This window comes from Herbaspirillum sp. C7C8, assembly GCF_022627875.1.
Lineage (GTDB): Bacteria > Pseudomonadota > Gammaproteobacteria > Burkholderiales > Burkholderiaceae_D > Herbaspirillum.
Genome location: NZ_JABXGG010000020.1, coordinates 1 through 57,671 on the forward strand (window position 1 = coordinate 1; position 57,671 = coordinate 57,671).

48 protein-coding genes are annotated in these 57,671 nt (G+C 63.7%); 17 read left to right on the forward strand and 31 right to left on the reverse strand.

Features of this window, described 5'->3' with window-relative positions; all coding sequences use genetic code 11:
* The first annotated feature begins 290 nt into the window (after positions 1-290).
* Positions 291-1,613 (forward strand): hemolysin family protein, encoded by a 1,323-nt coding sequence (locus HWE01_RS19520; protein ID WP_241822621.1) that lies wholly within the window; start codon positions 291-293, stop codon positions 1,611-1,613.
* A 37-nt stretch (positions 1,614-1,650) separates the two neighbouring features.
* Here the strand turns inward: HWE01_RS19520 and HWE01_RS19525 are convergent, their stop codons facing one another.
* The 7 genes from HWE01_RS19525 to gntR all read right to left on the reverse strand — a co-directional run bounded on the left by HWE01_RS19525 (position 1,651) and on the right by gntR (position 10,305).
* On the reverse strand, positions 1,651-2,352 hold the full coding sequence (locus HWE01_RS19525; protein ID WP_241822622.1) for a UPF0149 family protein: 702 nt from the start codon (positions 2,350-2,352) through the stop codon (positions 1,651-1,653).
* 48 nt (positions 2,353-2,400) lie between these two features.
* Entirely contained in the window at positions 2,401-2,880 is a 480-nt protein-coding gene (locus HWE01_RS19530; protein WP_241822623.1) for a helix-turn-helix domain-containing protein, read from the reverse strand.
* Positions 2,855-3,160, reverse strand: a complete 306-nt coding sequence (locus HWE01_RS19535; protein WP_241822624.1) for a hypothetical protein — start codon at positions 3,158-3,160, stop codon at positions 2,855-2,857. The genes HWE01_RS19530 and HWE01_RS19535 overlap by 26 nt, the downstream gene beginning before the upstream one ends.
* 98 nt (positions 3,161-3,258) lie before the next feature.
* Entirely contained in the window at positions 3,259-3,819 is a 561-nt protein-coding gene (locus tag HWE01_RS19540; RefSeq protein WP_241822625.1) for a M10 family metallopeptidase C-terminal domain-containing protein, read from the reverse strand.
* Positions 3,786-6,581, reverse strand: a complete 2,796-nt coding sequence (locus HWE01_RS19545; protein ID WP_241822626.1) for a hypothetical protein — start codon at positions 6,579-6,581, stop codon at positions 3,786-3,788. Before HWE01_RS19545 ends, HWE01_RS19540 begins: the two co-directional genes overlap by 34 nt.
* Before the next feature lie 635 nt (positions 6,582-7,216).
* Positions 7,217-8,977, reverse strand: coding sequence for a gamma-glutamyltransferase (gene ggt, locus HWE01_RS19550; RefSeq protein WP_241822627.1), 1,761 nt, complete (start codon positions 8,975-8,977; stop codon positions 7,217-7,219).
* Between the two features lie 269 nt (positions 8,978-9,246).
* Positions 9,247-10,305, reverse strand: a complete 1,059-nt coding sequence (gene gntR, locus HWE01_RS19555; RefSeq protein WP_008326199.1) for an HTH-type transcriptional regulator GntR — start codon at positions 10,303-10,305, stop codon at positions 9,247-9,249.
* Between the two features lie 445 nt (positions 10,306-10,750).
* Here gntR and HWE01_RS19560 point away from each other — a divergent pair, with 445 nt between their 5' ends.
* From HWE01_RS19560 to HWE01_RS19580, 5 genes are all read left to right on the forward strand, one after another.
* On the forward strand, positions 10,751-12,103 hold the full coding sequence (locus HWE01_RS19560; protein ID WP_008326201.1) for a GntP family permease: 1,353 nt from the start codon (positions 10,751-10,753) through the stop codon (positions 12,101-12,103).
* 60 nt (positions 12,104-12,163) lie between these two features.
* Positions 12,164-13,717, forward strand: a complete 1,554-nt coding sequence (gntK, locus tag HWE01_RS19565) for a gluconokinase (protein ID WP_241822628.1) — start codon at positions 12,164-12,166, stop codon at positions 13,715-13,717.
* Between the two features lie 71 nt (positions 13,718-13,788).
* The gene (locus tag HWE01_RS19570) at positions 13,789-14,583 is read left to right on the forward strand and encodes an SDR family NAD(P)-dependent oxidoreductase (protein ID WP_241822629.1); all 795 of its coding nucleotides are present in this window, start codon (positions 13,789-13,791) and stop codon (positions 14,581-14,583) included.
* Between the two features lie 27 nt (positions 14,584-14,610).
* Positions 14,611-15,648 (forward strand): L-idonate 5-dehydrogenase, encoded by a 1,038-nt coding sequence (locus HWE01_RS19575; protein ID WP_008326207.1) that lies wholly within the window; start codon positions 14,611-14,613, stop codon positions 15,646-15,648.
* 228 nt (positions 15,649-15,876) lie between these two features.
* On the forward strand, positions 15,877-17,451 hold the full coding sequence (locus HWE01_RS19580) for a methyl-accepting chemotaxis protein (RefSeq protein ID WP_241822630.1): 1,575 nt from the start codon (positions 15,877-15,879) through the stop codon (positions 17,449-17,451).
* Between the two features lie 62 nt (positions 17,452-17,513).
* Here HWE01_RS19580 and tal read toward each other — a convergent pair whose 3' ends face one another.
* The 4 genes from tal to pgi all read right to left on the reverse strand — a co-directional run bounded on the left by tal (position 17,514) and on the right by pgi (position 22,644).
* Positions 17,514-18,449, reverse strand: a complete 936-nt coding sequence (gene tal / locus HWE01_RS19585; RefSeq protein WP_008326209.1) for a transaldolase — start codon at positions 18,447-18,449, stop codon at positions 17,514-17,516.
* A 104-nt stretch (positions 18,450-18,553) separates the two neighbouring features.
* Positions 18,554-19,408, reverse strand: a complete 855-nt coding sequence (locus HWE01_RS19590) for an SIS domain-containing protein (protein WP_034310514.1) — start codon at positions 19,406-19,408, stop codon at positions 18,554-18,556.
* Positions 19,409-19,446: 38 nt separating this feature from the next.
* Positions 19,447-20,913 (reverse strand): glucose-6-phosphate dehydrogenase, encoded by a 1,467-nt coding sequence (zwf, locus tag HWE01_RS19595; RefSeq protein WP_008326210.1) that lies wholly within the window; start codon positions 20,911-20,913, stop codon positions 19,447-19,449.
* Between the two features lie 51 nt (positions 20,914-20,964).
* The gene (gene pgi, locus HWE01_RS19600) at positions 20,965-22,644 is read right to left on the reverse strand and encodes a glucose-6-phosphate isomerase (RefSeq protein ID WP_241822631.1); all 1,680 of its coding nucleotides are present in this window, start codon (positions 22,642-22,644) and stop codon (positions 20,965-20,967) included.
* 321 nt (positions 22,645-22,965) lie between these two features.
* Here pgi and edd point away from each other — a divergent pair, with 321 nt between their 5' ends.
* Both edd and HWE01_RS19610 read left to right on the forward strand, forming a co-directional pair.
* On the forward strand, positions 22,966-24,837 hold the full coding sequence (gene edd, locus HWE01_RS19605) for a phosphogluconate dehydratase (RefSeq protein ID WP_008326212.1): 1,872 nt from the start codon (positions 22,966-22,968) through the stop codon (positions 24,835-24,837).
* Positions 24,834-25,463, forward strand: coding sequence for a bifunctional 4-hydroxy-2-oxoglutarate aldolase/2-dehydro-3-deoxy-phosphogluconate aldolase (locus HWE01_RS19610; protein ID WP_034336019.1), 630 nt, complete (start codon positions 24,834-24,836; stop codon positions 25,461-25,463). The genes edd and HWE01_RS19610 overlap by 4 nt, the downstream gene beginning before the upstream one ends.
* Before the next feature lie 270 nt (positions 25,464-25,733).
* On the opposite strand, the gene lgt is transcribed toward HWE01_RS19610, so the two are convergent.
* A complete protein-coding gene (gene lgt, locus HWE01_RS19615) occupies positions 25,734-26,570 on the reverse strand; it encodes a prolipoprotein diacylglyceryl transferase (protein WP_008326215.1) in 837 nt (278 codons plus the stop codon).
* 88 nt (positions 26,571-26,658) lie between these two features.
* Entirely contained in the window at positions 26,659-27,561 is a 903-nt protein-coding gene (locus tag HWE01_RS19620) for a LysR family transcriptional regulator (RefSeq protein ID WP_008326216.1), read from the reverse strand.
* Between the two features lie 231 nt (positions 27,562-27,792).
* On the opposite strand from HWE01_RS19620, the gene HWE01_RS19625 reads away from it, so the two are divergent.
* Entirely contained in the window at positions 27,793-28,107 is a 315-nt protein-coding gene (locus HWE01_RS19625) for a c-type cytochrome (protein ID WP_241822632.1), read from the forward strand.
* Between the two features lie 96 nt (positions 28,108-28,203).
* Positions 28,204-28,392, forward strand: a complete 189-nt coding sequence (locus HWE01_RS19630) for a helix-turn-helix domain-containing protein (RefSeq protein WP_241822633.1) — start codon at positions 28,204-28,206, stop codon at positions 28,390-28,392.
* Between the two features lie 33 nt (positions 28,393-28,425).
* Here HWE01_RS19630 and HWE01_RS19635 read toward each other — a convergent pair whose 3' ends face one another.
* The 5 genes from HWE01_RS19635 to HWE01_RS19655 all read right to left on the reverse strand — a co-directional run bounded on the left by HWE01_RS19635 (position 28,426) and on the right by HWE01_RS19655 (position 34,030).
* Positions 28,426-29,430 carry a transketolase family protein gene (locus HWE01_RS19635; protein ID WP_241822634.1) on the reverse strand — a complete coding sequence of 335 codons (1,005 nt, stop codon included), beginning with the start codon at positions 29,428-29,430 and terminating at the stop codon, positions 28,426-28,428.
* Positions 29,427-30,272 (reverse strand): transketolase, encoded by an 846-nt coding sequence (locus tag HWE01_RS19640; RefSeq protein ID WP_241822635.1) that lies wholly within the window; start codon positions 30,270-30,272, stop codon positions 29,427-29,429. Before HWE01_RS19640 ends, HWE01_RS19635 begins: the two co-directional genes overlap by 4 nt.
* A 35-nt stretch (positions 30,273-30,307) precedes the next feature.
* Positions 30,308-32,164 (reverse strand): TRAP transporter large permease, encoded by a 1,857-nt coding sequence (locus tag HWE01_RS19645; RefSeq protein WP_008326232.1) that lies wholly within the window; start codon positions 32,162-32,164, stop codon positions 30,308-30,310.
* Entirely contained in the window at positions 32,161-33,207 is a 1,047-nt protein-coding gene (locus HWE01_RS19650; RefSeq protein ID WP_008326233.1) for a TRAP transporter substrate-binding protein, read from the reverse strand. The genes HWE01_RS19645 and HWE01_RS19650 overlap by 4 nt, the downstream gene beginning before the upstream one ends.
* A gap of 73 nt (positions 33,208-33,280) precedes the next feature.
* The gene (locus HWE01_RS19655; protein WP_034349846.1) at positions 33,281-34,030 is read right to left on the reverse strand and encodes an SDR family NAD(P)-dependent oxidoreductase; all 750 of its coding nucleotides are present in this window, start codon (positions 34,028-34,030) and stop codon (positions 33,281-33,283) included.
* Between the two features lie 222 nt (positions 34,031-34,252).
* Here HWE01_RS19655 and HWE01_RS19660 point away from each other — a divergent pair, with 222 nt between their 5' ends.
* Entirely contained in the window at positions 34,253-35,140 is an 888-nt protein-coding gene (locus HWE01_RS19660; RefSeq protein ID WP_175342816.1) for a LysR substrate-binding domain-containing protein, read from the forward strand.
* Between the two features lie 227 nt (positions 35,141-35,367).
* On the opposite strand, the gene HWE01_RS19665 is transcribed toward HWE01_RS19660, so the two are convergent.
* The 3 genes from HWE01_RS19665 to HWE01_RS19675 all read right to left on the reverse strand — a co-directional run bounded on the left by HWE01_RS19665 (position 35,368) and on the right by HWE01_RS19675 (position 40,514).
* Positions 35,368-36,318, reverse strand: coding sequence for a hypothetical protein (locus tag HWE01_RS19665; RefSeq protein WP_241822636.1), 951 nt, complete (start codon positions 36,316-36,318; stop codon positions 35,368-35,370).
* A gap of 22 nt (positions 36,319-36,340) precedes the next feature.
* Positions 36,341-37,768: a cardiolipin synthase gene (gene cls, locus HWE01_RS19670; RefSeq protein ID WP_241822637.1), complete on the reverse strand. Its 1,428-nt coding sequence runs from the start codon at positions 37,766-37,768 to the stop codon at positions 36,341-36,343.
* Between the two features lie 196 nt (positions 37,769-37,964).
* Positions 37,965-40,514 (reverse strand): sulfite reductase flavoprotein subunit alpha, encoded by a 2,550-nt coding sequence (locus tag HWE01_RS19675; protein WP_241822638.1) that lies wholly within the window; start codon positions 40,512-40,514, stop codon positions 37,965-37,967.
* Between the two features lie 310 nt (positions 40,515-40,824).
* Between HWE01_RS19675 and HWE01_RS19680 the strand changes: the two genes are divergently transcribed.
* Both HWE01_RS19680 and HWE01_RS19685 read left to right on the forward strand, forming a co-directional pair.
* Entirely contained in the window at positions 40,825-41,199 is a 375-nt protein-coding gene (locus HWE01_RS19680; RefSeq protein WP_241822639.1) for a type II toxin-antitoxin system RelE/ParE family toxin, read from the forward strand.
* Positions 41,183-41,563, forward strand: coding sequence for a helix-turn-helix domain-containing protein (locus tag HWE01_RS19685; protein ID WP_241822640.1), 381 nt, complete (start codon positions 41,183-41,185; stop codon positions 41,561-41,563). Before HWE01_RS19680 ends, HWE01_RS19685 begins: the two co-directional genes overlap by 17 nt.
* Before the next feature lie 44 nt (positions 41,564-41,607).
* Here the strand turns inward: HWE01_RS19685 and HWE01_RS19690 are convergent, their stop codons facing one another.
* Positions 41,608-42,441 carry an alpha/beta hydrolase gene (locus HWE01_RS19690; protein WP_008326249.1) on the reverse strand — a complete coding sequence of 278 codons (834 nt, stop codon included), beginning with the start codon at positions 42,439-42,441 and terminating at the stop codon, positions 41,608-41,610.
* A 59-nt stretch (positions 42,442-42,500) separates the two neighbouring features.
* A complete protein-coding gene (locus tag HWE01_RS19695) occupies positions 42,501-43,415 on the reverse strand; it encodes a LysR family transcriptional regulator (protein WP_008326250.1) in 915 nt (304 codons plus the stop codon).
* Between the two features lie 248 nt (positions 43,416-43,663).
* Between HWE01_RS19695 and HWE01_RS19700 the strand changes: the two genes are divergently transcribed.
* Genes HWE01_RS19700 through maiA form a run of 4 tightly spaced genes read left to right on the forward strand, consistent with a single transcriptional unit; the run spans position 43,664 to position 48,363 of the window.
* On the forward strand, positions 43,664-45,007 hold the full coding sequence (locus HWE01_RS19700; RefSeq protein WP_241822641.1) for an MFS transporter: 1,344 nt from the start codon (positions 43,664-43,666) through the stop codon (positions 45,005-45,007).
* Positions 45,004-46,341, forward strand: a complete 1,338-nt coding sequence (gene hmgA / locus HWE01_RS19705; RefSeq protein ID WP_241822642.1) for a homogentisate 1,2-dioxygenase — start codon at positions 45,004-45,006, stop codon at positions 46,339-46,341. Before HWE01_RS19700 ends, hmgA begins: the two co-directional genes overlap by 4 nt.
* Positions 46,338-47,684, forward strand: coding sequence for a fumarylacetoacetase (gene fahA / locus HWE01_RS19710; protein WP_008326253.1), 1,347 nt, complete (start codon positions 46,338-46,340; stop codon positions 47,682-47,684). Before hmgA ends, fahA begins: the two co-directional genes overlap by 4 nt.
* Before the next feature lie 31 nt (positions 47,685-47,715).
* Positions 47,716-48,363 (forward strand): maleylacetoacetate isomerase, encoded by a 648-nt coding sequence (gene maiA / locus HWE01_RS19715; RefSeq protein ID WP_008326254.1) that lies wholly within the window; start codon positions 47,716-47,718, stop codon positions 48,361-48,363.
* A 4-nt stretch (positions 48,364-48,367) separates the two neighbouring features.
* Here maiA and HWE01_RS19720 read toward each other — a convergent pair whose 3' ends face one another.
* From HWE01_RS19720 to HWE01_RS19755, 8 genes are all read right to left on the reverse strand, one after another.
* Positions 48,368-48,823 carry a MaoC family dehydratase gene (locus tag HWE01_RS19720; protein WP_241822643.1) on the reverse strand — a complete coding sequence of 152 codons (456 nt, stop codon included), beginning with the start codon at positions 48,821-48,823 and terminating at the stop codon, positions 48,368-48,370.
* Positions 48,824-48,906: 83 nt separating this feature from the next.
* The gene (locus HWE01_RS19725; RefSeq protein ID WP_241822644.1) at positions 48,907-49,116 is read right to left on the reverse strand and encodes an Abi family protein; all 210 of its coding nucleotides are present in this window, start codon (positions 49,114-49,116) and stop codon (positions 48,907-48,909) included.
* A gap of 212 nt (positions 49,117-49,328) precedes the next feature.
* A complete protein-coding gene (fliD, locus tag HWE01_RS19730) occupies positions 49,329-51,350 on the reverse strand; it encodes a flagellar filament capping protein FliD (protein ID WP_241822645.1) in 2,022 nt (673 codons plus the stop codon).
* 307 nt (positions 51,351-51,657) lie between these two features.
* Entirely contained in the window at positions 51,658-52,152 is a 495-nt protein-coding gene (locus HWE01_RS19735; RefSeq protein WP_081486017.1) for an Lrp/AsnC family transcriptional regulator, read from the reverse strand.
* Positions 52,153-52,295: 143 nt separating this feature from the next.
* A complete protein-coding gene (locus HWE01_RS19740) occupies positions 52,296-53,672 on the reverse strand; it encodes an aspartate aminotransferase family protein (RefSeq protein WP_241822646.1) in 1,377 nt (458 codons plus the stop codon).
* Positions 53,673-53,851: 179 nt separating this feature from the next.
* A complete protein-coding gene (locus HWE01_RS19745) occupies positions 53,852-54,754 on the reverse strand; it encodes a GNAT family N-acetyltransferase (RefSeq protein ID WP_241822647.1) in 903 nt (300 codons plus the stop codon).
* A gap of 49 nt (positions 54,755-54,803) precedes the next feature.
* Positions 54,804-56,300 (reverse strand): NAD-dependent succinate-semialdehyde dehydrogenase, encoded by a 1,497-nt coding sequence (locus tag HWE01_RS19750; protein WP_241822648.1) that lies wholly within the window; start codon positions 56,298-56,300, stop codon positions 54,804-54,806.
* Between the two features lie 65 nt (positions 56,301-56,365).
* Positions 56,366-57,658, reverse strand: coding sequence for an NAD(P)/FAD-dependent oxidoreductase (locus tag HWE01_RS19755; protein WP_241822649.1), 1,293 nt, complete (start codon positions 57,656-57,658; stop codon positions 56,366-56,368).
* Positions 57,659-57,671: the final 13 nt, after the last annotated feature.

The window sequence follows — 57,671 nt, forward strand, 5'->3', positions numbered from 1 at the left end:
CACGACGCGTCGCGCGCCTTGCCAGCGCCCTTTCTGGACAGAACGCATCTCACGCCTATTTATGAAATGGGTTCTAGAAGGAGTGGCAGCCATCCGCGCTGCCGCCTGCCCTCTCCAGGTGGAGCCGCTGCACCGGTCAGGCGTGCGCGCAGGCTCTCATCCTCATGCGGCCTGTGCATAGATGCTTTTTTGACAACGAATCAGGTTCCAAGCCACATGCGTGTTAAATTACGCAGTCCGGACCCGCTCACGGCGTCCGGGCCCGTTGACAACCCCGATAGGAACCCTCGTTGGAAAACATATTGCTGATCGTCGCAGCCTTCTTCCTGGTTGCGTTGAACGGTTTTTTCGTTGCAGCAGAATTCAGTCTGGTCAAGTTGCGTCAAACGCGCATCCGGGCCATCGCCAAGACACAAGGCATGCGCGGCCGTATCCTGGCCGTGGTCCACAACCAGCTCGATGCCTACCTCTCCGCCTGCCAGCTGGGCATCACCCTGGCCTCGCTGGGCCTGGGCTGGATCGGTGAACCGGCGTTCGCCCGCTTGCTCGAACCACTCTTCACCCTGGTCGGCGTGACCAACCAGGAGCTGATTCACGGCGTGTCCTTCGTCTTCGCCTTCTTCGTCATTTCCTTCCTGCACATCGTGGCCGGTGAGCTGGCGCCCAAGTCCATGGCCATCCGCAGCCCCGAGAAGCTGGGCCTGTGGTGTGCCGTACCGCTGTACGGCTTCTACTGGGGCATGTATCCGCTGATCTGGGTGCTCAACGCCAGTTCCAACTGGCTGCTGCGCGTGGCCGGGCTGGGGGCCGGTCATGGTCACGATGCGCATTATTCCTCGGACGAACTCAAGCTCATCCTGCGTGCCGGCAGCAAGAGCGGCAAGAGTGGCAAGTTCACCCGCGATGAATGGAACGTGCTGGCGCAGAGCCTGAACTTCGCCGAACTGGACGTGGCCGACATCATGCGTCCGGCCAGCGAGATCGTGTCCCTGGGCGATGACAAGAGCCTGGAAGAGAACCTCGACATCATCTACCGCAACCGCTATTCGCGTTACCCCTACTTCGGCGCCGAGGGCCAGCAGGTGCTGGGCCTGGTGCACCTCAAGGATGTGTTCCTGGCGCAGCAGGATGGCCGCGCCATCAGCAACCTGAAAGACTACCTGCGCCCGGTGCAGTTCATCTCCCCGGCCCTGCCGGCGCTGGACCTGCTGCGGCGCTTCCGTACCGGCATGCCGCACTTCGCCATCATCGGCAAGAAGGGCCAGCCGCCACAGGGTTTCATCACGCTGGACAACATGCTCAGTTTTCTGGTGGGCGAGATCCGTGACGAATTCCGCCACAACACCGGCGAATGGAGCCGCCAGGATGACGGCACCCTGCTGGGCAAGGGCAGCCTGCCCATCGTGACCCTGGAACACATGCTGGGCATCGACATCGAGTATGACGACAGTATCGACTCCGTCGGCGGCCTGGTGATGGAAAAACTGGGCGACCTGCCCAAGGAAGGCCAGAAGATCGAGTTCCCCGCCTTCGATGTGGTCATCAAACGCATGTCGGGGCCGAAGATCGTGCTGGTGAAGGTCTATCCCAAAACACTGGACGCGCGCGACTGAGCCGCATCGCCGAGTGCGCCTGCCGGGTGGCGTGGTCTCAATGCAGGGTGGGCGTGCGCACCGCGCAGCAGTATTTGTATTTCTGCCCGCTTCCGCAGGGACAGGCACGTTCGTCATCCAGCACAAAGCCCTTGCAGTGCATGGGCAGCCCATAGCTCTGCTGGCGCTGCGGGGCGAAGTGGCGATAGATCTGCGTCAGGTCCGTCATCATGGTGTGCAGCAGTTCCTCCCGACGGTCCGCAGCGATGGCCGGTGGACGCGTTGCCGGATCGGGGGAGTGCTCATGCAGCAGGACCATGATGGCCAACATGCACTCACTCATCTCCTCGGTCTCCATCAGCGTGTGCCACCCCGCCGGACGACACCGCACCCCGCGCATGAAGCCCCAGGCCCAATCGTTGCCGCCGACCATGCCGTGCTCATCCACCATCAACACGGGCAGGTAGATACCACCTTGCCTCATCGTCCGATGCAGGGCCGAGGAAATCGTGTTCCAGTGGCGCATGATGAGGCTCAGTACCGTGCAGGCATGGTCTTCACTGTCAAAGGCCGGTTCACCACCAAAGATGACCGGCAGATACTCGCCCGGCAGCACCACCTCCGGACTGCACACGAGCGCGGCAAAGAAGCCGTCGAGCATTTCGATGTTCATGGCCCACGGCTTCATGTTGTCGAGGAGCTCGCTGAGGGTGTCGAGTTCTTCATCGGACAGGGGCTGCTGAATCAGTTGGTTGTGCATGGGGGTTCCTTTCTCAGGGGACATTGGGTGCCTCGGCCTCATCGGGCCTCAGGAGTCAGGCGTGGGGTGCCAGGCACTCGGCGGGTCCTGGCAGGGAGCGCTGCCTGCGGCGAGCTGTGGCGCTGGCGGGATCGGGTGTGGGGTTCGTATCAATTCCTCCATCAAAAAACTGGCGGCATAGACCAGAAACGCCTTGCCATTGGAATCGGCGCGCGCATAGTTGGCCACCAGCGCGGCGACCTCGCTTCTGAAGAGACTGCTGGTCGTGTTGGCACTCTGGCCGCTGAGCAGCCAGGTGATGTCGATGCCGAACTGCTCGTGCATGTTGCGCAGCAGCTTGCCACCGGGGATGCAGCGTCCGTGCTCGATCTGGCAGATGTGGTTGGGCGCGGTCTCCAGCGCTCGGGCGAAGAGATTCTGGCTGATGCCCATCTTGAGGCGAAGGGTGCGCAGGCGTTGGCCGATGGCGAGTTTGTATGAATCCATGATGTCGGTGGCGGTGTCATAGGTCTTGCTGGTCGCGATCACGCTCTTGCCGCAACGCACTGGCGGTGGCGGAGGCGTGGTTGAACCAGTCCGGTGGCAGCAGCAGGGCGCTGTTCCAGTAAGCGGCATCGGTGAGCTGGGGCAGGGCAATGCCGGGCGCATTGCAGTCCTGCGACACCTTGGCCGCGACCGTGTCAGGATGCTCCGGGCCGCTCAGCCAGGCGCGGTCTTCCTGCTGCGCGCAGAGGCGTTCCACCAGCATGGGGAGGTCTTCGTTGCCGGGCCGCCAGAAGTCGCGGCCGTCGCCTATTGTTCGGGACATACATTGGGTCTCCTTCCTTTCTCGATTTCAGTGATGAGTCCGGCAGCGGTTCCCGGCCCTTTGGGTGGGCCGGGGTGCTGCTGACGGAGCGGTGAGGCTTACAGACCGAAGATGCTCTTGGTGTTGGTGTCGTAGTTGAAAGGCACGGTGGGCAGGTACAGGGTGTACTTATCCGTTCCTGGCCCTGCGCCATCCAGATCGATTACCAGCTTGGTGCCGCCGCCGGATGCGCTCTGCTCGGCACGCGGGGCAAACTGCTGCCAGTTGGCGTTGGTGATGTTCTGGTAGTTCATCTGATGGTCACCCTGGCGTAAAAACACCTTCACCTTGTCCACCCCCAGCTGGAAATCGCTGATGGTGGCCTCCAGGTTCGTGGCTGCCGTGCCAAACTTGCCCACGGTCACGGTGTCCCGACCGCTACCCGTCTCGATGACGGTCGCTTGCCGATCCTTGGTGGTGCCGACCAGGATTTCATCGTCACCCGGCCCGCCCTTGGCGTTTTCCAGCTTTTGCGCCACCCAGTAGTAGCCCAGCGTCAGGTTTTGCACGGTGGTGGTCTGGCCCTTGCTGTCACTGGTGCCCATCACCAACTTGTCCAGCGCGACATCCAGTGCGCCGGAGAACGCTAGTTGGATACTCTTGGTATCGTTGCTATCCACGGCAACAGGCTTGATGAAGAGGCTTGCACCTTCCTCCAGGCCACTTTTGTTGATGGGACGGGAGGAGTCACGCTGGGACCCGGCAAGTGTGGCATCCAGGTCAAGGACAGGGGGATGGACGCGCCGCTGCTGTCGTGGGTGAGTTTGTCGATGGTGCTGGCATCGATCGTGTCTCCCAGGAAGGAAATGCCGGTACTCCTGGCCGCAGTGAGCTTTTGCTCATTCAGGCCCAGGGCCACGAAGTCTTCCCGGTCGGGCTTGGGCGACGCGTCCTTGGCGATGCCGTTGGCGGCATCGATGACGTGCTGCGCGGCGCCGATGAGCTGCGTGAGCAGATCGGCCTTCAGTCCGATCAGGGTGTAATCGTTGATGGTGAGGGCGGGATCTGCGTTGCCGGGTGTGCCATCGGCGGCCTGGAAGATGTGCTCGTAAGCCGTGACGATGGACTGCACCAGGCGCGGGCTGGCGGTCTGGGCTGACTGCACCGTCGGGCTGGCCAGGGTGGAATTGATGGCCGCCAGATTGCTGCCATCGATCTTGTCCACGCCCATGGCGCGATAGTCAGTCGCATCGGGGACGGGCTTGCTGTCGTCGTCGGCGTAGGCGTTGATCTTGAGCTGCGCATCCTGGGCCTTGGTGGCGAGGTTTTGCAGCTTCACCAGACTGTCGATATCCTGGCCGCCGTCAGGACTGAGCCGGATCGCGCCGATCACGGCCTGCAGGGTGCCGCTGGGCGGCGCGCTCACCCCCAGCGTGGTCAACTGGCTCTGGAGGCGGGCCAGCGCCTCTTCAGTCAAGGGCGTGGCATCCAGGGCCTCGATCTTGCCCTTGGCCAGCGCGTGAATGGCGTTGGCGGCCTGTACCAGGATGTTGATCTTGGGGACGGTGTTGATGTCGTCGACCGTCTTGCCGTGCAGTACCGAATTGAGCAACTGCGCGGCGTTGGCGGGGAGAGTCACTTCCACGCCGATGGCGGCATAGTCGGCGGCAGTGGGATCGGGTGCGGCGTTGGTGGTATCTCCGGCCTCATTGAGGATGCGCAGATAGGCATCGACAATGGTTTGCAGATCACGCGGCCTGGCCACGGCAGCCCCATTGACCTTGGAGGTCGCCAAGGCGCTGTTGATGGCGGTGACGTGCAATGTATCGTCGATGCCGACGATGCCGAGGTTCTGATAGTCGGTCCTGGTCGGTGCCGGGTTGGTGTTGCTGTCGGCGTAGGCCCTGATTTTTGCGGAGGCGTCGAGGGCCTTCTGTTTGACCTCATTGAGGCTGTCGATGGTTCGGACCTGGCTGCCATCATCGCGCGTACCGGTGATGCCTGAGCGCACCACTTCCATCTGATCTTCGGTCAGGGTGGTCTTGAGCAGTTCATTGATGTCGCTGGCGCTCAGGGCGGTTTCCTTCTCCCTGGCCAGGCGCACGGCGCGCGCGGCGATGCCGGCCAGGCGGTCCAGCACGGTTGCCTGATCAGGGTAGGTCTTCTTGTCCAGTCGTACCAGGTTGGCAATGGCCTTGAGGGCCGCACCATAGTTCTGGGTCTCCGTACTCAGGGCACTGTTGAAGTTCGGGTTGGCGATGCCGATGGTGCGTCCGTTGGCGGCGGCTACCGTGGTGACCACCACCTCGGTGGCCAGGGCATCGACCTTGAAGAAGCCGCTCACGGCATTGTTGGCGGCAATGATGCGTTCTGCATTGACTTCGGGCTGGTCGGCCAGGCGCAGTACGCCCTGGTCCAGGCCGGCCTTGAGCAGCGCCAGTTCGGTCAGTGCCGTGACGTTGACGGTCTGGTTGCCGCCGCTGGCCACGACCGCCGCGCGCAGAGGCAGGGCGCCCAGGTCGGTTTGCAGCTGGGTGCCTTCATCGATGAAGTTGTCGGCCAGGCCCGGGGTGTTGTCGCGCACCACCAGCAGCATCGGGCCCTTGTAGAGGGCGCGGTTGAGTTTCAGGGTGTACTTGCCGTCGACCACCGCTACGGTCTCGCTCAGGGCATTGCCCAGTGCGTCATAGGCCGTAATGTTCGCATTCTGGATGGCGCCCAGCGCGACGCTGCCCCGGAGGTCGCTCGCGGACGGATCGGCCGTGCCTGCGCCGCTGCCGGCTGCAGCGCCTGCGCCAGCACCTGCACCGCCGCTGTTGCCGTTAGCAGCGCCACCACCGCCGCCACTGCTGCCACCACCACCACCACCACCGCCGCCGGCCGCCGCCAGCAATGCCAGTGCACCGGCGGCAATGGGCCATTGCACGCCCCAGTTCTTTTCATTCTGCGAGTTGATTTCGGCATCGGCGATCTGGCTCTGGTTGTCGGGGGATTTCGTGGGCGTGAAGTTGGGACGCTCGGTATTGCCGCCGCTGCCATGGGTGTCGGTAGCGACGGCCGGGTCGCGCTCTCCCGGTTCGACGACGACCGGCTTGTCGCCGTCCTCCTCCTCGTCCTTGCGGGCTTTCTTGTTTTTCGCGTTGTTCTGGTTGTAGCGGGTGATTTCCTTGGAGCTGACGGTGAGGTTGGCTTCGGGCGAGACATCGATCTTGTCGATCTGCTGGAACACGCTGGCCAGCGGCAGCTTGCCATCGGCGAACTGCAGGGAGGATTCCGGTGCGCTCATGGCACTGACGGCGCCATTGTTGATGATGATGCGGTCGCCATTCATCAGGATCAGCATCAGGTCCACGTCGAGGGCGCGCACGTCCTTGATGGTCTTGATCGAGATGTTTTTGAGATAGGCGTCGGCGTCGGACAGCTTCAGGACGGTGATGGTCATGGTGGTACTCCCTAGGAATTGACAAGTCGAAATCGGGTCACGCACGCTCTCCTCGATCAATGCAAGCCGATAGCACGACATGGACGGTGTGCCATGTCGGTGCGACATGAATGCGCAAGGGGATAAATAACGTGCTCAGTGACAAACGCCTGCCATAGTGATGGCGTGAATTTGTCCTGATAAGGGGATCAAGGGAATAAAAGGGAAAAACAAAAAATTAACGAAATGCGACTCTTAGCATTTCGATGTTTGTCTCGAAATATTTCTTATCTACTTTTGAATTTATTCAGAAACAAAGCGTAGTGAAAGATGGATGTGCTTGGAAAGCCGCCACGGAAGCGGATTTCAGGGATTGGCGTACGTTTCTTGAAATCGGATGGACTGCCGAGAGAGAAAATTCGCCAGAGTTCGAAGAAATTTATTGTGCCAGATGGACGATAAGTTTTTATTGCCGACTACCGGGTTCAGTTGAGCAACTGAAAAGATGAATTTTTATTTGAGTGCCGACACTGATGTGCAAGACGCTGGTCGGGATGGCGACAAAAAAATGGCTCCCGACCAGTCAGTCGGGAGCCATGTTCGGTGCCGGGTACAGCGCCTGATCCGGCGGCTGATTCGGTGGCCGGTTCAGTGCATCAGAAGCCCAGGGTACGGCCATCCGGATTGCGCGGATCCGAGAAGCCGTCGAAACCATCCGGCTTGATCTGGATGGTCTGGGTACGGCCCATGGAGGGTTGCACGCTGATCTTCTGGCCCTTGTCCTGGAGGATCTTGAGGGTGTCGGCCGACAGGCCCTTTTCCACGCGCAGCTGGTCCGGCACCCACTGGTGGTGGATGCGCGGGGTGATGGTGGCTTCGGCCACGTTCATGTCGTGGTCGATCACGTTGAGGATGGTCTGCAGGGTGGTGGTGATGATGCGGCTGCCGCCGGGGCTGCCGGTGACCAGGAAGGGCTTGCCGTCCTTGAGCACGAAGGTGGGCGACATCGACGACAGCGGGCGCTTGTAGGGACCGACCGCATTGGCGTCGCCGCCGATGAGGCCGAACGCATTGGGCACGCCCGGCTTGGCAGCGAAGTCATCCATCTCGTTGTTGAGCGTGATGCCAGTGCCGGCGGCGACGATGCCGCTGCCGAAGTTCAGGTTCAACGTGTAGGTCGTGGCGACCAGGTTGCCGTCCTTGTCGGCCACCGAGAAGTGGGTGGTCTGGTCGCTTTCATATGGTTGTGGCTGGCCCGGCTTGATCTCGGCCGAGGGCGTGGCGCGGTCGGGGTTGATCTTCTTGGCCAGTTCGTCGGCATAGGCGCGCGAGATCAGGCCCTTGACCGGGACCTTGGTGAAATCCGGATCGCCCAGGTATTCGGAGCGGTCGGCATAGGCCAGCTTCATGGCTTCGGCCATCAGGTGGATGGTCTGGGCGCTGTCGGCACCGTACTGCTTGAGCGGATAGCGTTCGAGGATGTTCATCATCTGGATGATGTGGACACCGCCCGAGCTCGGCGGCGGCATCGACATGACCTGGTAGCCGCGATAGTTGCCCGAGACCGGCACGCGTTCGACGACCTTGTAGTTCTTCAGGTCTTCGGCGCTGATGAGGCCGCCGTGCTTGTCCATCTCGGCCACGATCTTCCTGGCGATGGCGCCGTCATAGAAGGCCTTCGGACCTTCCTTGGCGATCAGGCGCAGCGACTTGGCCAGGTCCTTCTGGACCAGCATTTCGCCTTCCTTGAGCGGGCGGCCGTCCTTGAAGAAGATCGCCTTGGAGGAATCCCACTGGCCCAGGTGTTCGCGCTCGGCCGAGAGGATCAGTGCCAGGCTGCGGCTGACCGGATAACCCTTGTCGGCCAGTTCGATGGCTGGCTGGATGACCTGCGACAGCTTCATCGTGCCGTACTTGGAGAGCGCATGCGACAGCCCCGCCACCGTGCCCGGCACGCCCACGGCCAGGTGGGTGTAGAGCGAGCGGCCCGGGACCACGTTGCCCTTGTCGTCCAGGTACATGTTGCGGGTGGCGCGCTGCGGGGCCATCTCGCGGAAGTCCAGGGCGACGTTCTTGCCGGTCTTGGCATCGTGGATCATCATGAAACCACCGCCGCCGATGTTGCCCGCGTTGGGCAGCACCACAGCCAGCGCAAAGCCCACGGCCACACCGGCGTCAACCGCATTGCCGCCCTTTTTGAGGATATCCACGCCGACCTTGGTGGCCAGTTCCTGTTCGGTGGCCACCATGCCGTGCTGGCTGTGGACCGGGCTGATGATGTCATAGGTCAGGTCGTACTTGACCACGGGCGCCGCAGCGGGCGCCGTCTGGGCGCTGGCCGGCAGGAAGGCCAGCGCGCCGCACAGGGGCAGCAGCGCCATGGCGGCGGGTTTGCAAAGACCGGTGAATGTCTGCATGAGGGATACTCCTGGTGATCCGGATTTGAGAATCTGGATATTATTTATAAGAATGTCGCCCGCCTCTGCCTCGCTGCCTCTCTGCATTCTTGCATCACATGGAGGACATGACGCTGCACATCTGCATTGCTGCAAGGACGAACGACATTGGGAGATTGTAGAGAATGGCGGTTTTCTGTCCAGAGCCACGACACGACAATGGATGGATGATTGGCGCCGATTCGTCCACCGATGCGGGGGATGCGGCTCGGGTCGGCTACTGTCGCGCTTCAGGTACTCTCGCGCACGGCCAGCTCGAAACCCAGGTCCAGCCGGCCCTTGGGGATGTCCTCGCCCTTGAGCTGACGCACCAGCATTTCGGCGGACTTGTAGCCGATGTCGTAACGCGGCGTGACCACGGTGGTGATGGAGGGCGTGGCACAGGCCGCCCAGGAGAGGTCATTGAAGCCCGCAATGGCCATCTCGCGCGGCACGCTGATGCCCTGGCGCTGGCATTCGAAGAGGGCGCCCAGGGCCAGGTCATCATTGCAGCAGAACACCGAATCGCAGTGCGGATGCTGTTCCAGCACCCGGCGCAGCAGTTGCGCGCCCATGTCCACGGTGGTGGGCTCGGGCAGCAGGACTTCAATCTCGGGCGTGATCCCGGCTTCCAGCAAGCCTTTGCGGAAGCCTTCGCGGCGCTTCATCATGCGCGGATCCAGCTGCGCCGCCAGGAAGGCCGGACGGCGGTAGCCGCGTTCCACCAGGTGTCTGGCCACCGCATGACCGGCGCGGGTCTGGGAGAAGCCGACCGAGAAATCCTGCTGGCTGCGGCCCAGGTCGAACATGCGCACCGCAGGAATGTCGCGGCTGGCGGGACGCGCCTGGAGGATCTCATGCTGTTGGCTGCTGGAGAGCAGGAAGCCGGCCGGCGCATGCGCCAGGTAGGTGGCGATGAGCTGCTCCTCCTTGGCCCGCGCATAGCCGGTCTCGCCGATGAGGAACTGGTAACCGGCGTGGGCCAGATAATCGCGGATGCCCGAGAGGGTCTCGATGAAGACCGCATTGGTGAGCGAGGGCACCAGTACCGCGATCACCTGCGAGCGCGCCGAAGCCAGGGTGGAGGCAGCCTGGTTGGGCACGTAGCCGAGCCGGGCGATGGCCTCCAGGATGCGCTGGCGTGACTGTTCCTGCACCAGACCGGGATTTTTCAGCGCACGCGAGACCGTCATCGGACTCACCCCGGCCTCGGCCGCCACGTCGATGATGGTGACGCGCCCGGTGGCACGGCTGCCACGCACGGCGGATGGGGACTTGGGCTTGGACTTGGGTGCTGCGCGCTGGGTCATGGAGGCAGGGGAGGACGGTCGTTCAGGGTGGCGACATGATACCTGCTTGCGCTGCGCTCTTGGCGGCCTGGAAGTCCTTTCATGTATTTCCGCAAAACAATGGATATCGCCTCCTCCTCTGCTGTGCCCGCGCTTCTGCCGCACCGCAACACAACAAGTGTTTGACCGCTGCAAAATGTTAGCGTTATCATCGCGCCCCATGTTAACGCTAACATCCGAACCTCCGGGCACACGGCGGCGGCTGGCTGAGACATACCACACTCAGGAACGGAGCTCGTCGCATCCCGGCGGGTTCCGCAATAAAACACTACGCAGATAGTGCAGATGCCGTGCCTTCCATCAGGACAGGCCGCAGGAGACGTTTGCCCCATGCCGCCAGGTGGGCCGCGCCGCTGCGCCCATGTCCGGTTCGGTACGCCATCGGCTATCGGCAATCGGAGATCCCATGCTGGGCATGAGCCACGACGCCACCTTGCTGTTCAATGCAGTCATTGCGATCCTCGCGCTGATCCTGATGATCACGCGCCTGCGCATCCACCCCTTCATCGCCCTGACGATCACCTCGGGCTTCCTTGGCCTGATCTCGGGCATGCCACTGCCCAAGATCGTCAAGTCCTTCCAGGACGGCTTTGGTGGCGTGCTCGGTTTCGTGGGCATCGTGCTGGGCCTGGGGACCATGCTGGGCAAGCTGATGGCCGAATCCGGCGGGGCTGACCAGATTTCCCAGACGCTGGTGCGCGCCTTCGGCCGCGAACGGGTGCACTGGGCCATGATGATGGGCGCCTTCCTGGTCGGCATTCCGCTGTTCTTCGAGATCGGCTTCGTGCTGCTGATCCCGCTGGTGTTCATCGTGGCGCGCCGCTCGGGGGTGCCGCTGTTCAAGATCGGCATGCCCATGCTGGCCAGCCTGTCGGTCATGCACGGCCTGGTGCCGCCGCATCCGGGGCCGCTGCTGGCCATCGGCATCTTTGGTGCCGACATCGGCAAGACCATCTTCTACGGTCTGCTGGTGGGCCTGCCGACCGTCATCATCGCCGGTCCCTTGTTCGGTGCCTTCATCTCTCGCTACGTCAACATCAAGCCCTCCGAGGAACTGATGGCGCAACTGGCGCGTGAGCCGCAGACCACCAACCTGCCGGGCTTCACCACCACCCTGGTGACGGTGCTGCTGCCAGTGTTCCTGATGCTGCTCAAGACCTTCGTCGACGTCACCCTGCCTGAAGGCCACGCCGTGCGCGACCTGATGGACTTCATCGGCAACCCCATTGTGGCGCTGCTGGCCGCGCTGCTGCTGGCCATCTGGACCTTTGGCATCGCCCGTGGCTTCAGCCGCCAGCAAGTGCTCAAATTCGTCGACCAGAGCCTGGCCCCGACGGCGGCCATCGTGCTCATCATCGGCGCCGGTGGCGGCTTCAAGCAGATGCTGGTCAGTTCCGGCGTGGGCACCGCCATCGGTCAGTTGGCCGTGCATGCACAGATTTCGCCGCTGTTGCTGGCCTGGTTCGTGGCGGGCGTGATCCGCGTGGCCACCGGTTCGGCCACGGTCGCCACCATCACCGGCGCGGGCATCGTGGCCCCGCTGGTGGCGCTGATCCCCGGCACCAACAAGGAACTGCTGGTACTGGCCACCGGTGCCGGATCGCTGATCCTGTCGCACGTCAACGATGCCGGCTTCTGGCTGGTCAAGGAATACTTCAACATGAGCGTCGGTGAGACCTTCAAGACCTGGACGGTGATGGAAACCCTGATCTCGGTTGTTGCTATCATCTTCATCATGTTGCTCAACCTGGTCGTCTAAGACCACACGCAACGCCCGGCTGGTCCGGGCGTCTTGCTTTGTCCCATAAGGAAAATTCACATGTCCTCTTCCGCACCCACCATGCTCGGCGTCGATATCGGCACCACCAGCACCAAGACCGTGGTCTTCACGCTTGATGGCAAGGTGGTGGCCCAGCATGCAGAGCAATATCCGGTCCTCTGTACCGAACCGGGCATGGCGGAACAGGACCCGGACCAGATCGTGGCCGCTGCGCTGGCCTCCATCGCCGGGGCCGTCAAGGCCGCCGGGGTGGCGCCCGGAGACATCGCGCTGCTGTGCTTCAGCGCGGCCATGCACAGCGTCATTGCGCTGGATGCGGAGGATCGCCTGCTCTCCAACAGCATCACCTGGGGCGATATCCGCGCCGCGGTCTGGGCCGAACGCATCAAGCACGAGCATGACGGCAATGCCATCTATCGCCGTACCGGCACACCGATTCACCCGATGTCACCGCTGTGCAAGCTGATGTGGCTGCGCCATGAAAAGCCGGAGATTTTCCACAAGGCGGCGCGCTTCGTCGGCATCAAGGAATACCTGCTGTACCAGCTCTTCGGTGAGTGGGTGGTGGACCATTCCATCGCCTCGGCCACCGGCATGTTCAATCTGCGGGAACTGGCCTGGGACAAGGGCGCGCTGGACCTGCTGGGTGTGCGGCCCGAGCAGTTGCCCAAGCCGGTGCCGACCACGCACCGCCTGCCGGCGTTGTCGCCGGAGATGGCCCGGCGCCTGGGCCTGTCGGTCGATACGCCCTTCATCATCGGCGCCAATGACGGGGTGCTCTCCAACCTGGGCGTCAACGCCATCGAGGTCGGCCATGTGGCCGTGACCATCGGCACTTCCGGTGCCATGCGCACGGTGATCGACCAACCGCTGACCGATCCGCATGGCCGCCTGTTCTGCTATGCCCTGACTGAAAATCACTGGGTGGTCGGTGGCCCCGTCAACAATGGCGGCAACATCTTCCGCTGGGTGCGCGACGAGCTGGCCACGGCCGAAGCGGCAGCGGCGCGCGAAGAGGGCGTCGATCCCTATGAAGCCCTGACCCGCATCGCCGAGCAGGTGCGGCCCGGTGCCGAGGGCCTGCTGTTCCATCCCTTCATGGCCGGGGAGCGCGCGCCGCTGTGGAATGCCGACCTGCGCGGTTCCTTCTTCGGTCTGGCCCTGCATCATGGCAAGCACCACATGATCCGCGCGGCGCTGGAAGGGGTGATCTTCAATCTCTACAGCATCCTTCCCGCGCTGGAGGAACTGGTCGGGCCGACCAAACGCATGATGGCCACCGGCGGCTTCGCCCGGTCGGCCCTGTGGCGCCAGATGATGGCCGACATCTTCAACCGCGAAGTGGTGGTGCCGGAGAGTGTGGAATCGTCCTGTCTCGGCGCAGCCGTGCTGGGCGCCTGGGCGCTGGGCCTGGTGCCGTCGCTGTCGGTCATCTCGGGCATGGTCGGTTCGACCAATCAGCACGTCCCCGAGGCAGATGCGGTGGCGGTCTATGGCCGCCTGCAACCCATCTTTGCAGCCATTCCGGCCAAGCTGGAGGCGGAGTATCACGCCATCGCCGCCTTCCAGCGCGAGACCGGAAAGCAGCACTGAGTCCTGTTTTGCGCCATCACGGGCAGGGCAGGGTTTGACAACGAAATTTCCGACAAGAAGAAAGACACCTCATGACCATCAAGACCACCCCATTGCCCGCAGGTTTGCAGGGCTTTTCCCTGGAGGGCAAGCTGGCCCTCATCACCGGTTCCTCCGGTGGTATCGGCCTGGCGCTGGCACGCGGCATGGCTGAAGCGGGCGCGGCCATCGTGCTCAACGGACGTGATGCCGGCAAGCTGGCGACCGTCGCGGCGCAATTGCGTGCCGAGGGCCATACCATCCATGAAGCCAGTTTCGATGCGACCTCTGCCGAGGACGTGAAGGCCGCGGTGCAGAAGATCGAAAGCGAAATCGGCGCCATCGGCATCCTGGTCAACAATGCCGGCATCCAGCGCCGCAATCCGCTGGAAGAGTTCAAGGAATCGGACTGGCACGACCTCATCAACACCAATCTCAACAGCGTCTTCTATGCCGCGCAAGCCGTGGCGCGCCACATGATCCCGCGTGGCGCGGGCAAGATCATCAATATCTGCTCGGTGCAGAGCGAGCTGGGCCGTCCCGGCATCGCCCCCTACACCGCCACCAAGGGCGCGGTGAAGATGTTCACCAAGGGCATGGCCATCGACTGGGGCAAGTACGGCATCCAGGTCAATGGCCTGGGCCCCGGCTATTTCAAGACCGAGATGAACATGGCTCTGGTCAACGATGCCAAGTTCACTGACTGGCTGGTGGCGCGCACGCCCTCGCGCCGCTGGGGCGATGTGGAAGACCTGGTGGGTGCGGCCGTGTTCCTGGCCAGCGACGCCTCGCGCTTCGTCAATGGTCACATCCTGTATGTGGATGGTGGCGTGACGGCTACCTTGTAAATCATTTGGCTCATTTCGGAGAAGACCATGCAAGAAGGACTCGTCATTCACGCGCCGCACGACCTGCGCATCCAGGCCCTGGAGACCGGCACCCTGCAGCCGCAACAGCTGAAGGTCAAGGTCAAGGCCGGCGGCATCTGCGGCTCGGACCTGCACTACTATCACCACGGCGGTTTTGGCGTGGTGCGCATCAAGGAACCGATGGTACTGGGCCATGAAGTCTCGGGCCAGATCGCCGAAGTCGGTTCGGCCATCACCGACATTGCACCGGGCACCCGCATCGCCATCTCGCCCAGCCGTCCGTGTGGCGTGTGCAAGTACTGCCAGGAAGGCAAGCAGAACCACTGCCTGGACATGCGCTTCTATGGCAGCGCCATGCGCACGCCCCACGTGCAGGGTGCGTTCCGCCAGGAAATCATCATCGAACGTTCGCAGGCCCACATCGTGGCCGATCATGTCAGCGATGGCGAGGCCGCCATGGCCGAACCGCTGTCGGTGGCGCTACATGCAGTGCGCCGCGCCGGTCCGCTGGTGGGCAAGCGGGTGCTGGTGACCGGTTGCGGTCCGATCGGTGCATTGGTGGTGGTGGCAGCGCGCCGCGCCGGTGCGCTGGAAGTGGTGGTCACCGACGTGGCCAGCATGCCGCTGCAAGCGGCCCTGCAAGTGGGTGCGGACCGAGCCATCAACATGGCCGAGACGCCCGATGCCCTCAAGGGCTATGCCGCCGACAAGGGAAGCTTCGATGTGCTCTTCGAAGCCAGCGGCAATGAACGCGCGCTGGTGGGCGCGCTCGAAGCGCTGCGTCCGCAAGCCATCATCGTGCAGGTCGGCCTGGGTGGCGATATCCAGTTCCCGGCCAATCTGCTGGTGGGCAAGGAGCTGGACTGGCGCGGTGCCTTCCGCTTCCATGAAGAGTTCGCCATGGCCGTGGAACTGATGAATCGCAAGCTGGTGGACGTGAAGCCCCTGATCACGGCGACTTATCCCATCGCCCAGGCGGTGGAGGCCTTCGAGATTGCCGGGGATCGTTCGCGCATGATGAAGGTGCAGATCAGTTTTGACTGAACCTGCACGGCGGCTTGCGCGCGGGGGCGCCGTCAGATGGAGGGAGAATGCCATCGCGCAGTGTTGCGCGGTGGCATTTTTCTTTTCCGCCTCCTGCATGGTGGATACCGGCCTTGATTGACAAGCCAGGCCGTGCGCTATAAGTTCGTTGCCAAAACGGCAGGGCGCAGCTCGGAGGGAGCGCGCTCTGGCATATCGCCATCGCCACACCTCTGGGGGGAGGAAATCATGTCCAGGCCAGGATTTCGCACGCTGACCGTGGGTCAGCGCCTGTCGGTGCTGATCCTGCTGGCTTTGCTGGGGCTGGTCGCCACGGCGGCTGTCAGCTTGCGTCAGATCGAGAATGTCTACAACGCCGCCAATTATGCGCAGCTCAACACCGTGCCCAGTGTCACCACGCTTGACGATGCACAGGCTGCCTTCAATGCCATCCAGGGACGCCTCTATCAGTATCTGGTGGATCCCGAGCCGCTCGACCGCGCCCGGCTCCTCAAGGAAGTGGAGGCGCAGCACGCGCGCCTGAACCGTTATCTCAAGAACTATGCGGATGCCTATATCACCGACGAGACCGATGCGGCCATGCTGGCCGATGATCAGTCCCGCATCGTCGCCTTCGATGAGGTGGCGCGGCGCTTGCTGAAGGTGGCCGATGAAGACCGCAGCGAGAACAAGCTGCCTCAGGCCATGCTTGAATTCCGGGCCGCCATCGATGCCGTGCAGGTGACTTTCGGGCGCCACCGTTCCTACAACGTTGCGCTGGGCGAGGCCGGTGCGCTCAGTGCGCGCGCGATCATCAGCGATGCGCTGGAGACGGTCACCCTGCTGGCTGGCGGGGTGCTGCTGATACTGCTCGGTGCCGGCTGGCTGCTTGGACGGACTCTGTTGCGGCAGATGGGCGGCGAGCCGGGAGATGTGGTGACGGTGATGCAGCGGCTCGCCGATGGCGACCTGGTCCAGAAGGTCAGGGTCAAGACGCGTTACCGGGACAGCATGATGCACGCCATCCAGAAGATGATGGATCGTCTCTGCCTGGTGGTGAGCGAGGTGCGCGGCAATGCCGAAGGTCTGGTCAGTACTGCCGAGGAGGTCAGCGCTACCGCGCAATCCCTGTCGCGCGCCTCCACCGAGCAGGCTTCCGGGGTTGAGCAGACCAGCACGGCACTGGAGCTGATCCACAAATCCATCCTCAGTACCGCGCAGAATGCGCGGCTAACCGACCAGATCGCCTCTGCCGCCGCGGTCGAGGCGCGGGCCTGTGCCGATACCGTCAAGCAGATGGTGGACGCGATCCAGCAGATCGCCGGCAAGATTGCGGTCATCGACGACATCGCCTACCAGACCAACCTGCTGGCCCTGAACGCGACCATTGAAGCGGCACATGCCGGCGAGCACGGCTCCGGTTTTGCGGTGGTGGCTGCCGAAGTGCGTCGGCTGGCCGAGCGCAGCCAGTGGGCTGCGCAGGAGATCGACGAGCTCGCCCGCAGCAACGTGACGCTCGCCTGCGCCGCCGAGCGCCAGCTCAACGACATGGTGCCCACCATTGCCCGCACCTCGGCGCTGGTGCAGGACATCGTGCAATCCTCCGAGAATCAGTCGGCGGGCGTGAGCCAGATCAGCCAGGCGGCCAGCCAGCTGGCGCAAGTGATTCAGCAGAATTCGCTCAGTTCGGAAGAACTGGCGGTGACCTCGGAAGAACTGAACCGCCGCGCGGTGCAGTTGCAGACGACCGTGAGTTTCTTCCGGTGCCAGCCGGCGCGTGGCAGGCCGGCCAGCCTGACCCGGGAAGCGGCGACCATGGTTTGATCATCCGCTTGATCGGGGCCGTCGGGTCGGCCCTCCTGAGGCGACTGCCTGTATCGGCTTGCTCAACGCAATGCGTCGACGATCTGCTCCAGCTTCACTGCGTCGGCGGCGAACTGGCGGATGCCTTCGGCCAGTTTTTCGGTAGCCATCGCATCGCCGTTCAAGGCCAGGCGGAAGGCTTTTTCGTCCAGCGAGATGCGCTCGATCTGGGCGGCATCAGCCGCTTCCTGGCTCAGCTTGCGCTCGACCGGTCCATCGGTGTCGGCCAGCTTTTGCAGCAGGTCGGGGCTGATGGTGAGCAGGTCGCAACCGGCCAGTTCCACGATCTGCGAGGTGTTGCGGAAGCTCGCGCCCATCACTTCGGTGGCGTAGCCGAACTTGCGGTAGTAGTTGTAGACGGACTTGACCGACTGCACACCCGGATCATCGCTGCCGGTGTACTCCTGCCCGGTGGACTTCTTGTACCAGTCATAGATGCGGCCGACGAAGGGCGAGATCAGCTGGACACGCGCTTCGGCGCAGGCAATGGCTTGCGGCAGCGAGAACAGCAGGGTCAGGTTGCAGCGGATGCCATCCTTCTCCAGGATCTCGGCGGCACGGATGCCTTCCCAGGTGGACGCGATCTTGATCAACACGCGTTCGCGGGCGATGCCGGCCTCCTCATACAGGCGGATCAACTCGCGGCCCTTGGCCACCGTTCCCGCGGTATCGAAGGACAGGCGCGCATCGGTCTCGGTGGAGACGCGGCCCGGGATGAGCTTCAGGATTTCCAGGCCGAAGGCGATCAGCAGGCGGTCGATGATCTCATCGGTGCTCTTGCCGGCATGGGCCTTGACGACCGACTCCAGCAGCGGCTTGTACTCGGCCTTCTGCACGGCTTTGAGGATCAGCGAGGGATTGGTGGTGGCATCCTGCGGGGCGAAGGCTTTCATCGCCTGGAAGTCGCCGGTATCGGCCACGATGGTGGTGTACTGCTTCAACTGGTCAAGCTGGCTCATGGAAAGTCCTGTTGCTAAAGAGAATGAAGGGGACAAGGCATTGTACGCATTGGCGCTGCGCTGTCTGTCGGTCAATGAGTGATCCTTGATCCGTCGCAGTCCTCTCAACGGAAGAAGGAGTCGAACTGCATGTCGAATTTCTGCAGGGACTTCTGGGCGTTCTGCATCTTCTTGCGGAATTCCGGTCCGCGTCGCAGGGCCAGGCCCACGGCGAGGATGTCGATCACCACCAGGTGCGCCAGGCGCGCCGAGATGGGCGTATAGGGATCGATGTTGAAGGACAGGTCGATGGGCACCAGTACCGTGGCCAGTTCGGCCAGGGGAGTGCCGGACGGACCCAGCACGATGATGTCGGCACCGCCCTTGCGCGCCAATTGGATCGAGCGCAGCAGGGCGGCATTGCCGCCGCGCTGCGAGATCGCCACCACGCAGTCACCGGCTTTCAACAACGAGGCCGCGATGCTGTGGATGTGCGGGTCAGAGTAGGCCACCGTCGGTACACCCGAGCGGAAGAACTTGTGCTGGGCATCGTTGGCCACGATGCCGGACGTACCCTGGCCGTAGAACTCGATCTTGTTGGCGCGCGCCAGCACGTCCAGCGCCAGCTGGATGGCGTCCGGATTCAAATGGTTGCGCAGATCCAGCAGGGTATTGATGGAGCGGCTGCAGATCTTGTTGACCAGATCGGCCGCCAGGTCATCCTGGGCCAGCGTCTCATCCGCGCCCGGCAGGGCCAGCGCCAGACTCTGCGCCAGCTTGAGCTTGAAATCATGCCAGCCCTCGTAACCGATGGCGCGGCAGAAGCGGATCACGGTCGGTTCCGACACTTCCGCATTCTTGGCCAGCGCCGTCAGGTTCTCAGCCAATGCCAGCTGCGGATTGGCGAGGATGGTCGCGGCCACCTTCTTCTCCGACTTGGAGAGGGAGTTGATGTGGGTGCGAATGGAGTCGAGCAGCATGGACATGACGTGGACCTGATGACGCTAGGGGCCGGGCCTCAGACCTCGGGCAGCGCTTCTTCGCGCCACTGCAGGCCATCGCGACCGATGAGGGCGCTGGCCGCCGCCGGTCCCCAGGTGCCGGCGTTGTAGGGCACGGGGTCGGCTTCCTGCTGGTCCCAGTAGTTCAGGATCGGTTCCACCCACTCCCAGGCGGCTTCCAGTTCGTCGCTGCGCATGAACAGGGTCAGATGGCCGCGCAGCACATCCAGCAGCAGGCGCTCGTAGGCATCCATGCGCGGGGTCTTGAATTTCTCGCGGAAGTCCAGCTCCAGTTCCACCGGGCGCAGACGCATGCCGTCGCCGGGCTGCTTGGCCATCAGGTTCATGTGCAGGCCCTCGTCGGGCTGCAGGCGGATCACCAGGCAGTTGGGCGTGTCGTTCTGGTGGGCGAAGATGGAATGCGGCACGCTCTTGAAGCGCACCACGATCTCGGCCAGCGAATCGGCCATGCGCTTGCCGGTGCGCAGGTAGAAGGGCACGCCGGCCCAGCGCCAGGTATCGATCTCGGCCTTCACGGCCACATAGGTCTCGGTGCGGGAATCGGGATTGGCATCGGCTTCCTTGCGATAGCCGGGGACGGCCACGCCATCGACGTGACCGGCGCGGTACTGGCCGCGCACCACGTTCATGGCCAGCGTGGTCGGGGTAAAGCGCTTGAGCGAGCGCAGCACCTTCAGTTTTTCGTCACGCACGGCATCGGCCGAATTGGAGACGGGCGGCTCCATGGCCACGATACACAGCAGTTGCAGCAGGTGGTTCTGCAGCATGTCGCGCAGGGCGCCGGAGGTGTCGTAGTAATCGAAGCGGCCGCCCACGCCGAGCTCTTCGGCGATGGTGATCTGCACATCGGAAATCCATTCGCGGCGCCACAGCGGCTCGAACAGCACGTTGCCGAAGCGCAGCGCCAGCAGGTTCTGCACGGCTTCCTTGCCGAGGTAGTGGTCGATACGGAAGATCTGCGATTCCTGGAAGAAGCGGCCCACCTGCGCATTGATGTTGCGGGCGCTTTCCAGGTCGCGGCCCAGCGGCTTTTCCAGCACCACGCGCGAGGTTGGCGTGACCAGGCCGGCCTTGGAGAGATTCTCGCAGATGGAGGCGAACAGGCTGGGCGGCGTGGCCAGGTAGAACACGCGGGCCAGGCCGTCGACCTCGCGCAGGGCCTCCTTCAGGTGGCTGAAGCTGTCGGCTTCCCTGGCGTTGACCGAGGCGTATTGGAGGCGACCGGTGAAACGTTCCCAGACGGTGGCGTCCATGTTGGCGGCCGGTACGTGGGGTTTGGAATCCTTTTCCACCAGCTTGAGGAAATCCTCGCGCGATTTGTCGTCGCGGCCCAGGCAGATGATGCGCGCATCTGCCGGCAGGTCGCGGGCGCGATCGCGGGCGTAGAGTGCCGGCAGCAGCTTGCGCATCGACAGGTCGCCGGTGCCGCCGAATAAAACCAGATCGAAATCAGAAGTAGCCATGGTGTGTGTTGTCTCTTGTGCGTGAAGTAGCGGATCGGCGCTACGTGGTTGCTAGCCTTGCTGCGCAGCGCGGCTGGTGTCGCGGGCCTGGCGCGCCAGGGCGATCAGGGCGCTGGTGGAGGCGTCGTGCTGCGCGACATTCGGTGCGGTATCGGACTTCAGTTCGGCCAGGATGGTTTTGGCCAGGACCTTGCCCAGTTCCACGCCCCACTGGTCGAAACTGTTGATGCCCCAGATCGCGCCCTGCACGAAGGTCTTGTGTTCGTACAGCGCAATCATCGCGCCCAGCGCATGCGGGCTCAGTTCGGGCAGCAGCAGGGTGTTGCTGGGACGGTTGCCGTCAAAGGTTTTGTGCGGGATCAGCGCCGCGAGTTCCGCTTCCGGCAAGCCCTGCGCCTGCAGGTCGGCGCGTACTTCGTCGGCATCCTTGCCGCGCATGAAGGCTTCGGACTGCGCGAAGCAGTTCGCCAGCAGCGCCTCCTGATGCTCGGCGATGGCGTGCGAGGGCTTGAGCACGGCAATGAAATCGATGGGCGTGATGTCCGTGCCCTGGTGCAGCAGCTGGAAATAGGCGTGCTGGCCGTTGGTACCCACATCGCCCCAGATGGCCGGGCAGGTTTGCACCGAGACCGGTGTGCCGTCACGGGTGATGCGCTTGCCGTTGCTCTCCATGTCCAGTTGCTGCAGGTAGGCCGGGAAGAAGCGCAGCCATTGATGATAGGGCGCGATGGTGAGCGAGGCGCTGTCGAGGAAGTTGCGGTTCCAGATCCCGATCAAGGCCTGGATCACGGGCATGTTCGATTCCAGCGGTGCTTCGCGGAAATGACGGTCCATGGCGTGGGCACCGGCCAGGAACTGCGCGAAGTGGTCGTAGCCGATCAGCAGCGCGATCGGCAGACCGATGGCCGACCACACCGAGTAGCGGCCGCCGACCCAGTCCCAGAAGGGGAACATGTTCGCGGTATCGATGCCGAAGGCCGAGACTTCCCCGGCATTGGTGGAGACGGCCACGAAATGCCTGGCCAGATCTTCGGACTTGCCATGCTGCAAGAACCACGCGCGCGCCGACTTGGCGTTGAGCATGGTTTCCTGGGTGGTGAAGGTCTTGGAGGCGACGATGAAGAGCGTGGTCTCGGGATCGATGCGCGAGAGCACCTCATCCAGATCATGGCCATCGACGTTGGACACGAAGTGCGCCGTCAGGCGCGCATGGCGATACTCGCGCAGGGCCGTGCAGACCATCTGCGGACCGAGGAAGGAGCCGCCGATGCCGATGTTGACGATGTCGGTGATCTCGCGTCCGGTATAGCCGCGCCAGGCGCCGCTGCGCACCCGCTCGGAGAAGTCGCGCATGTGCTGCAGAACGGTGTGAACCTCCGGCGCCACCGGCTGTCCGTCCACTTGGGCGGTGCGGTCATCGGCCGGTGCGCGCAAGGCCGTGTGCAGGACGGCGCGTTGTTCGGTAAAGTTGATCTTCGCGCCGCCAAACATGGCTTCGCGCAGCGCTTCCACGCCGCGCTCACGGGCCAGGCTCATCAGCAGGCCGAGCGTGTCGGCGTTGAGGCGGTTCTTGGAGTAATCCAGCAGCAGCCCGGCAGCACGCACGTGCATGCGTTCGAAGCGGTCGGGCTGGCGCACGAACAGGTCGCGCAGATGCCATTGAACTGCCGTGGCGTGATGTGCTTGCAATGCCTTGAAGGCGGCCGTGTCGGTCAGGGCGGTGGTGTGCATGAGTTGGAGGTCGGTTGGCGGTCGTGATCGGGTAGCAGCGAGGCCGTGCCGGTCATGTTCTCGGGACAACGCAGATGACTATACATCAAATGCCGTCAAAGTGGTAGTTTCACTACAGTTTATGACAGCCCCGTTACGTTGCTGCACGGCATCGGCGGGATGAGCGTCAAAGTCCGAAGTGATACGGGTTTTGAAGCGCAATGGTGGTGACCAATGAAAAGACGGGCAGCACTGGCCTGTCGCGGTGCTCTAAGTGTATGATTTCATTCGGCCAAAATTGTGTAGTAAAATTACAGTGTTAACGCTAACAGGAAACCGACAATGCCTCTCCACGCTACCTTAGCCAGCGTCACCCAACGCATCGCCGAACGTAGCCGTCCTTACCGGACCGCTTATCTCGAACGCCTGGAAGCGGCTCGCCGCAAGGGCGCACAGCGCGGCGCGCTGGCCTGTACCAACCTGGCGCACGGCTTCGCCGCCTTCCCTGCCAATGACAAGCTCAAGCTCAAGGAAGACAAGGCACCGTCGCTGGCCATCGTTTCGGCCTACAACGACATGCTGTCGGCGCACCAGCCCTTCGAGCGTTTCCCTCAGATTCTGAAAGATGCCGCCCGTGAAGCCGGTGCCGTGGCGCAGTTCGCCGGCGGCACTCCGGCCATGTGCGATGGTGTGACCCAGGGCCAGAGCGGCATGGAACTGTCGCTGTTCTCGCGCGACGCCATTGCCATGGCCACTGCCATCGCGCTGTCGCACAACATGTTTGATGCCGCGTTGTATCTTGGCGTGTGCGACAAGATCGTGCCGGGCCTGCTGATCGGTGCGTTGCACTTCGGCCATCTCCCTGCCGTGTTCGTGCCTGCCGGTCCGATGACCAGCGGCATGAGCAACAGCGACAAGGTCAAGATCCGCCAGCTCTACACGGCCGGCAAGATTGGTCGCGCCGAGTTGCTGGAAGCCGAATCCAAGTCCTACCACGGTGCCGGTACCTGTACCTTCTACGGCACCGCCAACAGCAACCAGATGTTGATGGAAGCCATGGGCCTGCACCTGCCGGGCGCCGCTTTCATTACGCCGAATACGCCACTGCGCGATGCGCTCACTGCGGCGGCCGCCAAGCAGGCCGCCAAGATCACCGATCTTGGTTCGCAATACACGCCGGTGGGCCGCATGATCGACGAGAAGGCCATCGTCAACGCCATCGTCGCGCTGCATGCCACGGGCGGCTCCACCAACCACACCCTGCACCTGGTGGCCATCGCCAAGGCGGCCGGCATCGTGATCGACTGGGATGACTTCGACAAGCTTTCTGCAGTGGTGCCGCTGATCACCAAGATCTATCCCAATGGCACCGCCGACGTGAACCACTTCCATGCGGCCGGTGGCACCGGCTTCGTACTGCGTGAACTGATCGACGCCGGGCTGATGCACGACGACGTCACCACCATCCTCGGCCAGGGGCTGCGTCAGCATTGCAAGGAACCGATGCTGGCGGCCGAGGGTGAGAATGGCCGTCCCGGCATCGTCACCTGGCATGATGCACCGGCCAAGAGTGGCGACGAAGGCGTGCTGGGCACGGTGGCCAAGCCGTTTGCTGCGGATGGTGGGCTCAAGCTGCTGCAGGGCAACCTCGGCCGTGCGGTCATCAAGATTTCGGCAGTCAAGCCCGAGCATCGTGTGGTGGAAGCGCCGGCCGTGGTGTTCCACTCGCAGGAAGCCTTCATGGCCGCCTTCAAGGCGGGCGAGCTGGACCGTGATTTCGTGGCCGTCATCACCTTCCAGGGACCGCGCGCCAACGGCATGCCCGAGTTGCATTCGCTGACGCCGGCACTGGGCATCCTGCAGGACAAGGGGCGTCACGTGGCGCTGGTCACTGATGGCCGCATGTCGGGCGCATCGGGTAAAGTACCGGCGGCGATCCACGTCACCCCTGAAGTGCTGGGCGGTGGCCCGCTGGGCCGTGTGCGTACCGGTGACCTCATCCGTCTGGATGCCGATGCGGGTACCCTGCAAGCCAAGGTGGATGCGGCCGAGTGGGAAGCACGTGGCCAGGACAGCAGCGACCTGTCGGGAAATCAGCACGGCATGGGCCGCGAATTGTTCAGCCTGTTCCGCAACGCGGTGGGAACCGCAGAAGAGGGCGGCGCCACCTTCGGCCTGCCGCCGATTTTTGAGAAAGAGAAAGTCACGGTATGAAGACCACACTGGAAATCATGCGCGCCTCGCCGGTCATCCCGGTGATCGCCATCGACAAGTTCGAACACGCCGTGCCGCTGGCGCGCGCCCTGGTCGCGGGCGGCATCCGCGTGCTGGAAATCACCCTGCGCACCGAACACGGCCTGCCGGCCATTCGCGCCATTGCCGAGTCGGTGCCGGACGCCATCGTCGGTGTCGGTACGTTGACTTCGCCCGAAGAGTTCACGGCCTCGCGCGATGCGGGCGCGGTCTTTGGTGTCTCGCCTGGCCTGACCCCGGCGCTGATCGAAGCGGCCAAGCGCAGCGGCCTGCCGCTGCTGCCGGGTGTGATGACGCCTTCCGAAGTGATGGCGGCGCGCGAAGCGGGCTTCCGTCAGCTGAAGCTGTTCCCGGCCGTGCCGGCCGGTGGCGTGGGCATGCTCAACGGTATCGCCGGTCCCTTGTCGGACGTGTCTTTCTGTCCCACGGGCGGTATCACGCAAGAGACCGCACCGCAGTTCCTGGCCTGCAAGAACGTGGTCTGCGTGGGCGGTTCGTGGCTGACCCCGAAGGCGGCCATCGAGGCCGGTGACTGGGACAAGATCACCGAGATTGCCAAGGCGGCGGCTGCGTTGAAGAAGGCTTGAGTTTTCCACAGCCTTGAGAGAAGGCGGTCGCGGGTTTCTCAGGCCGCCTGATCGAATCAAAAAGCCCCGGTTTGCAGCCGGGGCTTTTTGTTTTGCTCATCTCCTGCTGCCCAGCAGGGTGCTCAGGCCGATCAGGAGCACGCTTGTCGTGATGATGATGAGTCGTTTCATTGGATTGTTCAGGATGGTGGCTGCATGGTGATGAACCAGGAAAAAGGGCGGGCGCGATTGATTCGCTGCCCGCCCTTTTTCTTTACCTGCTTTTACTTTTCATTCCTTGGCGACCGCTGCCGGCACCAAAGGCGGCTGCGCTTGCTGCTTGAGCCTGTAAGCCAGCACCAGCAGAATGATCCCCAGCACGATCATCGGCACCGACAGCATCTGCCCCGCCGAGATGGTGATGCCACCGAAATGCACCTCATAATCCGGCACCCGGAAATACTCGGTGAAGAAGCGCGCGCAGCCATACAGCAGCGAGAACATGGCCGCTACCGCCATGCGCGGACGGGCATGGCGCGCGAAGATCCACAGGATGATGAACAGCAGGATGCCATCGACCAGCATCTGGTAGATCGGCGAAGGATGGCGCGGGATGTTGTCCACGTTGGGCCAGATCATCGCCCAGGGCAGCGAGGGATCGGCCGGACGGCCCGGCAGTTCGGCATTGATGAAGTTGCCCAGGCGACCGGCCGCGTAGCCCAGCGGCACCAGCGGCGCGATGAAGTCCATGATGTCCATCAGGTTGCGCCCGCGCTTGCGTCCCCACAGGTACATTGCCAGCAGCACCCCGAGGAAGCCGCCGTGGAAGGACATGCCGCCCTTCCACACCGCGATCATGTCAGCCGGATGGGCAAAGTAATACGCCGGATTGTAGAACAGGATCTCCCCCAGCCGCCCGCCCACTACCACCCCGAGCACGCCATAGAAGAGCATGTCGTCCAGGTCCTCCTTCTTCCAGCCGACGGCGGCGATGTGCGGTTGCTTGATGCGCAGGCGGCCCACGGCGATGAATTGAGCGAAGGCCAGCAGATACATGAGGCCGTACCAGTGGACGGCCAGCGGCCCGATGTGGATGGCGATCGGGTCGGGCATGGGGTGGACGAGCATGAGTTTGATCTTTCTGTTGTTGGGCGGAACGGCGGTTGGAACGCGCCAAGCTGCGCAAGTTCGCCGGGTGGATTCCCGTGCGGCGGGATCAGGTGGGCATCTCCAGCAGATCCAGCAGCGCGCGCAGTACGCCGGAAGGGTTGTCACGGCGCCAGGCCAGGCCGGTCTGGATCTCCGGTGCCGCATCCGAAAGCCGGCGGTAGTCCACGCCAGGGCGTTTCAGATTCGACACGGATTGTGGCACAAGCGCCATTCCCATGCCAGCCGAGACCAGGCCGACGATGGTCTGCATCTGGATCGCCTCCTGGCCGATATGGGGTGTCACGCCCGCATCGCGAAAGCACGACAGGATGGTGTCATGGAAGGCCGGCGCAATGCGCCGCGGGAAGATGATCAGCGGCAACTCGCGCAGGCTGTTGAGCGACACCGGGCCGCGTTTGCCGATGGCGCCTTCAGGCAACGCCGCAATCAGCGGCTCCGAGAGCACCGGGCGCACATCCAGCACGGCCGCGGCTTTCTCCGGCAACGGCGGCAGCAGCAGGCCGGCGTCGATCTTGCCCTGCATCAGGTCGTCCAGCTGGACATCAGTGGTGGCTTCGCGCAATTCGATCTGGACTTGCGGGTAGCGGGCGCGAAAGCGCTGCAGGAGCGGGGGCAGGATGCTGTAGTCCGCGCTCGATATGAAGGAAAGGGATAAAAGTCCGGAAGCGCCGCTGGCCGCGCGCCGGGCCAGGTCGGGCAGGGCGGCGGCCTGTTGCAGGATGCGCTGTACCTCCGGCAGCAGAGCTTCCCCCGCGGGCGTGAGGGCCACGCTGCGCTTGGTGCGCTGGAACAGGGGCGTGCCCAGTTGTTCTTCCAGCGCGGCGATGGTCTGCGACAGCGGCGGCTGGGTCATGTGCAGCCGGGCTGCGGCGCGGCCGAAGTGCTTTTCTTCGGCGACGGCAGCAAAGTAGCGCAGCTGGCGCAATTCCAGGCGGGGATGGTCGGACATGGACTGATATGAGATCCGAATGAGTCGGGCGCCCATGATATCCCCGGCCCATCATGGCGACAAGCCGTGGCCGGGGCGATCTTTCCGTCATGGAATTTGATCTATGACAGATATACGCCGGAGCAGATAGAGGGCCGGCTGCGAAGCCGGGTAGAATAGCCCCGCCTGCGAAGCGCCTGGAGAATGCCGCTGCAGGCGTGACCGTCGTCCACCGCTTGCTGAGGAGCCCCCATGAAATACCTGTTGTTGATCGCCACCCTGGTGGCCGGTTCGGCCATTTCCGCCGAAGCCCTGGCCAATGCGCAACTGGCCAAGTCCAAGAACTGCATGGCCTGCCATTCGGTGGATGCCAAGATCGTCGGCCCCGCCTTCAAGGAAGTGGCCAAGAGATACAACGGCCAGAAGGATGCCGAAGCCAAGCTGACCCAGAAGGTCCTCAACGGCGGTAGCGGTGTCTGGGGCGCGGTAGCGATGCCGGCCAACAAGGGCCAGGTGACCGAGGCCGAGGCGAAGGAGTTGGTGAAGTGGGTGTTGAGCCTGAAGTAAGCCTCAGCAATACGCCATGAAAAAAGGAGACCGAGGTCTCCTTTTTTCATGCAATCATCGTCGCTTTCCAATCACTGTCAGCTTGGAAGGACCAGCATGAGCAAGCGTATTTCACTCTCAACGCTACCGCCTTTTGATGCAGCCTTGTTCCTTGTTGATGAAGACAGCATTGACGTGTATCTGCGCGAGATACGTGCCCGCAACGATCCTGATTTACTGGCTAGCGCAATCGAAGATGTCGAACGTACGCGCCTGATGAACCAGTCCGCTCGCCCGTTGGACTGACCGAACTGATTCATCACTACCTCGAGCATCTACTTACTTCAACCACTCCCTGATCCGCCGGCTCAACACCTCGCAACTGATCCCATACCGGTCATGCAAGGTCGGCAGCGCCCCCGCATCGAGGAAGGCATCCGGCAAGCCCGCCATCTGGAAACCTGCGGGCTGAACGCGATGACGCATCAGCGTGGTGGCGACGATCTCGCCGAGTCCGCCGATGACCGAATGGTTTTCGGCCACCACCACCAGGCGGTTCTTCCTCCTGACTTGCTCCACCACCGTGGCTTCATCAAAGGGCTTGATGGTCGGGCAGTGCAGCACGCCCACGCTGACGTTGTCGGCTTCCAGCGCCTTGGCTACTTCCAGCGCGCGCATGGTCATGAAGCCGCTGGAGATGATGAGCACGTCGTTGCCGTCGCGGATCTCCCTGGCTTTGCCCAGCTCGAACTGGTAGTCATATTCATCCAGCACCAGCGGCACGTTGCCGCGCGCCAGGCGCATGTAGACCGGCCCCTGGTGCGCCGCGATCTGCGGCACGGCCTGTTCCAGGTCCAGCGCATCGCAGGGGTCGACGATGGTCAGGCCGGGAATGGCACGCATCATCGCCAGGTCTTCGGTGGCCTGGTGGCTGGGGCCGTAACCGGTGGTCAGGCCGGGCAGGGCGCAGCAGATCTTCACGTTCAGGTTTTCTTCGGCGATGACCTGGTGGATGAAGTCATACGCACGACGCGTGGCGAAGACCGCATAGGTGGTGGCGAAGGGCACCAGCCCTTCCTTGGCCATGCCGCCGGCCGCGGCCATCAACAACTGTTCGGCCATGCCCATCTGGAAGAAGCGCTCGGGATAGGCCTTCTGGAACAGGTGCAGGTCGGTGTATTTGGCCAGATCGGCGGTGAGACCGACGATCTCGGGACGGTCGGCGGCATACTCGACCAGGGCCTTGCCGAACGGCGCCGCCTGCACGCGCTGCCCCTCGGCGGCGATGGAGGCGATCATGGCCGACGTGGTCAGGCGCGGTTTCTTGTCTGCGACGGTGTTCATGCTTGGCTTCCTTGTTGATAAGACTGGTCGAGGATGGACAGCGCCTGCTGCCATTCGGGCGGATCCACACGGATGAAGTGGTTCTTCTCGCGCTGCTCCAGGAAGGGCACGCCCTTGCCCATCAGGGTATCGAACAGGATCACGCGCGGCTTGGCGTCCCTCAGGTTGCGCGCATTGTCGAAGGCCTGCACCACGGCCGCCAGGTCGTTGCCATCGACCCGCTGCACGTACCAACCGAATGACGCCCACTTGTCGGCCAGCGGCTCAAAACCCATCACCTTGCTGGAAGGACCATCGGCCTGCTGGTTGTTGATGTCGACCAGGCAGATCAGGTTGCCCAGCTGGTGGTGCGCCGCGCCCATGGCGGCTTCCCAGGTCGAGCCTTCATCCAGTTCGCCATCGGACATGGAGTTGTAGACGAAGGCCGGATTGCGGTTGTAGCGCAGGCCCAGCGCCATGCCCACGCCAATGGCCAGGCCCTGGCCCAGCGAGCCGCCGGAGATTTCCATGCCCGGCGTATAGGTCGCCATGCCCGACATGGGCAGGCGGCTGTCATCGCTACCGTAGGATTCCAGCTCATCGTCAGGGACGATGCCAGCCTCGATCAGGGCGGCGTACAGGGCGATGGCGTAGTGCCCGTGCGAGAGCAGGAAGCGGTCGCGGCCGCTCCATTGCGGGTCGTCCGGACGCAACTGCATGGCGTGTTTGTAAGCCACGGCCAGCACATCGGCCCAGCCCAGTGCCTGGCCGATGTAGCCCTGCCCCTGGACCTCGCCCATGCGCACGGCATTGCGGCGGATGCGATATGCGCTGGCGCGCAGGTTTGCCAAATTGTCAGACATTGCGTGTCCTTGCTAGATGAATGAAAACGTAAAAATCACAGGAAACCCACCGAGAACCAAGGCACGAAGGCCACGATCAGCAGGCCCAGCACCAGGGCGCCCAGGTAAGGCCAGATGCGCTTGACCGCCACGTCCGGATGCACGCGGCCGATGGTGCAGGCGGCGTAGTAGCCCAGACCGAAGGGCGGCGCGAACAGGCCTACGCCCATGGAGAGGATGATGACCATGGCGTAATGCACCTCATGCACGCCAATGGCCTTGGCCACCGGGAACAGCAGCGGCGCGAACAGCACCATGGCGGGGATGCCTTCCAGCACGCTGCCCAGCACCACGAAGGCGGCAATCGACACCAGCAGGAAACCGTATTTGCCGCCCGGTACGCTGGTCATGGCCTCGGCCAATGCATGCGAGAAGCCCGACTGCGTCAGCGCCCACGACATGCCGGTGGCCGTACCGATGATGAAGAGGATCGCGCCCGACAAGGCGGCGGTGTCGACCAGCATGGGATAGAGGCGCTTCCAGTCGAACTTGCGATACACCACCAGACCGGCCACCACCGAATAGGCGATGCCGATGGTGGAGACCTCGGTGGCCGTGGCCACGCCCTCGACCACGGCGGTACGGATCAGGATGGGCAGCAGCAGTGCGGGCAGGGCGATGATGAGCGTACGCAGCACCACGCGGCCCGGGGCGCGCTGGATGCCTTCCATGATCTCGGCACTGCGCCAGCGCGCCAGTATCGCCAGCAGCACGGCCAGCACGATGCCCGGCATGATGCCACCCGTAAACAGCGCAGCAATGGACACGCCCGCCACCGAACCGATGGTGATCAACACCAGCGAGGGCGGAATGGTCTCGGCCATGGCACCGGAGGCCGCCAGCAGCGAAATGAGTTCGCCCTCGTGATTGCCGCGGCGCTTCATCTCCGGCAGCAGCACCGGGGCCACCGCCGCCATGTCGGCGGTCTTGGCGCCGGAGATGCCCGAGACCAGCAGCATTGCGCCCAGCAGCACATAGTTCAGCCCGCCGCGCACGTGGCCCAGCAGCGAGGCCAGGAAGTCCACCATGGCCTTGGCCATGCCGGTCATCTCCACCAGGTGTCCCAGCAGGATGAACAGCGGCACGGCCAGCAGGATCAGCGAGGACATGCCTTCATCGAAGCGCCCCGCCACCACCGCCAGGGGACTGCTGGTCACCGTCAGCATGAAGGCCACCGTGGCCAGGCCGAAGCAGAAGGCGATGGGAATGCCCATGAGCACCGACACTGCCAGTACCAGGCCGAAGAACACCACCAGGTTCCAGTTGCCGATGGCCTGCAGCCAGTCCGCGCCGAAGTACATGGCAGCGGCCACCAGCGCCAGCAAGGCCAGCACGCCCACCAGGTCGACCAGCTTCTGGCGCGAGATGCGCAGCAGCGACAGCGCGATCATCAACGCCGCACCGACCCCCACGGCGGCGGCCCGCACGGTGTTGGGCCAGCCCAGCGCCGGGGTCTGCACGAACATTTCGTCTTCGGCGTATTCCCACATCGGATGGATCAGGATGAGCAGCATCACGCAGGGCGCGATGATGGCCAGTGCTTCAGCCCAGGCTTTTCCGCGTTCGCTCAAGAAGCCCACCAGCACCGTGGTGCGCATGTGGGTGCCGCGCCGCAGGGCGACCGCTGCCCCCAGGTTGGCCAGCCACAGGAAGAGAATGGAGGCCAGCTCATCGGCCCAGGGTATCGGGTTGTTGAAGATGAAGCGCATGATCACGCCCGCCAGCAAGACCACCACCTCGCCCACCACCAGGGCCGCAGCGGGAATCTCGATGGCCACGCCCAGCCAGTGCTCCAGGCGCGCAGACAGCGAGCGCTCATCGCTGACCGGCTGCTCCAGCGAGAGGGCGCTCATCCCAGGCTCCCGACGGCGTTCTGCAGCAGCTTCCAGGCATCCTCGCCGAACTTGGCGCGCATGTCCTTGTAGAAGTTGGCCTGCGCCAGGGCCTGCTTGAAGGAGTCCTTGTCGGCCTCGATGATCTGCAAGCCCTTGCCCTGCAATTCATTGCGGGCGAAGCCGGCCAGTGCGGCGATGTCGGCGCGTTCATCGGTGGCGGCCTTGTCCAGCTCGCGGCGCACGATTTCCTGGATGTCCTTGGGCAGCTTCTCGAAGGCGCGGCGGTTGCCCAGGATCCAGTAGGCATCCCATACGTGGTTGGAGATGGTGCAGTACTTCTGCACTTCATAGAGCCGCGCGGTGCTGATGATGGCCAGCGGGTTTTCCTGTCCCTCCACCAGCCTGGTCTGCAGCGAGGAATAGACTTCGTTGAAGTTGATCGGTGTGGGGCTGGCGCCCAGGGCCGTAAACAGCGAGGTCAGCATCGGTGCTGCCGGCACGCGCAGCTTCAGTCCCTTCAGGTCGGCGGCAGTCTTGATCGGCTTGGTGGAGGTGGTGATCTGGCGGAAGCCGTTGTCCCAGGGCTTGGACATGGTGAGCAGGCCGACCTTCTCGATCTGCGCGCGCACATAGGCCCCCAGCGCACCATCCATGGCTTGCCAGACTTCCTTGTAGTCGTGGAAGGCAAAACCGGTATTGACGATGCCGGCCGCCGGCACCAGGGTGGACAGCACCACGCTGGCCTGGTTGAAGAATTCCACGCCGCCATTGCGGATCTGCGACATCAGGTCGGTATCCGAGCCCAGCTGGTTGGCCGGGAACAGCTTGATGTCCAGACGACCCCCGGTGGCTTCGCGGATGCGGTCGATGGCTTGCTGGGCACGCTTGTTGACCGGGTGCGACGGGTCCTGACCGGTGGCGAACTTGTAGTTGAACTCGGCTGCATGGGCAGGACGGGTCATGATGGAAAACAGCGGCAGGGCCGCACCGACGGCGCCGGCCTTGAGCAGTTGGCGGCGGCTCAGGGTGGTCTTGCCGGATTTGCTGTTGTCTTGGGTCATGTCAGGTCTCCTGTTTGTTCTGATGTGGTAAAGGATGCCGGCCAGGCCGGCGCGCACGAGCATTAAGCTGCGTTTAATGAATCAGCATTCCACCATTAACGTCCAGCGTGATGCCGGTGCAGTATTGTGAGAGCTCGCTACCAAGGAAGACGCAGGCGCCGCCGATGTCATCGGCACGGCCCAGGCGCGCCAGCGGAATGGTCTCGGCGATTTCGGCCTTCTTTTCTTCGGTGAGCTTGCCCTTGATGATGTCGGTGCCGATCAGGCCGGGGGTGATGCAGTTGACGCGGATGCCTTCCGGACCGAACTCGCGCGCCATGGCGCGCGCCAGGCCCAGCACGCCGGCCTTGGCCGCCGAATAGTGCGGACCACCCAGGATGCCGCCGCCACGCTGGGCCGACACCGAGGAGATGCAGATGATGGAACCGTTCTGTTGCGCGCGCATGGCCGGCAGCACCGCCTGCGACATGTAAAGCGTGCCGCGCAGGCTGACGTCGAGGATGCGGTCATAGTCGGCGCCGGTGATCTCCAGCGTCTTGACCGGCTGGGTGATGCCGGCATTGTTGACCAGGATGTCGATGCGGCCAAAGTGCTTGAGGGCGGCGCCGATGGCGCTCTCGCAGGAAGCCTTGTCAGTGACGTCGGCCACCAGACCCAGGTGCTGGCTGCCGATGCGCGCTGCCGCCGCAGCCGGGTCGGCCTGCGCCAGATCCAGCACCACCACGCGGGCGCCTTGTTCGGCCATCAGGCGTGCCGTGGCGTAGCCCAGTCCGTTGATGCCTGCACCGCCGGTAATGACGGCAATCTTGTCCTTGAGCAGCATGTCGAGTTCTCCAGATGTTTGCGTTGAGGTGAGCAACAGCGGAGACAGCGCGGATGCGCGATGGCGCGTGCGGCCGCGAAGCATGCGAGGCAGCATGCAGGGCAGTGGACCATGTCTCCGTTTTTGTTCTGATGCGCATGGTCGGACTTTCCTCGCGTGACGACAAGCGAAGTCTCGTCATGTTAAAGTGACGGATCTTCATCTTAGCCAGAGAGCCCGTCCATGGCCGTTCTCCCGCCCCTACCCAACCTTCAGGCCTTCGAAGCGGTGGCCCGGCGCAAGAGTTTTGCGCTGGCCGCCGCCGAACTGCATCTGACGGCCTCGGCGGTGAGCCATCAGGTGGCACGTCTGGAATCCTATCTGGGCATACGTCTGTTCGAGCGCAGTGCGCATGGGGTGCGCATCACCACGGCGGGGGAAAGCTATCTGGCGCGCATCCAGGGGGCGATCTCGGCCATCACGGCGGCCTCCGTGGATGTGCGCCAGGGCGTCAACAACACGCTCTATATCCACAGCGCGCCCAGCATCGCCAGCCTGTGGCTGATGGCGCGGCTCAATGATTTCGCGCGCAATCATCCTGAGATCACCTTCAATCTTTCAGCGGCGCATTCGCAAAGCAATTTCGAACTGGGCGAAGTGGATATCGACATCCGCTACGGCATTCCCAACTGGCCGGGCCTGGTGGTGGAGCCCTTGTTCGAGGAACGCATCGTGCCCCTGGCCAGCCCGGCCTTCATGCGCGAATACAAGCTCAGGAAACCCGCCGATCTGCTGGGTGTGAAGCTCATTCGCAGCAATGTGAGCGTGGTGCAGTGGGCCGACTGGTTCGGGGAGTTTGCGCAGGTGCGCGCGCCGGACCAGTTCGCGGTGCGCTTCGACCGCGCCCAGATGTCACTGGATGCGGCCACCCAGGGACTGGGCGTGGCGCTGGAGAGTGCGACCGTGGCCGCACGGCATATCGAGGAAAAGAAACTCAAACCGGTCTTTGGCCTGGAGCGCGCCATCAAGGTCAAGGCGCACTTTGCGGTTTATCCGGCACACCATGCGCGGCGGCCGGCGGTGGCGGCGTTTCTGGAGTGGTTGCGCGAGCAGGCCGGTGGACAGGATTAGGGCCTGTTCACATTCAATCTGTGAGATGCGTTGCCACCACGCCTTCTGGGGGCAACCCTCCGGGAGAGGCCGCCAAGCGTCGCCTGCCGTTGTTGCAGCTCCTTGCCGTGGCACCACCACGGCGCGTCGCTGCGCCTAGGCAGCCAACGCTTGGCGACCTCTCGCACTCACAGATTGAATGTGAACAGGCCCTAGAACGCATCTCACGCCTATTGATGAAATGGGTTCTACTGAGCCTCCGGCTGAGCAGCCTTCTGCTGTCGCGCCACTTCCTTGCGCTTCATGGCGAGATACGCTTCCCGGCTGAGCTCATGCAGCTGGCGGGGATATTGTTCGGTGGTGCCATACCAGGTAGTCAGGCGCTTCTCCAGCCGTTCGCCAGGCGGTGCCGTCAGGCCCGACAGATAGGCATCGATGGCCAGGTAGTAGCGCATGGTATTGCGCTCCACGGTCGCGCGGCTGCCCGAGACATAGAGCGGCTGCCCGTTGGCCTCGCGTTTGACGACGCTGAAGCCGACCTTGTCGCGGCCTGCCGTCATCAGGTAGGCCCGCAGCGCGATCCGGCTGGCCATGCCATAGGAATAGGCATAGCTGAAATGCAGGAAGGAGCGCTGCTCGTCCAGCGCAATCGCCTCGATTTCGATACGGTAGCGGGAAGTGTCCAGCGGCCCCTTGTCGGCCAGCATCGATGAGGAGAAATAATCGGCCGTACTGACCCCGCCGTGATAGCGCAGGTCGATGCGGTAGGTGTCGTCGATGTCCTGTTCGGTCTTCTTGCCGACCTGCATGCGCAGGATAGTCTGCCCACCCTCGCGCATGAGCCGGCAATACTTGGTGTTGAGGTGCAGGATGAGGATGTCGCACCAGTGCTCGGGATTGTCCAGCGAGGTGCGTACCTGGGCGAAGGGATAGGCCAGCACGGCATAGATATCCCCCTTGACGTTGCCCCCGTCCTCGCGCGAATTCAGGTAGAGCGGGCGATGGTAGGCATTGTTGTTGAGCTCGCCCTGCAGTTCCTGGTACCGGCTCTTCAGGGCTGCCGCACCGTTCAGGGTTTGGGCATGGGCCCAGGTGCAGGCCGCCAGCACCAGGCCGGTGGCGACGATGAGGCGTGCGCGCAGGCGCGAGAACGGTGGCCGCACCTCGGACTGCTCTCGGATTTCAGTACATTCGTTCATAAGCTGGTACCTTCAGTCGGGCTCACAGCAGGCGGGACCAGACACTGGCGCCGAATTCCTTCATACGCTCGCTGATGGGCCGCTGTTCCCACTGTTGCCTGGTGATTTCCTTGGAGGCGCCGAGATCCCGGTCGAACATGCTTTTCATCTGTACGCCGAATTGCGGGCTGAGGATCACGGCATTGATTTCCTGGTTGTAGACGAAGCTGCGCCAGTCCAGATTGGTGGAGCCGATGGTGGACCACACGCCATCAATGAGCGCGGTCTTGGAGTGCAGCAGCGCGTCCTGGCGTTCGTAGATGCGTACGCCCGCTTCCAGCAGTTCGCTGTAGAAGGAGCGCGAGGCGTACAGCACCAGCGAGGAATCGCTGTGCGAAGGCAAGATCAGGCGCACATCCACCCCGCGTCGGGCGGCCGCCTTGAGCGAGTCGCGCAGTTGCGGATCGGGCACGAAGTAGGCGTTGGTCAGGTAGATCGTGCTTTCCGCATGCTGGATGGCCGAGATGAAGGTGGCGTAGATGATGCTGTAGGGATCCTCGGGCGAGCTGCCGATGGCGCGCACGATCTCGTTGCCGGCCGGTGCTACCGGCGGGAAGTAGCGGTGCTCGCCGAGGTCGGGGCCGCGCTGCCGGCCCCAGGTCTCGATGAAGAGTTTCTGGAATTCCAGCGCCACCGGACCATCGATGCGTACCTGCGTATCACGCCAGGGGATTTTCTGGCCCTGCTGGTCGAGCTGCGGCTTCTTCCTGCGGGTACTGAAGGAACCGCTGGAGTAGACGCTGCTGATGTTGATGCCGCCCACGAAGGCGGTCTTGCCGTCCACCACCAGCAGCTTGCGATGATCGCGCTGATTGACTTCCCAGTCCTTGCGGACCTGGGTGGGATTGATGGGGTTGTACTCCAGCACGTGAATGCCGGCATCGATCATGGGCTGGAAGAATTCACGCGGGGTATTGATGCAGCCTACGCTGTCGTACATCAGGTTGACCTGCACGCCTTTGCGCTGCATGGTGATGAGGAGATCGGCGAACTGGCGGCCGACCTCGTCATCTTCCATGATGTAGGTTTCCATGTTGATGTGATGGCGCGCGCCCTCGATGGCTTGCCGCATGGAGGCATAGGTGGCCGGACCATCGATCAACAGGGTCACCTTGTTGCCGGTGACCAGCGGCGCGCCGGTGATGGCTCCCTCGATGGCCAGGTGCCGGTCCAGCAGGGTGTTGTCGGCATTCTGCGCGCGCAGCCGGTCCAGCACGGCCTTGGCCTGTGCCTCGGTGAGCACGCCGCGTCCGCCCTTCATCTGGATGCTGCGGGCCGATTGCGTGTCCATGTCGGGCACGATGGTGGGCAAGGAACTGCAAGCGGCCAGCAGGAGCGAACTCAGCAGCAACAGCAGCCATAGCAGCCATGTGGCGCACCCGCTCCTCAGGTGGATTTTCTTGTTGGTCATGGAAGTATCCCGGTTGGGCGCGGCCATGCAGCCCGACGCGGTGGGGCATCTGCAGGCAGGGCCGTGCGCACGAGTATAGGCCCGGCTGCCGCGCTGTTGCGCGGCGCCAGGCACGAATCGGAACTGTCCTACAGAGAAAAGCGGGGGCTGCCTACAGGATGGCGCGGCAGGTGTTGTCTGCCTGCCGCCGCAGCGATCAATAAACGTCGCGACGATAGCGGTTCTGTTCGATCAGGGCATGCAGGCCGGCCTCGCCCAGCAGGTCTGTGAGGACGGCATCGACCCCGGCGGCCATGCCTTCCAGGCTGCCACAGACATAGATCACCGCGCCCTGGGCCAGCCATCGGTGCAGTTCAGGTGCGGCCTCGCGCAGGCGGTCCTGCACATACAGGCGTTGCCCCTGGTCGCGCGAGAAGGCCAGGTCCAGTCGGGCCAGGTGACCCTGTTCCAGCCAGGCCTGCAATTCATCGCGATACAAGAAGTCGGCACGTTCGTTGCGTTCGCCAAACAGCAGCCAGTTGCGCGTCTTCGTTTCTCCGTGCTGCAGGCGGGCGCGCAGATGGCTGCGCAAGCCGGCCAGGCCGGAACCGTTGCCGATGAAGATGGCAGGGGTGTCGGCGGGCACGGGAGCGAAGCCGGCGTTTTCCACCAGACGCAGGTCGATCTCTGCATCGCTTGGTGCAAATTCGGTCAGCCAGCCCGAGGCCAGTCCCAGTCCGTCTTCATGCCGGACCTGGCGCACCAGCAGGTGCACGGCACCATCCTGTGGCACCGAGGCCACCGAATACGAACGCGCGGCCAGCGGCTGCAACTGGTCGGCCAGGGCCTGTGCCTGGCGCTCGGGATGCAGCGGCAGGACGCTGCAGGCCAGGGCCTCGGCCAGCGTCCGTGCTTGCCCTTGATGTTTCACCATGGCGGCGCCATCGAGTTGCAGGCGCTGCAGCAGCAGGGCGACACGATCCGGCGCGTGGCGCGGCAGGATCTCCACCAGGGCACCGGCTTGCCAGTCGGGCAGGGCACTATCCTGCGCTTGCAATTCGAGGTGGTACAGCGCTGCGCCCTGGCTGCCCGGATTCATCAGGACGCGGCGCTTCAGCCGCCAGGTCTGCCAGGTCGGGCCCGTGGTGGGCAGGAGCTCGGCCACCCGGGTTTGCAGGCCGTGGGCGGCCAGTTCGTTTTCCCATTTGCGCAGCGCCACGCCGGCCATGCGGTCGACTTCGATCAGCGGGAACAGGGGCTGGGCGCCGCACTGGCGCAGACCGTGGTCGAGCGTGTGACCGAATCCGCAGAACTGCGCATAGTGACGGTCGCCCAGGGCCAGGATGGCGTAGTGCACGTGCGTCAGCGACTGGCCTGGCGCCTGGCGCAGGCGCTTCTCGAAGCCGCGCGCGCTGTCCGGGGCATCGCCTTCGCCGAAGGTGCTGGCGATGAAGAGGATGCGGCGGTGATGGCGCAGGCTTTCCGGCGTGCATTGCGCCAGTGATTGCAGATGCACGGCGGTACCGCTGCGGCGCAGTCCGGCGGCGGTATGCAGGGCGATGCGCTCGGCCTGGCCTGTCTGCGAGGCATAGGCCACCAGCACCGGTTCGGCGTCGCCCTGGTTGGCCGTGTCGCCCAGGCCGGCACGTTCGGCGCGCAGGGCGGCTTTCTTGCGGCGACGATCCAGGTACAGCAGCCAGCCGGTGATGCCGAAGAGCGGCATCATCAGACTGGCGATGGCCATGATGATGCGGCCCGGCAGGCCGAAGTAGCTGCCCATGTGCAGCGGGTAGATGGCGGCGATGAGCTTGCCGCCCTTGCTCTTGTCTTCGTAGCGCTCCAGTTGCCGGATCTCGCCACTTTGCGGCAGCACCACCATGCGGCTGCGGGCGCGCTCATGGGGCGCAGCGTGATCGAGGAAGAAGATCTGCACCGGCTGGAAGCCCTGTTCCGGCAGGCGCAACTGCGCACTGCGGTAGTCCGGCGCCTTGCTGAGGAAGCTGTTCCAGACCCGGGTCAGGTCCAGCGGCACGACCTGGTCCGATGCCGGGTTCTTCCGGCCCTCACCGCGCTGCATGGGCGGCCGACGGCTCTCGCCGGCCAGCGTGTTGACGCCGTCCTTGAACCAGTCCAGCGCCCAGTAGGCGCCGGTGGTGGCCAGCAGCACATACATCACCAGCGACCAGGTACCGATGACCGAATGCAGGTTCCACAGGAAGGAGCGTCCCTGCAGCTGGAAGTCCAGTCGCAGCCAGGCGCGCAGCGACAAGGGGCGACGCGGCCAGCGCAGGTACAGGCCCGAGAGCGCCAGCATCAGCAGCGACAGCGCCAGCGTACCCAGCACGATCTTGCCGATCTCGGTAGGCAGCAGCAGCCAGCGGTGGAAACGTTCGACCAGTTCGAAGAAAGCCGCGCCCGTCACCGGCGGCAGCAGCGCGCCCGTATAGGGATCGGCATAGCGCGCCTCACCGCGCCGCACGCCCGGTGGCGGGGCGAATACCACGCGCGCCGAGGCGCCCGCGTCGGTACTCAGGGTCAGGGTCGTGACACGTCGCTGCGGTTGGGCCTCGTGCAGCTTGTCCAGCAGTTGCTGGGGCGTGAGCGTGGCCTGCTGGCGTACCTCGACGTGCATCACGCCAGGGCTCATGGCCTCCATGATTTCCTCGCGGAAAGCCAGGACGGCGCCGGTCACGCCGATGGTCATCAACAGGGTGCCGGCGGTAATGCCGATGAACCAGTGCAACTGGAACCAGATCTTCTTGAACATGTATCACTAAAGCGGCGAGGGCGCATGCGCCTTGTTGGTCTTGTCAGCCGTGCCGCTGCGGGGGCGGTCGGCGGGGCAGGCCGCTATTATAGTTCAGATGAAAATGATTCTTATTGTTGTCTCGGGCGGGGCAGTGTAAGGCTCTGTCCACAAAACTTTTCGAGATTCCCCGCCAATTTGCTAGCCAAAAATGATTTGCCCGCGCGACTGGTTACGCTGGCGAGCCACGCCAGGAGCGACTGTTGCCGGTAACTCTCCTGCCATGTTCAAAAAATTCTTTTGACGGAATATGTCTTTGGAGGAATATTCGATGCAATGCGATGTAGAATTCACTGACGAATTCGAGCTTTGGTGGGAGCAACTCGACGAGGCCGAACAGATTTCCGTTGCCGCCTGCGTCGGCCTGCTGGAGAAGAACGGAACGGCGCTCAGGTATCCCTACAGTTCGGGAATTTCCGGTTCCAGGCATGCGCACATGAGGGAGCTCCGGATGCAGCACAGGGGGCGACCTTACCGCGTCTTCTACGCATTTGATCCGCAGCGGCATGCGATTCTGTTGATCGGCGGGGTCAAGAGCGGCAATCAGCGTTGGTACGAGCAATACGTCCCGCTCGCGGACAAGCTCTACGACGATCATCTCGACACATTGAGCAAGGAGGCAATCGACCATGGCAAAGAAGTTTAGCGAACTGCGCGCCCGCATGCGACCGGAGGCGCAACTGCAGGCAGAGGCAAGAACGGAATCCATGCAGACCAGCATCAAGCTGCAAGCCTTGCGCAAGCGCTTGCAAGTCACGCAGGCCAGTCTGGCAGAGCGCCTGCAGGTGCAGCAAGCCGCCATCTCGAAGATGGAAAGCCGGGATGATCTGCTGGTCAGCAGCGTCATGGATTTCGTGCGGGGTCTGGGCGGGCGGTTGGTCTTGACGGCCACGTTCCCCGACAAGACCAGCTTCGACCTGACGCCGGAACCGGTGAAGATCGGGCGTCCGAACATGGCCGTTTCTGAAAAGCCGCGCGCCAGGATCCGCCGTCCCCGCAAGACCCCCTGAAGCATTTCCTCCTCAGCGGGCAGCCAGGCACAGGGATGGCCGCATCATCCCAGCATCATCTTCAGCATGGTCCGGGTCAACACACTGCCCGCATCCGCAGCCACATCCACCACGCTCAGGTGGTGCTGACCCGGCAGCGCCACCACTTCCACGGCATGCCCCGACTGGCGCAGGGTGGTCGCATAGAGGTCACGCTGGCGCAGGAATTCCGCTGACTCTTCCGCGCCCGCACACAGCAGGGCCTGTACGCCATTGGGCATGGCCAGCAATTGCGGGCTGGCCTGCTGGGCGTCCGAGGGCGAGAGGTGCAGCACTTCGTTGAGATAGGACAGTCGCACCGGTTCCAGGTCATAGATGCCGCTGATGCCGCACACGCCGCGCACGGGCGCTGCGCCCAGCGAGGCGATCAGCGCGGCCAGGTGGGCGCCGGCGGAGTGGCCCATGAGCCAGATCGCATCCGGATCAAAGCGCAGTGCCGCCGCCTTGGCATAGAGCAGGCGCAGCGCGCGGCCGCAGTCGGCGGCGATATCGCCCATGCGCGCCTGCGGTGCCAGCCGGTAATTGATGAGGGCCACGTTGATGTCCTGCGCCAGATAGGGCAGAGCTATCTGGCTGAACTGGTGCTTGTCCAGCGAGCGCCAGTAGCCGCCGTGGATGAACACCAGCAGCGGCCGGCCATTGGTGCTTCCGGGAAAGAAATCCAGGGTCTGCAGCGCGTCCTCGCCATAGGGCACATCGGCCAGGTGCGGATGGGCTTGCCGCGCCGCTTCTCCCTGGCGGGCGAAACGGTCGAACCAGTCCTGGAAATCGGTGATGCGCAGGCGCACGTTGTACTGCTGGTCCAACGCCTGGCGGTCATAGTTGCGATAGATGTGCATGTGTCTCCTCCCTTGCCTTGCGGCCAGTGTCTTGGTTCCGGTTCAGATACCGCCCGGATTCATTCTGCAAAGTGCGCCGAGATCAGGTTGCGCAGCCAGACATTGCCCTCGTCCTGATTGTAACGGCGATGCCAGAACATGTTGGTCTGCAGCGCCGGCAGGCGCAGCGGTGGCTTGATGTAACGCAGCCCGAAGGGCGCAGCCGCACTTTCGGCCAGCTTGCGCGGCACGGTCACGACCAGGGCCGTGGTGCTGACGATATAGGGCACCGCCGTGAAGTGCGGTACGCGGAAGCGCACACTGGGCAGGATGCCGGCCTTTTCCAGGTTCTGGTTGATGCGGTCGTAGGGACTCTCCAGCGAGGACACCATCAGATGCTCGGCCGCCAGGAACTCCTTGAGACCCACTTCGCCACGCCGGTCCAGCACATGACCGAGGCGGAACATGCTGACGTATTCCTGGCGGAACAGCCGCCGTTGATAGAGCGCCTCCGACAGATTGTCGAAGGCGCCGATGGCCAGGTCCACCCGGCCTGCTTCCATTTCGCGCTTCAGATCGACGGCGCCGGCGCGCACGGTGGACAGGCTCACCCCCGGCGCGACCTCGGCACAGGCCTCGACCAGACGCGGCATGAAATACACCTCGCCGACGTCGGTCATGGCGATGGTGAAGCGGCGCTCGCTGGTCTGGGGGGCAAAACCTTCCTGCCGGTTGAGCGCGCGGGCGACTTGTTGCAGCGCCGCAGCCACCGGCTCGGCCAGCTGCTCGGCAAACGGTGTGGGCTGCATGCCTTGCGCCGTGCGCACGAACAGCTCGTCGCCGAAACTGCGCCGCAGGCGCGCCAGCGCATTGGACACGGCCGGCTGCGACAGCCCCAGCCGACGCGCCACCGAGGAAATCTGGCGTTCCTGGAACACCTCCTGGAAAACCACCAGCAGGTTGAGGTCGATGTCACGCGGTTCGATGAGGGGCATGGTCGGGTCAGCCGCGCGGCAAGGCTGCGTGCGCTGCAATATTCATGAAATGAATGGATCGTATTTTCGTATTTATATCGTAAAAGAGGGACGATTGCACTACAGTGACGTCGCGATAAACACCATCAAGAGCCGCGCGGCAGCGCCTGCGCATACGGCCATGCGAATCTGCCATTGTCAGCCTCGACGGCGCGGCAATGGCAGGCCAGACAACTAAAAAAAAGTAAAGACAGACGAGGAGCAAGACAATGAGCATCCACAATCGTGGCGCTCTCCCTACCGTCCATGTGGACCAGGTGGTGGAGCAGGGCCAGTTCGGTTCTTTCCAGTTCGGCCTGCTGCTGCTGTGCGGCCTGTGCCTGATCATCGATGGCTTCGACGTGCAGGCCATGGGCTACGTGGCCCCGGCCATCATCGCCGACTGGGGCGTGAGCAAGGCCAGCCTGGGTCCGGTATTCGGTGCCGGTCTGTTCGGCATGCTGCTTGGTTCGCTGATGCTCACGCCGGTGGGCGACCGTTACGGACGTCGTCCGGTACTGATCGTCTCCACCCTGTTCTTTGCGGTCTGCATGCTGGTGACGCCGCTGGTGACGACCCTCGATCAGCTGCTCATCGTGCGCTTCATCACCGGCTTCGGCCTGGGCAGCATCATGCCCAATGCGATGGCGCTGGTGGGCGAGTTCAGCCCGCAGTCCTCGCGCGTGACGCGCATGATGCTGGTCTCCTGCGGCTTTACCGTGGGCGCGGCAGCAGGCGGATTCGTCAGTGCCGCACTGATCCCGGCGCATGGCTGGCATGCGGTGTTCTGGGTGGGCGGCGCGGTGCCGCTGCTGCTGGGGCTGGCCATGCTGGTCTGGCTGCCGGAATCGATCCAGTTCCTGGTCCTGCACCGCCGTCCGCGCGCCCAGGTGAGCCGCTGGCTACGCAAGCTCGCGCCCGCTCTGGTCATCGACGACAGCACCGAGATCGTGGCCAAGGAAGCCAAGGCCGAAGGCATGCCGGTGGCGGCCCTGTTCCGTGATGGCCGCGGCACCGTTACCGTGTTGCTGTGGCTGATCAGCTTCATGAACCTGATCAACCTGTATTTCCTCTCCAACTGGCTGCCCACGCTGATCCATGATGCCGGCTATTCCACCAGCATGGCGGTGCTGATCGGTACCTCGCTGCAGGTGGGCGGCGTGGTCGGTACGCTGACCCTGGGCCGCTTCATCAACCGCTTCGGTTTCACCCGCGTGCTGGGCAGCTGCTTCCTGCTGGCCTGCCTGTCCATCGCCTTGATCGGCAAGGTCGCTGCCACACCGGTGCTGCTGTTCCTGGCGGTGATCGTGGCGGGCTTCTGCGTCGTCGGCGGCCAGCCAGCCGTCAATGCGCTGGCCGGTACCTTCTATCCGACTGCGCTGCGTTCCACCGGCATCGGCTGGGCGCTGGGGATCGGGCGCATCGGCTCGGTGGTGGGCCCGGTCATCGGTGGCCAGTTGATCGCGTTGCAGTGGAGCAATGGCTCCCTGTTCATCGCCGCGGCCGTGCCGGCCCTGATCTCGGCACTGACCATCGCCCGGTTGCATCGTACTTCCCGAGGAGTCTCCGCATGAATACCGTCACCGATTCTGCCGTCAGCCACCACGTGCATACGCGTGGCTACCAGTCCGGCTTCGGCAACGAGTTTGCTACCGAAGCCCTGCCCGGCGCCTTGCCGTCGCATCGGAATTCGCCGCAGCGCGTGGCCTATGGCCTGTATGCCGAACAGATTTCCGGCACGGCCTTCACCGCGCCACGTGGTCACAACCGCCGCTCCTGGCTCTATCGCATCCGTCCGGCTGCCGTGCATCATCCCTTCGAACCGATGGAACGCGGCCTGCTGGTGAGCCACTTCGACGACGTCGCGCCGCCACCCAACCAGTTGCGCTGGGATCCGCTGCCCATGCCGACCGTGCCGACCGACTTCATCGAAGGCCTGGTTACCATGGCCGGCAACGGCTCGCCGCAAGCGCAGAGTGGCTGCGCCATTCACCTCTACGCGGCCAATTGCTCGATGACCGATCGCTTTTTCTATTCGGCCGATGGCGAACTGCTGATCGTGCCGCAACTGGGTCGCCTGCAATTGCGCACCGAGCTGGGCGTGATCGACATCGAACCGCAGGAGATCGCCGTCATCCCGCGTGGCGTGCGCTTCCAGGTGCGTCTGCCCGATGGCCAGGCGCGCGGCTACATCTGCGAGAACTTTGGCGCCCTGTTGCGCCTGCCGGACCTCGGCCCCTTGGGTTCCAATGGCCTGGCCAATCCGCGCGATTTCGCCACACCGCATGCCTGGTACGAGGACCGTGAGGGAGACTTCCAGCTCATCGCCAAGTTCGGCGGCCATCTGTGGCAAGCGAAGATCGGCCATTCGCCGCTGGACGTGGTGGCCTGGCACGGCAACTACGCACCCTACAAGTACGACCTGCGCCACTTCAACACCATCGGCTCGATCAGCTATGACCATCCCGATCCGTCGATCTTCCTGGTGCTGCAATCGCAGAGCGATACCCCCGGCGTGGATACCATCGATTTCGTGATCTTCCCGCCGCGCTGGCTGGCAGCGGAAGACACCTTCCGTCCCCCCTGGTTCCACCGCAACGTGGCCAGCGAATACATGGGCCTGATCACCGGCCAGTACGACGCCAAGGAAGGCGGCGGCTTTGTGCCCGGTGGCGGCAGCCTGCATAATTGCATGAGCGGTCACGGACCGGATGCGGCCACCTTCGAGAAAGCCAGCCGCATCGATACCAGTACGCCGAACAAGGTCGATCACACCATGGCCTTCATGTTCGAGACCCGCAACATCCTTTGCCCGACCCGTCACGCCTTGTCCGCGCCGACCCTGCAGCGCGATTATCAGGACTGCTGGCTGGGCATTCAAAAGAACTTCAACCCGGAGCGCGCATGAGCCAGAGCAGCCTGACACTGAACGAAACCCACGACCCCTCCCTGCGGAGCTGGGTCCCGAGTGCAAATGCAGAAAACAGCAGCTTCCCGATCCAGAACCTGCCTTACGGCGTGTTCCGTCGCAGCGGCAGTGAAGAAAGTTACCGCACTGGCGTGGCCATCGGTGACCAGATCCTGGACCTGCCTGCGGCCCAGGCCGCCGGCGCCTTCTCCGGCTTTGACGAAGCCACGCGCGCAGCGGCGCATGCTGCCTGTAGCGGCAGCCGTCTCAATGCGCTGATGGCGCTGGAGCCGGCGGCCTGGTCGGCACTGCGTCTGGCACTGTCGCGCCTGCTGCGCAGCGGTTCGGCGCACCAGAGCGAACTGGCTGCCTGCCTGGTGCCCCAGGCGCAGTCCGAGTTTGACGTCCCCGCCGTGATCGGTGACTACACCGACTTCTATACCTCCATCCATCACGCGACCACGGTCGGCAAGCTGTTCCGTCCCGACAATCCGCTGCTGCCCAACTACAAGTGGGTGCCGATCGGCTATCACGGTCGGGCTTCGTCCATCGCCGTCTCCGGCCAGCAGTTCCGTCGTCCGGTGGGCCAGACCAGGGCACCCGATGCGGACTTGCCCACCTTCGGTCCCTGCAAGCGGCTCGACTATGAACTGGAACTGGGCATCTTCATCGGCGGCGGCAATGCCCTGGGCGAACCGGTGCCGATGGATCAGGCCGAGGACAAGGTGTTCGGCCTGTGCCTGTTGAACGACTGGTCCGCACGCGATGTGCAGGCCTGGGAATACCAGCCGCTGGGCCCCTTCCTGTCCAAGAGCTTTGCTTCCACCATTTCGCCCTGGATCGTGACCCTGGAAGCACTGGCACCTTACCGTTGCGCCTGGACGCGTCCGGCGGACGATCCACAGCCGCTGCCCTATCTGGATGCACCGACCCTGCGCCAGAGCGGCGCCTTCGATATCGAACTGGAAGTGCTGATCCAGACCGCCGCCATGCGTGAAGCCGGCAGTGCGCCGCAGCGACTTTCGCTGGGCAATTATCGGGACGCCTACTGGACCGTGGCGCAACTGGTCACGCACCATACCGTCAATGGCTGCAATCTGCGTCCGGGCGACTTCTTCGGTTCGGGGACCCTGTCCGGACCGGCAGCCGATCAGGCCGGTTCGCTGCTGGAGCTGAGCAGTGGCGGCAAGTCGCCGCTGACCCTGGCCAATGGCGAGAAGCGCGTCTTCCTGGAAGATGGCGATACCATCATCCTGCGCGCAGTAGCGCGCCGCGATGGCCTGCCGACCATCGGTTTCGGCGAGGCGGCCGGGACCGTGCTGCCTGCGCGCAGCCTGGCATGATCCGATCTTCTTTTCTGGAGCAAGCAAGCGCATGACGACTCTCTACAGCTATTTCCGCAGCTCGGCCTCCTATCGCGTGCGCATCGCGCTCAATCTCAAGGGCGTGGCCTACGAGACGGCGGCCGTGCATCTGTTGAACCAGGGCGGTGAGCAGTTGCTGCCCGCCTTCACGCAATTGAATCCGCATGCGCTGGTTCCGGTGCTGGCCGACCAGGGCAAGCTGCTCACGCAATCGATGGCGATGCTGGAGTATCTGGACGAGCGCTATCCGACCCCATCGCTCCTGCCTGGCGACGCCTTTGCGCGCGCGCACATCCGTGAGCTTTCGCTGGCCATCGCCTGCGAGATTCATCCGCTGAACAATCTGCGCGTACTGCGTTATCTCAAGCACACGCTTGCAGTGGATGAAGCGCAGAAGACGGCCTGGATCCAGCACTGGATCAAGCTTGGTTTCACGGCGCTGGAGCAGCAACTGGCGGCCGACACCACGCGCGGCCATTTCTGCGTGGGGGATGCGCCGACCATGGCCGATTGCTTCCTGGTTCCGCAGATCTTCAACGCACGCCGTTTCGAAGTGGACATGGCACCGTACCCGACGCTGTGCGCCATCGAGGCTGCCTGCAATGCGCTGCCCGCTTTCGAGCAGGCGCATCCGGCACGGCAGCCCGACGCCGCGTAAGCGTTCAGCCCGGGCTGCGGCGCGGTACCAGCAGGTTGCCGGTCATGATGAGCACGGCTTCGTCGTGCTGGTTGTAGGTGGTCACACGATGATTGAGGAAACCCTGCTGCGGCTTGGATTGCGAGGTCTTGATGCCCAGCACTTCCGCTTCAAGACGCAGCACATCGCCCGGACGTGTCGGACGCGGCCAGCGGAATTCATCGAAGCCGGCACCGATGATGCCGCCCTGGATGTGCAGGGTATCGACCAGCAGGCGCATGGTCAGCGCGGCGGTATGCCAGCCGCTGGCGGCCAGGCCGCGGAAGAAAGTCTGCTGCGCCGCCGCTTCGTCGAGGTGGAAGGGTTGGGGATCGTATTGTCGGGCGAACTGCTTGATCTCTTCGGCGCTCACGGTGAGCGTGCCCGGCGAGCGCAATACCTGGCCGGGTTGGAAGTCATCGAGGTAGTTGAGGGCGGTCACTGTGTCTCCATTCCTGGTTTGCACGCTGCAAGGTGCTTGTTGTCGTCATGAGGTAGACAACCAGTATAACGATACCGCGCCATCTATGGACGGGCGGCCAGCCAGGTGGTGATTTGCTGGTGCTGCTGCATCCAGCGGAAGGTCTGTGGTGAGCGCCACGCGATCAGTTGGCCGATCAATCGATACTCGGCCTCCAGCGCACGATGGAATATCGGTTCGTGATGGGCGATGCGGTTACGCAATTGCCGGATCGTTTCCAGTGCATCATGGATGGCCTTGCGATGTTGTGCCACTGAGCGGTGCGCATCGAGATGCGGGAAGACGCGTCGCAGGTGAGGGTTCCATAGCCTTCCATCATGCCGTGCCGCGAACATGCGTTGCCAGAATCCATTGGGCTTCGGATGAAGCGGAGCAACTTGGGATCTCTTCGATGCAGCGGCGACGCGCTCCCTGCAAACGGGTGTTACCGCTTCCCCGGCCACGTCATCTGGCGCGACCCTGTTCATCACGACGACTTGGACAACTTGCTCAACTGCTGCGTCAGATAGCTCTGCCGCGACTGCATGGTCGCCAGCGTGAGATTGAGCCGGTTGAACTGGTTGGTGTAGTTGTCCTTCAGGTTCTGCAGTCGTGTATTGGCGGCGCTCTGCTGGTCGGTCACGATCTTGAGGCTGTCCTGCAGCCCGCGGGTCTTGGCGGCCAGCGTGCCGCTGTCGCCGAGGATGCTGTCCATCACCTTCTGCAGCTTGGGTACCACGCCGCCGGCGCCGCTGAAGAGATTGCTGACCGCCTCGAAATCCTTGTTGCCCGCCGCCGTCAGCTTGCTGGCCTCCAGCGCCAGCGTGCCATCCTTCTGGAACGAGATCCCCACCAGCGAGAGATTCATGCGACCGTCCGCGCCCAGTGCACCCAGCATGGTGCTGCGGATCTGCGCCATCATGCTCAGTACCGAGGACTCGGCTGCCAGCGGGGAGCCGGTACTGGCCTGGCCCTTGGTGGTGGACGGGGTCTGCCTGGTGAGGTTGGCGACCGCCTTGGCCAGCGTATTGTAGGCGCTCACGAAACTGTTGGCCGCCGTGGTCAGACCGCTGGTGTCGTTGGTGACGGACAGCGAAAAGTCGTCGGCCGGGGTGGTGAGCTTGGTCAGATTGAGCGTCACCCCCGAAATCGCATTGCTGACCTTGTTGGTGGTGCTGGTCACGGCCACGCCATCGATGGTCAGCCGGGCATCCTGCGCCTTGGCCAACTGCCCCATGCTGCTGCCGGCCAGGTCGGCGTAGTCATTGCTGCCGACCAGCTTGATGGGCGCATTGCCGGCCGGGGTCAGCACCAGATGGTCCTTGCTGCCGTCATTGCTGATGCTGGCGGTGACCCCGGTGCCGGCATCGTTGATGGCCTTCATCACGTCGTTCAGTCCGATCGCGCCGCTGTTGTCGAGATCGCTCGGGTTGATGGTGAAGGACGTGCTGCCCACCTGCAGCGTCAGGCTGCCCGTGCCATAGGTCTGGTTGGTCGCCACGCCGGTGGTGGTGACGGTGCCGCTCGGGTCGAAGTTGAACACCGCGAAATTGCCCGTGCCGCTCACCCGCAGGCTGTTGGCCGCACCGCTGTCCTTGGCGGTCAGCACCAGGTGGTCGTTGCTGCCGTCGCTGACGATGGCCGCATTCACGCCCGCCTCGCTGGCATTGATGGCGTCGCGCACGCCGGCCAAGGTGTTGGACTTGGGCTGGATCAGGGTGGTCGAGCCGTTGCCGGTCTTGATGGCCAGCACGCCATTGTCGAAGGTCGTGCCCGGTGCGATGCCGGCCGAACTGACCTTGACCGCCTGCGCCAGCTGGTTCACGCCGATGCTGTACTTGCCGGCGGCGGCCTTGGTGGCGTCGCGCGGGGCCTGGATCTGGGTGACCGAGCCCGCGACCGCCGGGTCGTAGTTCAGCCCCGCCAGCGAATTGTTGGCCGTGAGCTTGATGGTGTTGGCCGTGCCGCCGGTATTGGCTTCCAGCACCAGATGGGCGCCGCTGCCATCGGTCACGATGGAGGCCGACACGCCCGCCTTGGCGGCGTTGATGGCGTCACGCACCCCGGCCAGCGTGGCATTGGCCTGCAAGGTGATGAAGCGGGGCGAGCCGGTGCCGACCTTGATGGCGATGGAGTCGCCGGCATTGAAGGTGGTGCCGCTGGCATAGCCGCCGGATTTGAGCTTCTGCGCCAGGACCTTGGTCGAATCGTCGCTGTTGGCCTCGGCCGTGAACGGATCGGTGGTCAGGTTGCTGCCGGCGCCGGCGTTGGAGACGGTGGTCTTCTGGGCGCTGAAGCTGGCTGCCGTCATGAGCTTCAACGCACTCTGGTAGCTCGATAGCGCATTCTTGAGCGAACCATAGGCGGAGATGAGCGTATTGAACCCGCTTTCCTTGGCCTTCAGTGGTGTGAGTCTGGATTTGCTCTCCACCGCAATGAGCTGATTGACCAGCGTCGCGACGTCAAGCGGACCGGCCGATGTCGATACCGTCCCCGTGGAAGTTGCCATGTTGACCCCTGAATAACGATGATTTTCTTGTAATTTGAGAAACTGACGGTCCGTCAGCACACCCGAAGGTTAACGGCGCATCTTTACAAAAGTAAAGGACAGTTTGCTGACCGATGGGGGGATTTCCGGGGGTTTTTGTGGAGATTCGATGGAGATGCTGCAAGCGGGTCGTTGCGGCCTGTCGTGATGGCGGCTCAGGCAGCCGCCAGGGGCAGGCGCGCGGGGACGGCGCTTGCGGGGCGAAGTGAAGGAACTTGCGCAGAAGGGGCCGCGCGGCCCGCCAACGGGCGATGGCCCGCCAGCGGACTCAGGTCTGGATGAACTTTTCCAGCGGGTAGTGGTGCTTGATGAACGGCGACTTGATGACGATGTAGCTGAAATACTTTTCGATGCGCAGGTTCTGTTCCAGCAGCGACTCGATCACGCTCTGGTAGTGCACCACGCTGCGGGTCATGAACTTGAGCAGGTAGTCATAGCCACCGCTGACCAGATGGCATTCGATGATCTCATCGACATTGCGGATGGTGGCTTCGAACTTGGCGAAGTCTTCGCGGCGATGGTCCGACAGCGTCACTTCGGTGAAGACGATCTGGACGTCGGCCAGCTTTTCCAGGCGGATATAGGCGCCATAGCCGCTGATGTAGCCAGCCTTCTCCAGGCGCTTGACGCGGATCAGGCAGGGGCTGGGGGAGAGGCCGACGGCGTCGGCCAGGATTACATTGGTAATGCGGCTATTTTGCTGCAGGTGACACAAAATCCTCAGATCGATCCGGTCCAGTTTCAACGCGCCGTTAGTCATCATGTTGCCTCGGGTTATTCGACTCAGCCTGCCGGTCTTGCGCGCGTGTGCCACGCAGCGAAGTCCGGCAGGATGTAGCAGGGCATTTTAACCCCTCCCGCCGTGATTTCCCCATCGGGCAGGAGGCGATACTCGCATTGGCCGCTTCAGCGCACGGCCTGGCGAACCTCGGCTTGGGCCAGCACTTCATCGAGGATGGCCCGCAGACGCGCAAACATCAGCGCAAAATCGTCTTCGGTATAGCACAGCGCCGGTGCGAAGCCGAGGATGTTGTCGCCAAAGGCGCGGAACACCAGCCCGTGCCGATAGGCCACCTGGAAGATGCGATCATGCAGCTTCAGTTCCGGCGCGAAGCGCGCCTTGGTCGTCTTGTCGGCCACCAGTTCCAGCGCACCCAGCAGGCCTCGGCTGCGGGCATCGCCCACCAGCGGATGATCCAGCAGCGCGCGCAGGCCACCGGCAAACACCGGTTCCAGACGACGGCCGTTTTCCAGCAGGCCGCCTTCCTCATACAGCCGCAGGACCTCCAGCGCCACCGCCGCACTGACCGGATGGGCCGAGTAGGTCTGGCCATGGCCGACCACGGTGCTCATCGGGGCGCCATCGGCGATGCCGTTGTAGACGCGGTCCGACATCATCACCGCACCCATGGGCGCGTAACCCGCGGTCAGGCCCTTGGCCATGGTCATCAGGTCGGGCTGCACGTCCTCATCCAGGCAGGCGAACATCGGACCGGTGCGGCCGAAACCGGTAATGACTTCGTCCACCACGAACAGAATGTCCAGTGCATTGCAGGCCAGCTGCATGGCCTTCAACCAACCCTTGGGCGGCACCACCACGCCACCCGAGCCCTGGATCGGTTCGCAGAAGAAGGCCGCCACATTGTCCGCGCCCAGTTCAGCGACCTTCTCGCGCAGCGATTGCACCGAGGCGGCGATGATCGCTTCGTCGCCCTGCAGTTCGCTGCGGTAGGGATAAGGCGAGGGCAGGTAATGCTGGGTCGGCAGCGGCAGGTTGAAATTGAAATGGAAATTGGGCAGCGCCGTCAGGCCCGCCCCCACGGAAGACGAGCCGTGATAACCACGTTGCAGCGAGATGAAATGCTTCTTGGTCGGCTTGCCGATGGAATTGTGATAGTGCGTGATGTAGCGAATGGCCGCATCCACCGCATCCGAGCCGCCCAGCGTGAAGTAGACGTGCTTCAACGATGCCGGGCTGATGTCCACCAGCTTCTTGGCCAGCAGGATGGCCGGTTCCGAGGCGAAGTGGAAATAGCCTGTGGCGTACGGCAAGCGCTGCATCTGCTCGGTGGCCGCGCGGATCACGCTTTCCTGGCCATAGCCGGTATTGACGCACCACAGTCCCGAGAAGGCATCCAGCAACTGCTTGTCCTGGTGGTCGGTCAGGTAGGCACCCTGGCCGGACTTGAGGATGATGGGGCCCAGCTCTTCATGCTCGCGGAAGCTGGCAACAGGGTGGATCAGGTGGCTGCGGTCAAGCGCGGCCAGGGCGGAAGTTTGCATAGAGATGGACTCGCTGAAGATGCGTTGAACAAGGCCGTGCAGGCAAACGGCACAACCGGCATGTGTTCTATCCTATGCCCCTGGCCTCGTAGCCGATGCGCAAGATGCGGGCCTGAAAAAGCATCTTCATGGGTTTTGCGCGCTGCTGCGGCATTTTCTGCGGCAGCAGCACGACCACCTCAGCCCAGCGCCTGATTGACGATGGAGAACAGCTGCATGCCCGCATCGCGCGCCGGCGCTTCACCCTTGCACATGCGCGTGACGTGGTCCACGCAGGTCAGGCCCAGCTTGTCGAACCAGGCCGGCAGGCCGCTCGATTCGAACACGTCGATGCGGATGAACGAATCCGAATAGGTATTGATCCAGTGCGCGATCAATCCCTTGGCACGTTCCGCGTCCGGTGCCACCACCGGCCCGATCACGCGTCCATGGCCGAAGCGGCGCACCAGCGCAAAGCCCAGCATCTCGCCATCACGGTCCAGTGCCACGCCTTCGGACATCTCCAGCAGGGCCAGCAGCAGCTTGCTGCGATCCATGCCGGTGGCTTGGGCATCCAGTTCCAGCAGGCGATGCACGTCATTCTTGCCCATCGGCCGCACGCGCTCGCCCGGTGGCAGCGAGACCAGCACCGGCTGCGCCGAGGATCCCTGGAACTGGTGCAGCACATCCTGCTGCACGAAACCCAGTTGCTTGTAGAGCGGCATGCCGGCAGCCGTGGCATTGACGATGAGGCTGCGGCCATTGACCTGGCTGGCGGCGTGCTGCATGAGCCGCCGTCCGAGGCCGCGCCGCTGCAATTCAGCCTGCACCAGCAACATGCCAATGACTGCGTGGTGCTCGCCATAGGTGGTGCAGACCACGCTGCCCACCGTGCGCAGCGGGGCATCCGATGCCGTATTTTCGAGCAGGTAGCCTTGCCCCATCTGCAGCAGGAAATTCCAGTCTTCCAGCCGGTGCGGCCACTTGAAGCGCAGCGACAGCCGGTGGCAGTGGCCCAGGTCATCTGCGGCCATGGGCCGCAAGAGCAGATCGGGCAAGGGCGCGCGGACGGTCTCGGGATCGTGGGTGGACAGCGCGGGCATGGGGACTCCTGTTGGTTTCAGTGGGAGGGGCGGCAGTGCAAAGCCTGCCTCAGAGCTGGCCCTGGCAAACGTATTTGGTATGCAGGTAATCATCCAGGCCATGTACCGAACCTTCACGGCCATAACCGGATTCCTTCACACCGCCGAAGGGCGCGGCTTCCGCCGCCAGCGCACCTTCGTTGACGCCCACGATACCGCTTTCCAGCGCATCGGTGACACGATGGATGCGGCGCACATCGGTCGAATAGAAATACGATGCCAGGCCGAAGGGGGTGGCATTGGCAGCGGCAATCACTTCCTCTTCCGTCGCGAAGCGGGTAATGGGCGCCACCGGTCCGAAGGTCTCTTCGCAGCTGCATTGCATCTCGCCGGTGACGTTGGCCAGCACGGTAGGCGCGTAGTAGTTGTCGCTTTCAAAGCCGGGACCCTGCAGGCGCTTGCCCCCGGTGATCACGCGCGCACCCCGTTCGATGGCATCGCGCACGTGCTGGTCGATCTTGGCGATGGCGCGGGCATTGATCATGGGGCCGATCTGCGAGGCAGCATCGGTGGCCGGACCGACCTTGAGCGCTGCGACCCGCGCGCCCAGCTTGGCCACGAAGGCTTCATAGACCTTGTCCTGCACGTAGATGCGATTGGGGCTCACGCAGGTCTGGCCGCCATTGCGGAACTTGGCGGCCATCACGCCATCGATGGCGGCATCGACATCGGCATCGTCAAAGACGATGAAGGGTGCATTGCCACCCAGTTCCAGCGAGAGCTTCTTCAAGGTATCGGCCGAATGACGCGCCAGGTGCTTGCCCACGGCGGTCGATCCGGTGAAGCTGATCTTGCGCACGCGCCCGTCGGCCAGCCACACGTCGACCACTTCCGGGGTGCGTTCGCGCGAGGCGGTCACGATGTTGATGACGCCGGGTGGCACGCCTGCCTCCAGCGCCAGGCGGATCAGCGCCAGCGAGGTCAGCGGCGTATCCTCGGCCGGCTTGCAGACCACCGTGCAGCCCGCAGCCAGGGCCGGGGCGATCTTGCGGGCGATCATCGCCGCCGGGAAATTCCAAGGCGTGATGGCCGCCACCACACCGACCGGTTCCTTCAGCGCCATCATGCGACGACCGCTGACCGGTGCCGGGATGATGTCGCCATTGGCGCGCGTGGCTTCCTCGCCGAACCATTCCACATAGCTGGCGGCATAGGCCACTTCACCCTTGGCTTCGGCCAGCGGCTTGCCCTGCTCGCGCGAGATCAGGCGACCAAGGTCTTCCTGGTGCGCCAGCAGCAGGTCGTTCCAGCGCTTGATGATGGTGGCGCGCTGCTTGGCCGGCGTGGCACGCCAGGCCGGGAAGGCGGCGACGGCGGCATCGACGGCGGCGCGGGCATCGGCAGCACTGCCGTCAGGGACGGTGGCGAACACCTGGCCGGTGGCCGGGTCGGTCACCTCCAGCACACGGCCATCGGCCGCAGCGCGCCACTCGGCGCCGATCAGTTGGGTGCCGGGCATCAGGTCCTGGCGTTGCAGAGTCAGAGTCAGAGAGGTCATGGTGAGCATTCAGCAAAAGTTAATGCAGCTATCAACGAGCATTCAATAAAAGTTAATGCAGCCGGCGGGCGTCATCACGCCAACTTGTCCTTGATCTGGTAATACAGGCCGATCACCGGCAGGAACCAGGGCGGGCCGAAGTGACCGGGGATGGCCGGCCACTCGCGTTCACGCCAGGGGTTGGCCAGCGTGTCGCCGGCCAGCACCCGCGCCATGCACTGGCCCATGTGTACCGACATCTGGGTGCCATGGCCGCTGTAGCCCATGGAGTAATACAGGCCATCGCGTTCACCGGCTTGCGGCAGGCGGTCGCGGGTCATGTCCACCAGCCCGCCCCAGCAGTAGTCCAGGCGCACCTGGCCCAGTTGCGGGAAGGTCTGGTGCAGGCCCTGACGCAGGATCTCGCCGCTGGCGGCATCGGATTGCGGGCTGGAAATCGCAAAGCGCGCCCGGCCACCGAAGACCAGGCGGGTATCGGGCGTCATGCGGAAATAGTGGTGGATGTTGGCCACCGTGGTGTAGGTACGTTGCTTGGCCAGCAGGGCCGCAGCGCGTTCGGCACCCAGCGGTTCGGTCACCACGATGAAGCTGCCGACGGGCACGATGCGCCGGCGCAGCCAGCCGAAGCTGCCATAGGCACCGTGACGGCTGGCACCGGTGGCCAGCAGCACCTGCTTGGCCGTGATGGTGCCGCGCGCGGTGTGGACGCGATGCGCGTGGGTGTTGCCGATGCGTTCCAGGCGCCGCACTTCGGTGCCTGTGTGGATGGCCGCGCCGTGGCGTTCGGCCGCAGTGGCCAGGCCGTAGGCGAAGCGGCCCATGTGCATCTGGCCGCTGCGTTTGTAGAGCAGTCCGCCATGGAAGCGCTCGCTCTGCACCTCGGCCTGCACGCGGGCCGCATCGAGGATTTCCACGTCACTGTCCACGCCATCGGCGATGAGGCGGTCGGCGCTGCGTTGCAGGGCCTCCATCTGATAGGGTTTGGTGGCCATCTTGAGCTTGCCGTGGCGCAGGAAATCGCAGGCTATCTGTTCTTCCTCCACCAGCCGCGCCACCGTATCGACCGCGTCGTCATAGGCGTGATACCAGGCCCGCGCGCGCTCCACGCCGACCTTGCCCGCGACCTCCGCATAGTCCACCGCCAGGCCGTTGTTGACGTGGCCGCCGTTGCGCCCCGAGGCTTCGGCGGCCACGTGCGGGCCGGCTTCCAGCACGACTACCGAGGCGCCGCGTTTTGCCAGTGCCAGCGCGGCCGACAAGCCGGTGAAGCCGCCGCCGACGATGGCCACGTCGACCTGCCTGGGCAGCTCGCGCGTGGGGGAGATGAACAGCGGTGCAGAATCGGTCCAGTAGGATTCCAGCTTCATGGTCGGGGCTTCA

Coding starts and splice junctions, on each gene's coding strand:
- fahA (WP_008326253.1), top strand. CDS start 46,338: ATGAGCCAGAGCAGCCTGACACTGAACGAAACCCACGACCCCTCCCTG.
- HWE01_RS19655 (WP_034349846.1), bottom strand. CDS start 34,030: ATGCTGCTCAAGGACAAGATTGCCGTCATTACCGGCGGTGCAGGCATC.
- HWE01_RS19545 (WP_241822626.1), bottom strand. CDS start 6,581: ATGACCATCACCGTCCTGAAGCTGTCCGACGCCGACGCCTATCTCAAA.
- lgt (WP_008326215.1), bottom strand. CDS start 26,570: ATGCTCGTCCACCCCATGCCCGACCCGATCGCCATCCACATCGGGCCG.
- HWE01_RS19635 (WP_241822634.1), bottom strand. CDS start 29,430: ATGAACACCGTCGCAGACAAGAAACCGCGCCTGACCACGTCGGCCATG.
- cls (WP_241822637.1), bottom strand. CDS start 37,768: ATGACCAACAAGAAAATCCACCTGAGGAGCGGGTGCGCCACATGGCTG.
- HWE01_RS19740 (WP_241822646.1), bottom strand. CDS start 53,672: ATGCAAACTTCCGCCCTGGCCGCGCTTGACCGCAGCCACCTGATCCAC.
- HWE01_RS19700 (WP_241822641.1), top strand. CDS start 43,664: ATGAGCATCCACAATCGTGGCGCTCTCCCTACCGTCCATGTGGACCAG.
- HWE01_RS19580 (WP_241822630.1), top strand. CDS start 15,877: ATGTCCAGGCCAGGATTTCGCACGCTGACCGTGGGTCAGCGCCTGTCG.
- HWE01_RS19745 (WP_241822647.1), bottom strand. CDS start 54,754: ATGCCCGCGCTGTCCACCCACGATCCCGAGACCGTCCGCGCGCCCTTG.
- HWE01_RS19590 (WP_034310514.1), bottom strand. CDS start 19,408: ATGCTGCTCGACTCCATTCGCACCCACATCAACTCCCTCTCCAAGTCG.
- maiA (WP_008326254.1), top strand. CDS start 47,716: ATGACGACTCTCTACAGCTATTTCCGCAGCTCGGCCTCCTATCGCGTG.
- HWE01_RS19640 (WP_241822635.1), bottom strand. CDS start 30,272: ATGTCTGACAATTTGGCAAACCTGCGCGCCAGCGCATATCGCATCCGC.
- pgi (WP_241822631.1), bottom strand. CDS start 22,644: ATGCACACCACCGCCCTGACCGACACGGCCGCCTTCAAGGCATTGCAA.
- HWE01_RS19650 (WP_008326233.1), bottom strand. CDS start 33,207: ATGACCCAAGACAACAGCAAATCCGGCAAGACCACCCTGAGCCGCCGC.
- tal (WP_008326209.1), bottom strand. CDS start 18,449: ATGAGCCAGCTTGACCAGTTGAAGCAGTACACCACCATCGTGGCCGAT.
- zwf (WP_008326210.1), bottom strand. CDS start 20,913: ATGGCTACTTCTGATTTCGATCTGGTTTTATTCGGCGGCACCGGCGAC.
- HWE01_RS19755 (WP_241822649.1), bottom strand. CDS start 57,658: ATGAAGCTGGAATCCTACTGGACCGATTCTGCACCGCTGTTCATCTCC.
- HWE01_RS19690 (WP_008326249.1), bottom strand. CDS start 42,441: ATGCACATCTATCGCAACTATGACCGCCAGGCGTTGGACCAGCAGTAC.
- HWE01_RS19645 (WP_008326232.1), bottom strand. CDS start 32,164: ATGAGCGCCCTCTCGCTGGAGCAGCCGGTCAGCGATGAGCGCTCGCTG.
- gntK (WP_241822628.1), top strand. CDS start 12,164: ATGTCCTCTTCCGCACCCACCATGCTCGGCGTCGATATCGGCACCACC.
- HWE01_RS19575 (WP_008326207.1), top strand. CDS start 14,611: ATGCAAGAAGGACTCGTCATTCACGCGCCGCACGACCTGCGCATCCAG.
- fliD (WP_241822645.1), bottom strand. CDS start 51,350: ATGGCAACTTCCACGGGGACGGTATCGACATCGGCCGGTCCGCTTGAC.
- ggt (WP_241822627.1), bottom strand. CDS start 8,977: ATGCAGACATTCACCGGTCTTTGCAAACCCGCCGCCATGGCGCTGCTG.
- edd (WP_008326212.1), top strand. CDS start 22,966: ATGCCTCTCCACGCTACCTTAGCCAGCGTCACCCAACGCATCGCCGAA.
- HWE01_RS19675 (WP_241822638.1), bottom strand. CDS start 40,514: ATGTTCAAGAAGATCTGGTTCCAGTTGCACTGGTTCATCGGCATTACC.
- HWE01_RS19610 (WP_034336019.1), top strand. CDS start 24,834: ATGAAGACCACACTGGAAATCATGCGCGCCTCGCCGGTCATCCCGGTG.
- HWE01_RS19680 (WP_241822639.1), top strand. CDS start 40,825: ATGCAATGCGATGTAGAATTCACTGACGAATTCGAGCTTTGGTGGGAG.
- HWE01_RS19560 (WP_008326201.1), top strand. CDS start 10,751: ATGCTGGGCATGAGCCACGACGCCACCTTGCTGTTCAATGCAGTCATT.
- gntR (WP_008326199.1), bottom strand. CDS start 10,305: ATGACCCAGCGCGCAGCACCCAAGTCCAAGCCCAAGTCCCCATCCGCC.
- HWE01_RS19660 (WP_175342816.1), top strand. CDS start 34,253: ATGGCCGTTCTCCCGCCCCTACCCAACCTTCAGGCCTTCGAAGCGGTG.
- HWE01_RS19570 (WP_241822629.1), top strand. CDS start 13,789: ATGACCATCAAGACCACCCCATTGCCCGCAGGTTTGCAGGGCTTTTCC.
- HWE01_RS19750 (WP_241822648.1), bottom strand. CDS start 56,300: ATGCTCACCATGACCTCTCTGACTCTGACTCTGCAACGCCAGGACCTG.
- HWE01_RS19620 (WP_008326216.1), bottom strand. CDS start 27,561: ATGTCCGACCATCCCCGCCTGGAATTGCGCCAGCTGCGCTACTTTGCT.
- hmgA (WP_241822642.1), top strand. CDS start 45,004: ATGAATACCGTCACCGATTCTGCCGTCAGCCACCACGTGCATACGCGT.
- HWE01_RS19695 (WP_008326250.1), bottom strand. CDS start 43,415: ATGCCCCTCATCGAACCGCGTGACATCGACCTCAACCTGCTGGTGGTT.
- HWE01_RS19525 (WP_241822622.1), bottom strand. CDS start 2,352: ATGCACAACCAACTGATTCAGCAGCCCCTGTCCGATGAAGAACTCGAC.
- HWE01_RS19630 (WP_241822633.1), top strand. CDS start 28,204: ATGAGCAAGCGTATTTCACTCTCAACGCTACCGCCTTTTGATGCAGCC.
- HWE01_RS19665 (WP_241822636.1), bottom strand. CDS start 36,318: ATGAACGAATGTACTGAAATCCGAGAGCAGTCCGAGGTGCGGCCACCG.
- HWE01_RS19535 (WP_241822624.1), bottom strand. CDS start 3,160: ATGTCCCGAACAATAGGCGACGGCCGCGACTTCTGGCGGCCCGGCAAC.
- HWE01_RS19685 (WP_241822640.1), top strand. CDS start 41,183: ATGGCAAAGAAGTTTAGCGAACTGCGCGCCCGCATGCGACCGGAGGCG.
- HWE01_RS19625 (WP_241822632.1), top strand. CDS start 27,793: ATGAAATACCTGTTGTTGATCGCCACCCTGGTGGCCGGTTCGGCCATT.
- HWE01_RS19735 (WP_081486017.1), bottom strand. CDS start 52,152: ATGATGACTAACGGCGCGTTGAAACTGGACCGGATCGATCTGAGGATT.